Source organism: Huintestinicola sp. (assembly GCF_050874005.1).
Taxonomy (GTDB): Bacteria; Bacillota; Clostridia; order Oscillospirales; family Ruminococcaceae; genus Huintestinicola.
In genome coordinates, this window is record NZ_JBNMJV010000001.1 from 114,670 (window position 1) to 169,127 (window position 54,458).

The following is a 54,458-nucleotide window of genomic DNA, read 5'->3' on the forward strand; positions in this document are numbered from 1 at the left end:
CCATACCCAACACCGACGGCATAAGAAACGATATCATCGAAGCATTCAGAAACATAAAGCTGCCCGTCCTCCGCTGGCCGGGGGGCTGCTTTGCGGACGAATACCATTGGAAAGACGGAATAGGCGAAAAATCAAAGCGCAAGAAGATGATAAACACCAACTGGGGCGGCGTGTCCGAGGACAATTCCTTCGGCACCCACGAATTTATGCGGCTCTGCGAGCTTGTGGGCTGTGAGCCGTACATAGCGGGAAATCTGGGCAGCGGCACCATAACCGAGCTTTCGGAGTGGGTGGAATATATGACTCTCGAAGGCGGCTCTCCAATGTCCGAGCTCAGAAAGCAAAACGGCAGAGAAAAGCCCTGGAAACTGAAATACTTAGGCATAGGCAATGAAAACTGGGGCTGCGGCGGAAATATGCGCCCCGAATACTACGCCGACGAATACCGCCGCTATCAGAGCTTCTGCAAAAACTACTCGGGAAACGAACTTTTCAAAATAGCCTGCGGACCCAATTCCGATGACTACAACTGGACAGAGACCATAATGAAAAGCCTGAATAAATATCAGACAAGGGGCATATCTCTCCACTACTACACCATACCCACAGGTGATTGGAACAAAAAAGGCAGCGCCCGTGAATTTGACAATGACCTCTATTACAGCACTATCTCAAAGACCCTCTATATGGACGAGCTTATCACCCGCCACACCGAAATAATGAACCGCTATGACCCCAATAACGATATCGGACTTATCGTAGACGAGTGGGGCTGCTGGTATGACGTGGAGGAGGGCACAAACCCGGGCTTCCTCTATCAGCAGAACACAATGCGTGACGCAATTGTAGCAGCCTGCAATTTAAACATCTTCAACAGACACAGCAAGCGTGTCATAATGGCAAACCTTGCCCAGGCGGTAAACGTGCTCCAGTCCCTTATCCTCACCGAGGGCGAAAAAATGGTCAAAACTCCCACCTATCACGTGTTCGGCCTTTTCAAGGAGCATCAGAACGGTGAGCTTGTCTACTGCTTCAGCGAAGCCGCAGAAACAGGGGATAAGGACAAGATACCACTCCTCTCAAGCTCCGCATCGGTCAAGGACGGAGTAATGACCCTTACCCTTGCAAACTGCTCCCTCGAGGACAGCGCCCATATCTCCTGCGATATCAGAGGCTTTGAATGTACCGAAGCCTCAGCCCGTATCCTCACCGCCGAGGTGCATACCTGCAACGATTTTGACGCCCCCGAGCGTGTCACCCCTGCTGCATATCCAGTAAAGCTTGAAAACAGCGTCCTCACCGCCGAGCTTCCCCCCTGCTCCGTAGTAAGCGTGACCATAAAATGAGCCGCCCTTTCTGTAAAAAGTGTTTTTTTGCGGAACTTGACCCCAATGGGATATATAAGGAAATAACCGAGCTTATAGCCGCCCTCCCCGATGAAAAGCGCACCGATGAAGCTGAATACCGCCGCCGTCTTAAAATCTGCGGCGGGTGTGACTATTTAGGCGAAGGCACCTGCGGCAAATGCGGCTGCTTTGCGGAACTGAGAGCCGCCAAAAAGGATATGCACTGCCCCTGCGAAGAACACTATTGGTAAAAAAACAGCGTCCGCCTAAAAAGCGAATGCTGCAGTTTGTCGATAAAGTGATTAGATGAAAAAATTTGCATAAATAAGGTCATAGTAAAAGTTTCGTCCACCTTTTCAAAGGTGGCAGGTTTCCAAAGGGCGGCGCCCTTTGGTCGCCCTTCCGCAATGATAAACAAAGTTTATCTGCGAAATCCCCTTTTATCCTTCAAGAACGGAGCAAGGGGTGAGAAATGCGACAGCATTTCGAGGGGAAGGCATATTGTGAAGCAAGCTTCACACGACCGCCTCCCCTTCTTACAAGTTTTAGGTAACTTACCCTCAAAAACGTTCCGGTGGAACGTTTTTGACAAAGAAAATCCCTTATAAGTTTGTGCAGATTATACAATTGTCATTTCTTTTTCGACAGACTGCAGCGTCCGCATAAAACTAAAAAGCGAACGCTGTTTTTATGCACTCAGTCCACAACAAGCGTAGCCGAAGCATAAGCTTTGTAAGGTCTGCCGTTCTCGTCGAATTCGGCAGTATATCTGACGTGAAAAGGTATCCTGTCCTTAGTAAGGGGAATTATCGCCTCAAGGTGGTCCGCACCCTCCGCAAGCTGACGGTGCCAGTCACGGTACATATCCGCATAGTCCGCAGGGAACAGTCCCGACTCTATAACAGGCTCGGGATAATTTTTCACCACATCGGGCATACCCAGATCTCTTTTGCATCTTGAGCAGGGAAACATTTCCTTAGTGTCGATAACATATTCCCAGCAGTAAATGTTGGCGTGTTCGCCGGCTGTGCGGAATTTCTTCTCGTTTTCGTACAGCGCCATATACATTTTCTTTTCGGCGGTAATATTCTGTATCATAACATAGAAAAGGAACCGTGATTTAGTCCTGCCTAGCACACGCATAGTGCTTTTAATGTAAAGAGTGTCCTCACCGCAGCAGGGGGAGTGAACAATGCGCCGTGTCTTGCATACCTCCTCGTCGTCCGACTCTATGGCACGCTTTGCGGTATCAATGTAAATATCCCTGTTTTCATTGTCAAGCTGAACGTTTTCCATACCGAGGATAATATCTTTCTGAGACATATTCATACCAAGCTCTTTGAGATATTTCTCATTGACCCTCAGCATTTCGATATCGCCGTTTTCATATGAAAAAACAGCGGCGCCGCCAACGAAGTTGTTGAATATCAGGGTCTCCAGAGTCTCGGGGTCCCAGAATTTTTCTGTGTCGAGCCTGTCGATGAACCGCATAGCAGGGAGTGCCGTATCCGTTTTGCCCGAAGTGAGCATAGCGGTAAAATTTTCTTCGGGAACGGGCTTTGAATAAAGGTAGCCTTGAATGTATTCACAGCCGATGCTTTTCAGATAATCCGCCTGTTCCAAAGTCTCAACGCCCTCGGCAATAACGGGAGTTTTCAGCCAGTTTGCCATTCTTATAACGGAGCTTATGATAATTCCGCCTCTGCCGCCGATACCGCCTCTTAAAAATATCATATCGAGTTTTATAACGTCCACCTCAATGTCTTTAAGAACATTGAGAGAGGAATATCCGCTGCCGAAATCGTCCATTTCGACCACATAGCCCAGGGAGTGAAATTTGTTAACTATCCTTGCCGGCAGATCATTTTCACCCACAGCGGCGCTTTCGGTAATTTCCACACGGAGATATTTTACGGGAACGCCGTATTTCTTTCTGATATCCTCCATTCTGTCAATAAAATCACCGAAGAACAGATCGTGACGGGAAACGTTGAAGGATATGGGTACCAAAGTAATGTTATTTTCAATGCATCTGCTTATATATCTGCACAGCTCCTCAAAAACGTACAGGTCGAGCCTTGTAATAAGTCCGTTTGACTCAAACAAAGGGATAAAATCGGCAGGGGACTGCATACCGTACTCGGGGTGTATCCACCTGACAAGAGCCTCTGCGCCAACTATCCTTTTGCTGGAATGGTTCACCTGTGGCTGAAAGAAAATGCAGAAATGCTTTTCCTCAAACGCCCTTTCCGCACAGTTCAAAAGCTCGGATTTGCTCATAATATATCTGTTATTGCTGTCTGACATATTAAAACAGTCCTTTACTTAAAAGTTATCTCAGCTTCTGCCTTTAAGCTTTTTCTTTGCCTTGTCCATATACATAAGCTTGTCGGACTTTTTGAGTATCTCCTTGAAATCGCCTGTTTCTTCGGGTCTTGCCTTGTAAATTCCCACGCTGGCGGAAACCTTGTAGGGCTTGCCCGATGAAGCGGTGTAGCTTTCAAGATACCTGTCGATATCCCCCTTGATATCCCCCGAATATTCGCCGTTTATCACAGCGATCATCTCGTCGCCGCCAAATCTTGCGCAGACAGCCTCATCGGGACAGCAGGCTTTGAGAGCCAGAGCCACCGCACGTATAGCCACATCACCTTCGCCGTGACCGTAGGTGTCGTTGATGTACTTGAGGTCGTCGAGATCGGCAAGTATCACCGTCAGACCGTCCGTACACTCTTCAATGATCTTATCATATTCCTTTATAAATCCGTTTCGGTTGTAAAGTCCTGTCAATGCGTCCGATTTGTACATTTCTTCAATACGTGTGTTAAGGTAATGCTGATATCGCATATTGCGGTAGCTGCCGATGGCAGAGTTCAGAGCGTTTATGGTCTGAGGCATTTTGCAGTAGTTTGAAAGATCGAAATCATTAAAGTGGAAGCATACATATCCCAGAGGATTTTCCAGGAAGTTGATAGCGAAAAATATCAGAGGGACCTTTTTTTCTATGACCCATTTGATCTTCGGGAAGATCTCGGAAGAGCTGAAATACTGAGGCTTATAATAAGGCTCATAGTCGGTGTCGAAGAGCAGGAACAGCTTTTCCTCTGAGAAATTCTTTACGCATACCGAACGGGGGTCTGCGGATTCGTCGATGCATTCGGGCTTTAAAACGCAGACCGTATTGTAAAAATACTGACCACGGTTGAATTTCTGAGCCAGCTCCTCAACGGTTTCGCATATCTGCGCTCTTGTGGCAATGGTATTGAAGGCATAGCTCTCCTCCTGAAAGAGGAAGAATCGGTTGTTCACGTCGTTCAGATACAGAGACGTGTTTATAGTCTCGGCGCAGCGGCAGCCGCAGGACTCGGAAATAATTACTCTTGGTGTTATCAGTTCCCGGACAGGACCCTTATATCCTTCAAAGATCCTGTCGAGAACCTTAGCGGTCTCTCTTGCCATATCCTCGTAGCTGCACAGGCAGGAGGTTATCTTGGGAACGGAAAATTTAATGGACTCAATACCGTCAAAGCCCGTAACTATAATATCGTCCGGAACTCGTATGTTATGTTCGGCAAGAACTCCGCATACGCTTATCGCCATAGTGTCGTTGGCACAGATAAATGCCTTGGGGAGCCTGTTTTCGGCAATTAGCTTTTTGACTGCGTTTTCGGTGGGCACCGACCAGAAATCGCCGTAGCTCAGCATATCCTCGGAAAATGTTATGCCCTTCTTTTCAAGCTCACGCTTAAAGACTTCTATGCGCTTTTCCGAGAAATCGTTTCCTTTCTGCCCTGCTATCATATGCAGATCGGTCACGCCGTGGTATTCCATAACGTGGCGTATAACAAGAGCAAAGCCTTCTTCAAAATCAAATTCCAGACTGCGGTAATTTGGTTCGATTCCCCCTGCGAAGATAACGGATATATCACGTTCTCCGCAGTTTTTGCGTATAGCGTCGATAGTATCTCTGCTCTTTATCTTTTCGTCCATAATAATAACAGCGTCGGTCACATCGTAGTTTATAAGACTGAAAACCGAAGCCTCGCCTCTGTCCTCGGGAGTGTTCCAGTAAAGGTCGGTGCAGGTGGCATATACGAAAAGCCGCCAGTCTCTTTCTTCAAAGAATTTGCTGAGATTCATAATATAGTCGTGGCTCACATCGTCGTTTATCTGTGACAAGCACAGAGCGATAACCTTTTTGCCGAACATCATTGCCAAAAACGCCTCCTTTCCCCTTAAAATATATTGCCCGAAGCATTAAACAAAAGCTCAGCGCCGATTATGAAAACGTTTATATATAATTACACATATTATACCATAAGGGTATGGAAAATTCAACAGAAAATATAAAAATTCACCGTATTTTATAAAAAAATGCTCAGGATTTGTGAAATATGCAGATTTGCAAAAAAGATATGTTTTACGAAATTCCCCTTTGTAATGTAAATGATTTCATCGGTTTGGGGAAGCGGCACAAAAATTTTCGTTATTTTGCCTATTTATTGCCGTGCAAAGCCTTCAATATGTATAAAAATGCTTGTCAGGCAATATATTTTAAAAAAATCTATTGCAATTATTATTAAAAATTGTTATAATTATATCAGAAAATTTTGCGCCCGAGCGCATTCGTTAGGAGTGTATATCTGATGACAGAGCTTATTAGTGTCAATGAGGAAAGGTGTATAGGCTGCAATGCTTGTATCAGAGCCTGTCCCTCTCCCGAGGCAAACACGGTAAAGACGCTGGAAAACGGTAAGACCGTTACCGTGATAAACAATGAAAAGTGCATTGCCTGCGGCGAATGCGTAAAGGTCTGCAAGGCTAAGGCAAGAGATTACGACGATGATACCGACAAATTCTTCAAGGACCTCAAGGAGAGGAAGATCATCGTTATCGCTCACCCCTCTATCAAAACGGCCTTCCCCGGTACCTGGCAGGCTGTGCTCAAGTGGTTCAAGCAGAACGGCGCAGACGGTGTTTACGACGGCTCCTACGGTGCGGATATATGTACCTGGGGCTATGTGAGAGCCATCGAGCAGGGCAACGCAAAGAACGTTATTTCCCAGCACTGTCCCGCTGTTGTAAGGTATATGGAGCTTTATCACCCCGATGAGACGAGAGATCTTTCTCCCGTTCACAGCCCCGTTTCCTGCGAGGCTATCTACATAAGGGACTTTATCAAGAAAAACTACGCTGTTGCCGTGCTGACTCCCTGTCCTGCTATGAAGCTGGAGTTCGAGTCCACGGGTCACGCTGAGTACAACATCACCTTCAAGCGCCTCAAGGAGTATTTCCGCCGCAAGAAGATAGACTTCAACAAGGCTCTCGAGGGCGATCAGCACTATGATTTCGACGACCAGGTACAGGGCTGTATGGGCGGTATTTTCCCCACTCCCGGAGGACTCAGATATAACCTGTCCATCAATATCCCCGATATCATTGCCGTAAACTCGGACGGCCCCGGGGTATACAAGGAGCTTGACGAATACTGCGAGCTGCCTGCTCACCGTCACCCTCAGGTGTTCGAGGCGCTGTCCTGCAGCGGAGGCTGCGGCTGTGGCTGCGGTATAGGCAACGAGGGCGATCAGACAGCCCTTGAGATAAAGGCTATTATGCGTGAGGTGGAGATCGACGCACGTAACCGCCGTAAGACTGCTCTCAACGGCGTTGACAAGGCGTTCAAGATATTCGATGACCGTATCAACCCCAGAAGCCTTATGAGAAACTACGAGTCAAGCGGAAAAGCGGTTCCCGAGCCTTCGGAAAAGGACCTTGAGGAGGCTTACGCTAAGCTTGGCAAAACAAGCGAGTACGACCGTAAGATAGACTGCGGTGCCTGCGGCTACAGCAGCTGTGCGGAGATGGCTAAGGCTGTTTACTCGGGCAGAAATATCCCCGCAAACTGTATCAGATGCGCTAAGGCTTCCTCGGGAGGCGCTGTTCCTGTGAGCCGCCCTGCGGACAACGGCAAGGCTGCCGAGATAGCCGAAAAGGTGAGCGGTTTCGCCAACAACCTGCTCGCCGATATCGAGAACATCTATGCCAGCCTTTACAGCATTGACTCGTCTAATCAGAAGTCCGCTTCTATGTCGGGTATTGTTGTTAATATACTGGAAAAGGTGGTAGGCTTCTGCTCTTCGGTGGAGAGCATTGATTCGGACAATCTGCCTATGCTCGTTTCTACTCTCGAAAAGCTCCAGTCGGCTGTTTCCTCGCTTAACGACAATATTACCGAGTCGGCTAACGGCTCTTCTACTATAAGAGAGGCTATGCAGGCGGTGGCTGATGCTACGACTCAGCTTAATGTTATGGCTCAGGATATGGTATCCTCTGTTTCCGATAAGTATTGATTTTTGCGCTTTAGTCTGACGGAAAATATGGCGGATTTACAGCAATTGTAAATTTCTCTTTGAAATCGGGCTATTGTAAACCCCGAATGTGAACTTTATGGGCTTTTTCGGCTCTTATATTCCCCGAAATGCAGGATCTGAAATTATGAACTGCATTTCGGGGAATTTTTGTTAAGATAATTATATTACGAAATTGTTAAAACGGGGACTTTTTTGCATTTTTCTGTTTGAGAGTATTTGGCTCGTCATTTTGGCGGGTGACGACCCGCGGCGAGACGTTCTGTAATTTATTTTGGCGGCAGAATGTCGGCTCGGTAACGTTACAAATATGTGTAATGGTTTCACAAAAATTTGTAGGGGACGGGTCTCCCGTCCCGTTTTCACAAATGCGGGTAATGCGGGACGGGGAACCCGTCCCCTACAATAGATTGTGTGTGCGTGGGAAATGGGCGAAAATCGGGGGTTTTAAGGATATGGAAATTTGTGGAAGAAAATATTGCACAAACGTTTACTGCGTTAATTTGCGGTTCATATAAGCCCGTGGCGGCGTGACAGGAGCATATTCTTTCCTGTATGGGGGTGTATCATAAGAGTGAGAATGCCCTTTATCCTGCCCCATTCCTTGCCGCTCACATAAGCGACATCGCTCTTTCCGTCAGCAATTTCAAGCCACTTAAAAGCCTGCTTTTTTATGTATCTGCCGACTTTATCATTTTTTTCATCGGTGCAGGCTAAAGCGTATTTATACGCCGCAGTATCTGCAATTCTCACCCTCTCACCTCCGTTCGGGCATAAAAATACCGCCTTGATTACTCAAAGCGGTTAAATTTTTTTATCAATATCCGAAATATAAGAAATCTTCGTATTCTGATATTTCATCAGCAGTTGCATCAGGATTTGCTTTCAAAAATGATATCATTTTATTCTGCCCTGATTTGTCATTTGCAAAAGTAAGCATAACTCCAAGGATAAAATCGGGATAGGTATCAGAAACATTTTCAAGCAGCGTTCTCAGTTCCGGATTTGAAGAAAGAGCACGTTCTGTTTTCAAACTCATATTTATCACCCTTTTCGGTATATGCAATAATCGTCAAAACCGTGATTTTCAAAATAGAACATCACATCAAGCTCGCCCGAATAATATTTGCACCATTTCCTTTTTGAATATCTTTCTTTATAAAAAGTGTTTACATTTCGGATAAAATAAATATATTCGGTATCAGTAACTTTGCATTGTGGATACTTGAATGGCTGTCCCTTTTTATCAAGTTTAACACCTTTATTCACTTTTGTCAATGACTTTTTGCGTTTTTTGTTTTTTCTGATACTATCATCGAAATCAAATTGACCGTTTTTCTTTCGGTTTTGCCCTTTAAACCTCACTTCCATCGCTCTCAACTCACCGATACACCGCTCAGAAGGGAGAATATAAGCAGAAGTAGTATATTTGTTCATAACATTCCCCCTATTCTGTCAATCAAACAAATTCGACTTCCTGTGCATAAAATCATAGCACTCGTTAAGAAACTCCTTGCCCTTGCCGTCCGCCCTGTTCAGCACCTTGAATTTAACAGCGTCCGCAAGGAGCATACGGTAATCAAGAACATCAAGCTATGATATTTCCGGAAAGATCACTTATATCCTCTCAGCTTTTTTGCTGATAAGCCGGACTGAGAGGCGTTATAACGGTGGGTTTTATTTCCCCGGGATATATTTTTTACAAAAAAGTAGTGACAAAATCAAAATAATGGTATATAATAGTAAGTGTTATGATTTTATACGACGAAAGGCAGGAATTATCGTGTCAAAGAAACCCTTCTACATTACTACCCCTATATATTATCCGTCGGGCAATCCCCATATCGGTCACTGCTATACTACAGTTGCCTGCGACTCTATCGCCCGTTACAGACGAATGCAGGGCTATGACGTGATGTTTCTCACCGGAACGGACGAGCACGGTCAGAAGATCGAGCAGAAAGCCGCCGAGAAAGGCGTTACTCCCAAGGAATATGTTGACGAGATAGTGGCTGTTTTCAAAAATCTCTGGTCGTATATGAATATAAGCTACGACCGCTATATCCGTACCACCGACGATTATCACGTTAAGACCGTTCAGACCATTTTCAAGGCTCTGTACGACAAGGGATATATCTACAAGGGCGAATACAAGGGAAAATACTGCACTCCCTGCGAGAGCTTCTGGACCGAGTCTCAGCTTGACGAGAACGGCAAGTGTCCCGAATGTCACAGAGATGTGGTTGAGGCTAAGGAAGAGGCGTATTTCTTCAAGATGTCTCCTTTTGCGGACAGGATTGAAAAGCTGCTAACAGAGACGGATTATTTACAGCCTAAGACAAGAGCGGTGGAGCTTGTTAACAACTTCATCAAGCCCGGTCTTGAGGACCTTTGTGTTTCGAGGACAAGCTTTAAGTGGGGCATTCCCGTTACATTTGATGAGGGTCACGTGGTTTATGTTTGGATAGATGCGCTTTCCAACTATATCTCCGCTCTTGGCTATGAGAATGAGGCTTATGATGACTTCGAAAAATTCTGGCCTGCGGACGTTCATATGGTGGCTAAGGATATTATGCGTTTCCACGCTATTATCTGGCCTGCTATGCTTATGGCGCTGGAGCTTCCTCTGCCTAAGCATTTGGCTGTTCACGGCTGGATAACCTTCAACGGTCAGAAAATGAGTAAATCTCTCGGAAATGTGGTTGACCCGCTGGTTCTGGGCGAGAGATATGGTGCAGACGCTATCAGATATCACATTCTCCGTGAAATGGCTCTCGGTGCGGACAGTTCATTCTCCAATGAGATTATGATAAACCGCATAAACTCCGACCTTGCAAACGACCTCGGAAACCTTGTTTCGAGAACTGTTGCTATGGTGGTGAAATATTTTGACGGCACTCTTCCTACCCAAAAGCAGTCCGACCCTATGGACGACGAGCTTATTAGTATGGCAACGGCTCTGAGGGGTATTGTTGACGAGTGCATTGACAATACTACGCTGAACATTGCTCTTGCGGAGATATTCAAGGTCATTTCCAGGGCGAACAAGTACATTGACGAGACTGCTCCCTGGGTGCTTGCTAAGGACGAGGCTAACAAGCCGAGACTTGCGGCTGTGCTTTATAATCTGCTTGAGGCTATCAGAATTTCCACATCTCTGCTCAGCGCATTTATGCCCTCCACTATGCCTAAGATCTGGGAGCAGATAGGTGCGACTGCAGATGATGTAAGCTATGAGAATGCTGACAAGTTCGGCGTTCTTCCTCAGAATATCACGGTTCACAAGGGCGATATCATATTCCCTCGTATTGATGTTGACAAGGAAATTGAGGAGCTTAATGCGCTCATTACCGCTCAGGCTGAAAAGGCAAAGGCTGAGCAGGACAAGGACGGGGCTAATCTTGAGCCTCTTGCGGACATTATCGGAATTGATGATTTCTTCAAGGCTGATCTGCGTATTGCCGAGGTAAAGAGCTGCGAGAAAATTCCCAAAGCTAAGAAGCTTTTAAAGCTTATGCTTGATGACGGCTTCGGCGAGAGACAGGTGGTTTCGGGCATTGCTAAATGGTATGCTCCCGAGGACCTTATCGGAAAGAAGGTCATTCTTGTGGCTAATCTTTCTCCAGCTAAGCTTTGCGGTGTTGAGTCCAACGGTATGATAGTTGCGGCAAGCGTGGGCGAGGACGCAAGAGTTATTTTTGTGGACAAGGATATCCCTAACGGTTCGAGACTTTCGTAAGTTTGACCTTTATTTCTCTCCCTTCCGTCGGTCGGGAGAGAAATTTGCATATTCGGATTTTTGACAGGAGGAAAAGTTTGAAAATCAAAGATTTTCAAACCGAGTTTTGTTTCTTCGGCTGTCGCCTCGATTTGCTTCGCAAAACACAAAACTCTCAGAAAGGAATGGTTATAAAAATGACCAAAGAAATTGAGGAATTACAGGCAGATATTGGGAGCAATTTAGACGAAATGATCCCTGCAGAATACAAAACAGCTTGGTTTTTTTACGAGCGGGGCAAGGATATTTGTACGACATACTGGTACTGCTACATTGACGCTTCTACGGGAAAGATAATTCCTGCCGATGGCATTGATAAAAGAAAGGATATTATTATCAAAGATATTGATCTGTTTAAAAGATGTGAGAATCATATTATTGATGATATGGATAAACTGCAGGATATGTATGCTTCGGAGTTCGGTAAGCAGTGGTATGGTATCACATATCAGTTAAATTCGGACGGTTCTTTTGATGTTTCATTTGATTATGAGAAACCTGTAGGAAGCTTACAGAAAAGAAGAGAAAAATGGTGTATGGAGCATTTGGGAACAATGCCGCCGGTCGTTACTATTGATATGATAAGAGAATGGTAAATTCTTCGGCTGATTTTCTACTGCTATGCTCTGCGATGGTTGTATCTCTTTTTTTCAAAGTGCAATTCCAAAGTGCAAAATTTGCACTTTGAAATTATGTTTTTGCACTTTGGAATTGCACTTTGGATTTTTTTATTGTGATGCGGCGAGTCTCTTAAAAAATTTTCACTCTTATAGTGTAAATTTTCCTCAAAGCCTATTGCAAAAGTGAAAAAAATGGAGTATAATAGAATTATAAAATTAAAAGTGTGCGTGTATGCACACCGTATGGAGGTACATTCAAATGTCAAGATTAGTTTCCGCTAAGGATATGCTTATCAAGGCTCGTGACGGCAAGTACGCTGTCGGTCAGTTCAACATCAACAACCTCGAGTGGACAAAGGCTATCCTGCTCACCGCTGAAGAGCAGAAGTCTCCCGTTATTCTCGGTGTTTCCGAGGGCGCAGGCAAGTATATGTGCGGCTACAAGACTGTTGTTGGTATGGTAAACGGTATGCTCGATTCCCTTAACATCACCGTTCCCGTTGCCCTTCACCTTGACCACGGCTCTTTCGAGGGCGCTAAGGCTTGCATCAATGCAGGCTTCTCTTCCATTATGTTTGACGGTTCTCACTACCCCATTGACGAGAACATTGCTAAGACCACCGCTCTTGTTAACACCTGCGATATTCTCGGCCTTTCCCTTGAGGCTGAGGTTGGTTCCATCGGCGGCGAAGAGGACGGCGTTGTTGGTATGGGCGAGTGCGCTGATCCTAACGAGTGCAAGGCTGTTGCAGACCTTGGCGTTACTATGCTCGCTGCAGGTATCGGCAATATTCACGGCAAGTATCCCGCAAATTGGCCCGGTCTCCGCTTTGATGTTCTCGAGGCTATCAAGGCTAAGACAGGCGATATGCCTCTCGTTCTCCACGGCGGCACAGGTATCCCCGACGAGATGATAAAGAAGGCTATTTCTCTCGGCGTTGCTAAGATCAACGTTAACACCGAGTGCCAGCTCGTTTTCCAGGAAGCTACAAGAAAGTACATCGAAGAGGGCAAGGACCTTCAGGGCAAGGGCTTCGACCCCAGAAAGCTTCTCGCTCCCGGCTTCGAGGCTATCAAGCTCAAGGTCAAGGAGAAGATGGAGATCTTCGGTTCTGTTGGCAAGGCTTGAGTTTAAATTCTGCTTAAATAATGCGACCGCCGCTCATTACTTGATGAGCGGCGGTTTATTATTTGTTCTGCAACTAATTATTCTTGAAATTACCCAATATAAGAATCCACCAAACAAATAAGCAAACAAATCAAAAAAATCAGATGTAGTGTTTTTTCGGAACAATGGGGTCACATACTCCCAAAATAAGCCTGCGGCTAACATAATCGTCTCGATGTAAAACAGCTTGCATATTTCGTGGTATTTGCCTATAATGCAAAGCATATTCATAATTGAAACAAAAGTAATACTTCCAATGATATCGTTAAAATAACAACACATAAAAAATCTTAACATATCATTTTCTATATCATTTTTTACACTTTGATTCAACAAATAAAAAAACAAAGTAATAATAATAAGTACCGTGTTTTTTCTCATTGAATATCATCCAATAATAGCAAAAATTACAAGTGCAATCAATACTCCCAAGATTATTGTTCCTAATGATGTACCCTCACCTTTAAATGTAATTGGCTTTTTCATATTACCCATCCTCATAAATAACGAAATATAATGAATCTTACTCGTTATAATCATTTCATAAGATGATTATACACTTATTATAATCTAATCAGATGATTTTGTCAAGTATAAAAACATCTTTTATGGTAAAATAAATAAAAGAGGTGTATATAATGGCATATTATCAGAGAATACGTGACCTGAGGGAAGATAGTGACAAAAAGCAAAGCGAATTAGCCAATTATCTTAAAACAACAACACAGTATTACAGCCGATACGAACACGGCGAAAGCGAGATACCCTTCGAACGAGCCATAATGCTTGCTAAATACTACAACGTGAGCCTGGACTACATTGCGGGGCTTACAAACAACAAACGGGGGCTTGCTTCAAGCGACCTTTCCGACAGCGAACAGGAGCTTTTACGCTTTGTCGCTTCACTTTCCGAAGATGAGCGGAAACGCCTTTCGGAGCTGGCGGAGATAATTGAGAAAATTTGATTTTGGGGATAAAAAACGGCTGTGGAAAGTTTCCATAGCCGTTTTGCAGTTCAGACATTCTGAGTTTTCGGGACAAATTCTATCTTTAAATTCATATTCATTGCAGAAGCAAGGCGCATAAGTGTTTTTACGGACGGGTTGGCGTTCCCACGTTCAAGCTTGCTTATGTCCGCCTGGTCTATGCCCGTAAGCTCTGCAAGCTGCTTCTGAGTGAGATGTTCCGAGTTTCGGCAGGCTATCAGCATTTTTGCGATCTCATATTCGGGGGCAAGGGCTTCGTATTCACGGCGCACTTCTTCATTGGTTTCAAGCTGATGGGCGAGGGTGTTTCTGAAATTTTTGCTCATTGATATCACTCCATTTTGTGATATGGTATATATCCCATATTTATATTGTATTCCATAATACTAAATTTGTCAAGAATAAATAGTATGTAGTGATCGTCTTTTGTTATCTCTTGCAAAATCCCCTCAGATATGCTATAATTACCCGTAGAAAAATATCCGCTGAGCGGTGAAAATAAGGTGAGATTTTGAAAATCAAAGATTTTCAAACCGAGTTTTGTTTCTTTGTCTGACGACAAAGATCTCCTTACGGAATACACAAAACTCTCAAATAAGGAATGGTTAATCAGATGGTTCAGAATGATATCTTAAAAAAATATTTCGGATATGAAAGCTTTCGTCCCGGGCAGGATCAGCTTGTGGAGAGCATTGTTTCGGGGAGAGACACTCTCGGTGTTATGCCTACGGGTGCGGGAAAATCCCTTTGCTATCAGATACCTGCTCTTATGATGGAGGGTATCACTATCGTAATATCTCCGCTTATTTCTCTTATGCAGGATCAGGTGGGGGCGCTGGTGCAGTCGGGGATAAGAGCCGCTTACATAAACAGCTCTCTTACGATGAACCAGCTTTACGCCGTTATCAGAAACGCCGAGGAGGGAGTATATAAGCTTATTTATGTGGCTCCCGAGCGGCTTGATTCCGAGCTGTTTATGAATTTCGCTCAGAAAGCAAAGATATCTATGATAACCGTGGACGAGGCACACTGCATTTCTCAGTGGGGGCAGGATTTCAGACCCAGCTATCTGAATATCCCGAAATTTGCGGCTTCTCTGCCACGAAGACCTGTTATGACCGCTTTTACCGCTACTGCTACGCAGCGTGTGCGTGATGATATTGTGAGACTTCTGGAGCTTCGTGACCCGTTTACTCTTGTCACGGGCTTTGACCGGAAAAATCTCTATTTTGAGGTGCGCCGTCCCTCGGACAAGTTTGCAGACCTTAAAAGGCTTGTGACCGCTTATGACAAGGAGGGACGCAGCGGCATTGTTTACTGCTCCACAAGGAAAAATGTGGAAGATGTTTGCGCTAAGCTGTGCGATGCGGGATTTTCGGCTTCGAGATATCACGCAGGTCTTTCCGAGGAGGAGAGACGGGTAAATCAGGAGGACTTTATTTTTGACCGGAAAAAGATAATGGTTGCCACAAACGCTTTCGGTATGGGTATTGACAAGTCTAATGTGACCTTTGTTATCCACTACAATATGCCAAAGGACGTGGAAAGCTATTATCAGGAAGCGGGTCGTGCGGGACGTGACGGGTCGCCCTCCGACTGCATTTTGCTTTACAGCGGTCAGGACGTTATAACCGCTGAGTTTCTTATCAAAAAAAGCTTTGAGCAGTCTGAGCAGGAGCCTGCTGCTGCTGAGGAGACAAGGCGCAGAGATCTTAAAAGGCTTCGGGATATGACCTATTACTGCACCTGCGGAGATTGTCTGAGGGGGTATATCCTGCGGTATTTCGGGGAAAAAGCTCCTTTGGAGTGCGGCTGCTGTTCGGTTTGCTGCTCGGATTCTGCGGAGACGGATATAACGGTGGAGGCGCAGAAGATAATTTCCTGCATTTACAGAGCGGGTCAGAGGTTCGGCGCTAAGATGATATGCGACATTTTAAGGGGCAGCGAGTCGGAAAAGCTCTCCGGCTGGGGGCTTGACAAGCTTTCTACATACGGCATTATGAAAGACACCTCGGAGCGGCGTATCAGGCGCATTATGGAACGGCTTGAGGTCATGGGGTATATTAAGCGCACGGAGGGCGACCGTCCTGTTCTGACGGTGGATAATTCGGCGCTTGAGGTGCTGAGGGGAACGGTGGTCGTCAAGGCTCGTATCCCCGAGGACGAGGTGAAGGAGAAAAAGACGAAGGAAACTCTCGTTTATGCGGCTGACCCCAAGCTTATGGAAATTCTCAAGAAGCTGAGGCAGAGGATAGCTTCTGTTCAGGGTGTGCCTGCTTATTTTATTTTTACGGACGCTACCCTTGCGGATATGTGTGAAAAGAGACCCTGTTCGGCTGCGGAATTTTTGAATGTTTCGGGTGTGGGAAGTGCTAAGCTTGAGCGGTACGGTGATGAGTTTATCGGGGCGATAAAGAGCTACTGTGATGAAAATCCGGCGGGGGAGCCTACGGTCAAAAAGGCTCCCGTTAACCGTATGAAAACCCCCGAGGACAGGAAAAGAGCTTTTGCGGAGCTTGAGAGGGGCATTTCTAAATTTGCACCGTCTGAGGAGAATATGAACATTACTGCGCTGATAAGCGGCATTATTACGGCGGCGGGGGCGAATGTTTCTGCCGCAAATCTGAGAACGGCAGTTCTTGAGTGGCTTATTGACCAGGGGTATTTGCAAGTTTGCCCCGACAATGAGGGCGGCGAGCGGAAGGGCATTACGGGGCGCTCTGACGAGATAGGCATTTTTGAGGAGCAGGTCACCGCAACTTCGGGAAAAAGCTACACCCGTGTACTGTACAGCACACGGGCGCAGAGGTTTATTGCGGATAATATGGGTAATATCGGTAAATTTCAAGCGGCTCACTTATGATATTTCCCGTTTCCGAGTATGGACATTGCACGATAGAGCTGTTCAAGGAGCATTACCCTTGCAAGCTGGTGGGGGAATGTCATAGGGGACATTGAGAGCCTGAGTGCGGCGGCTTTTTTTACCTTGTCCGATAGTCCGTAGGAGCTGCCTATGACGATACTTATAGAGCTTTTTCCCTCAACGGCGAATTTTTGCAGCCTTTCGGAAAAGTCCTCGCTGCTCATCATTTTGCCCTCTATGCACATTGCGATCACTGCGTCGCTCCCTGCGGCGGAGAGTATAGCGTCGGCTTCGGTGTCGAGTGCCGACTTTATTACCTTTTCCGAGGGGTTATCGGGGAGGCGGCACTCGGGGAGCTCGGTTATTTTTATATGACAGTAGGCTCCGAGACGTTTTGTATATTCGGCGCAGGCTTCTCTCAGGTAGCTTTCCTTGAGCTTTCCTACGGTTATGAGGTTTATATTGAACATTTACTTTGCTCCTTTTTTATAGGGGATTTCACATTAAGCGGGTGACGAACCGCAGCGAGACGTTCTATAGTTTGTTTGGGCGGCTGGCTGGCGGCTCGGTAACGATAGAAGCAAGCTGCCCGATAAACGGGAGAACGTTATTGCATCTTTTTTGACAAAATCAAGAAGACAACCCCAACAACCAGCAAAATAATTCCCAGGAGAAATGCTTTCATCATTATTCCTCGCTGATCTGCATAAAGACCGGCGGAGCCATCCAATGTATGATTGCTGGCATACCAAAACATTCCGCCAATTAAAAATGCGATAACACTAATTATGATGAAAATAATTCCCAGAACGAAAAAAGTTTTTTTCATATTATCCTCCAAATAAATCATAAATTTCCGCTTTTTCGGTCAGTATATTTGTATGTTGCCGAGCCGATAGTCTGACGGCCGAATAAATTACAGAACGTCTCGCTGCGGGTCGTTACCCGCCGATTTGCGGGGCTGATATTTCTCAGCCCATAATATAATTTTGTATTATAATATTCAGATAAAAATCAACCGGAATTTTCTTTTATCTCAGAGTATCAGCTCAAGTATCAGCAGCATTATAGGCTGATGTACGGCGTATATGAGCAGGGAATGTCTGCCTATAAATTCAAGGGGCGGGCATTTCATTCGGTAAAAGGCTTCGGGCAGCTTATGCTCCTTTACGGGGACGTGGAGGGCATAACCGAAAAGAAACATAAATATGTAGGGGATAAGGGGGAAATAGTCGGCGCTGTAAAATTCTCCGCTTTTTATGCCAATGGGATAGAGGTAGAGGTCTACGGCGGGGAGGGGAACGGTGATGTCGGTGACGAATAGATGTATGGTGCCGCTTCGGTGAAAATCCATAAGCATTATCCACAGCAGGGCGGAGGCTATGAGAAGCGCCTGCCACGGTATTTTATCAAGCAGGGGACGGAGCAGTCCGCATATTGTCATACAGGCTCCGAAACAGCTCAGAACTCCGAACACGATAAGCTCCGAGGGGATAAAATATGAGGTCACAAAGGTTATGAGCCAGCCTGCGATATAGAGAAAGGCTCCTCTTTTTATGGGGTCTTTGGAATAGCGTGTGCATATGCCCGAGACGGCGAAAAGCACCCATAGAAAGCAGGTGTGTACCGTTTCCGTTTCGGGCTGTCCCGGAGTTATGGGGCGGGGTATGGGGATTTTATAGATGAAGCGCAGGTCGAAAAGGAGATGGTAGAGCATTACAAGCACCATTGCTCCTCCTCGGAGTATATCCAGGGCGGCTATGCGCTCTTTTTTGGCTGCTTCGGTCATAGCGGGGGCGGCTTGCACGGGCGTGGCTCCTTTCGGCGGTTTTTTGTTTCAGTTATTATTATAATGCGGGTGTGGGGAGATGTCAAGCATAGAATGGATTTTTTCAATTGTTTAGTCAGCTTCTATGATATGGCGGTTCGTCACCTGCAAATTGCGATTTATCAGGCAGCTTATTTGTACCGTTACCGAACCGACGGTCTGCTGTCCAAATAAATTATAGAACGTCTCGCTGCGGGTCGTCACCCGCAAAAATTTTCCAAAGTGCTTGCAATAAACAGGGGAATGTGGTATAATAACTTTATACATTTGCCCGAAAGGAGGCGGCGGTGATGTCTGCCCGAATTTTTTGCTTTTATGCCCGTCGGTTTCCCGAAAGGGTGCAGGGTGATTTTTGAGTCGGACTGATTTATGAACTTACGGTCTCTTCGTTCCGAACGAAGAGCGCTTACTAATATTTATAAAAGGAGAATTATCTGTTATGGCTAAGGATAATAAGAAAATGGTTGACGCCATTACCTCTATGGACGAGGATTTTGCTAAATGGTACACAGACATATGCAAAAAGGCTGAGCTTGTTGAATACACAAGCGTTAAGGGCTGTATGGTGATAAGACCCTACGGCTATGCTATATGGGAGAATATTCAGCGTATTCTGGACGGTATGTTCAAGGCTACCGGCCATGAGAATGTTTGTATGCCTATGTTTATTCCCGAGAGCCTTTTGCAGAAGGAAAAAGATCACGTTGAGGGCTTTGCTCCCGAGGTTGCCTGGGTTACTCACGGCGGCAACGAGAAGCTTGAGGACAGACTTTGCGTTCGTCCTACCTCCGAGACCCTTTTCTGCGAGCATTACTCAAATATCGTTCACTCCTACAGAGACCTGCCCAAGCTTTACAATCAGTGGGTAAGCGTTGTAAGATGGGAGAAAACTACCCGTCCTTTTCTCCGCTCGAGAGAGTTCTTATGGCAGGAGGGTCACACCATTCACGCTACTGCCGAGGAGGCTATTGAAGAGACTGAGCGTATGCTGAACATTTATGCACAGTTCTGCGAGGAGAGCCTTGCTATGCCCGTTGTTAAGGGCAGAAAGACCGAGAGCGACAAATTTGCGGGTGCGGTGTCCACATATGCCATTGAGGCGCTTATGCACGACGGAAAGGCACTTCAGGCAGGTACCTCCCACTATTTCGGCGATGGCTTTGCTAAGGCATTTGACATTATGTACACCGACAAGGACAACAAGAAGGTTTATCCTCATCAGACTTCATGGGGCGTTACAACTCGTCTTATCGGTGCTGTTATTATGACTCACGGCGATGACAACGGTCTTGTGCTCCCTCCTGCGGTGGCTCCCATTCAGGCGGTCATTGTTCCCATTCAGCAGTTCAAGGAGGGCGTTCTCGAAAAGGCAAGAGAGGTTGAAGAAGCTCTCAAGGCTGCGGGCATCAGAGTTAAGGTTGACGACAGCGACAACAGCCCCGGCTGGAAGTTTGCGGAGTATGAGATGAAGGGCGTTCCTGTCCGCATTGAGATAGGTCCTAAGGACATTGAGCAGAATCAGTGCGTTATCGTTACCCGTCACAACAGAGAGAAGAGCTTTGTTTCCCTTGAGGGTCTTGCAGATACCGTTAATGCAAAGCTCGCTGAAGTTCACGACGGTCTGTACAAGGCGGCTCTTGAGAATCGTGAGAGAAGAACTTATTCCTGCGTGACTATGGACGAGATAACCGAGGCTCTTGAGAAAAACGGCGACGGCTTTGTCAAGGCTATGTGGTGCGGCGAGGAAGCCTGCGAGGACGAGGTAAAGGAAAAGACGGGCGTTGGCTCAAGATGTATCCCCTTCGAGCAGGAGCAGCTTTCGGACAAGTGCGTCTGCTGCGGCAAGCCTGCCAAGTATATGGTTTACTGGGGCAAGGCATATTGATTTTTTGATAAGGAAGGCTGTCGGGTATTCGGCAGCCTTTTTGCAGGGAGGCTGATCTTATGAGACCCGAGGAGATAATTAAAAGATTTAACTGCGAGCCTGAGGACGAGTATGACAAGGCGCTCATATTCTCTCTTAAAAAGTGGATAGCGGACGAGATAAACGAGATGTGCGACAACGGGATCTGCGCTCTTATATTTTCCCTTGAGGGGCTGCGGGGCTGTATTGGATATAACACCGAAAAGCAGATTGCGGAGTATGGCAGAGGGCTTGAAAATTGGAAGAATTTTAAGTTTGCTTCGGTAAACGACGATCCTGCTGTTGACGGTTCGGTGGAGATGTGGTACGATTTCAAGGGCTTTGAGAATATGGAGTATGGAAAAGAGAGATTTGCGACCGGGTATTATAAATGCGCTTTAAATGCCTATCTTCAGCTTGTTTCCGACGGTATTATAAAGGAGAGGTTCGGAAGAAATATCGAGGCAGAATTTATGGGGTATAATCTCGAGGGATATATCAGACTGACGGCAGATGAGAACGGCGAAATGACTTATTAAATGCCTTTTGTTATAAATGCATAAAAATATCTGAAAATATACAGGATAATTCTACATCTGCAATTTGACAAAATGCTTGCAAATCAGGGAAAAGTATGTTATAATACTACTTGCGTGACTGCGAATGATATGCGATGAAGCGGAAGGTTGCTTACGGTTTGTAAGGGAATTTCCGCAGAGTATGTCCGATTTGAAACCGGGCGGCTGTAATACCGAACACAGTTTGTGTCTCAAACCACAGGCAGATATGTCTGCAGGTGAGCGCTTTGTGTGCTTGCGGCAACCCGAAACATTATGCGATGTTTTGGGATTTTTTATGTCGTTTATCACGAAACGCACGGCGGCGTGTGAATAACACTCGGGTGCGTGGATACAGATAAATATTGGGTGTTGCAAACTCGTCCCCATTTAAAAATTTTTCAGGAGGCGATTTTAATGGCAGTCAATGAAAAAATCAGAATCAAGATCAAGGGTTATGATCACGCTGTAGTTGACGCAGCAGCAGCTAAGATCGTTGATGCGGCTAAGCGCAGCGGTGCAAGAGTTTCCGGTCCTATCCCCCTTCCTACAGACAAGGAGATTGTTACTATTCTCCGTGCTGTACACAAGTACAAGGATAGCCGTGAGCAGTTCGAGATGAGAACTCATAAGAGACTTATCGACGTTCTCAGACCTACTGCTAAGACTACCGAGGCTCTTCAGGGTCTTGAGCTTCCCGCAGGCGTTGACATCGTAATGGAAATTAAGTAATCCGATTTCCTTCGTTTATTCGAAAAGATGTCAGGAAATGTGGGGTCAATGTTGGCGTATGCCAACCAATAACCTATAGGGAGGAAAAAATATGACAAAGGCAATCATCGGTAAGAAAATCGGTATGACACAGATTTTCGATGAGGCAGGAAAGGTTATTCCTGTTACCGTTGTTGAAGCCGGTCCCTGCGTAGTAGTTCAGAAGAAAACCGTTGAAAATGACGGCTACAGCGCAGTTCAGTGCGGCTTCGGCGACATCAGAGAGAAGCTCGTCAACAAGCCTGTAAAGGGTCACTTTGCTAAGGCTGACGTTGCTCTCAAGAGAACCCTCAAGGAGTTCAGACTCGACAATGCTGAGTCTCTTAATGTGGGCGACGTACTCAAGGCTGATACTTTTGAAGTAGGCGACATCGTTGATGTTTGCGGTACTTCCAAGGGTAAGGGCTTCCAGGGTACTATCAAGAGAAACAATAATCACAGACTGAAGGAAACTCACGGTACAGGTCCTGTTGCAAGACAGGCAGGTTCTATGGGCGCTTGTTCTTCCCCTTCGAGAATCTTCAAGGGCAAGGCTCTCCCCGGACATATGGGTGCTGAGAGAGTTACCGTTCAGAATCTTGAGATCGTTAAGATCGACGCTGAAAACAATCTTATCGCAGTAAAGGGCGCTATCCCCGGCCCCAAGAACGGTATCGTTACTATCGTTGACTGCGTTAAGAAGGCTTAATGGAAGGAGGAAGCGATAATGCCTAATATTAAGGTTATGGATATGACAGGTAATGAGGTTTCCACCATTGAGCTGTCAGATGCAATTTTTGGTATTACTCCCAATGTTCCTGCTATGCACACAATGGTTGTAAATTACCTTGCTAATCAGAGACAGGGCACACAGTCCACTCTTACCCGCACAGAGGTAAGCGGCGGCGGAAGAAAGCCCTGGAGACAGAAGGGTACAGGTCACGCAAGACAGGGCTCCACTCGTGCTCCCCAGTGGACACACGGCGGCGTTGCTCTCGGTCCCAAGCCCAGAACCTACCGTTTCACTGTAAACAAGAAGCTCAAGAGACTCGCTATGAAGTCTGCTCTCTCTTCTAAGGTTCTTTCAGGCGATATGATCGTACTCGACAATATCACTATGAACGATTACAAGACCAAGGATATGGTCAAGATGCTCGGCGCTGTCGGTGCTCAGGGCAAGGCTCTCATTGTTATGCCCGAAGTTGACGCTAAGGTCATCAAGAGTGCTGCCAATATCCCCGGCGTTAAGACTGCTCTCGTAAACACAATCAACGTTTACGATATCCTCAACTACGACAAGTTCGTTGTTGTTAAGGACGCAGTTGCAAAGATTGAGGAGGTGTATGCATAATGACTGCACAGGACATTGTTATCAAGCCCATCATCACCGAGAAGAGTATGGGCGGTCTGCAGGAAAACAAGTACACTTTCAAGGTTGCAAAGGACGCTAACAAGATCGAGATCGCTAAGGCTGTTGAAGAGCTTTTCGGCGTTCAGGTCGCAAGCGTTAACACCATGAACGTGAGAGGAAGAGCTAAGAGAGTTGGTCTTAACAGAGGTACTACTCCCTCCTGGAAAAAGGCTATCGTTACTCTCAAGGAAGGCTCCAAGACCATCGAATTCTTCGATGGTATGATGTAATCCGAAAGTTCGGATGACCGTTTTCCCGAAACGGAATGTATGGAAGGCATCTTTAATGTAAAAGCAATGCCTTTCGCAAAACCACTTTAAGGAGTTGAAATCACAATGGCTATCAAGTCATATAAGCCTACGTCCCCCTCAAGACGTCAGATGACTGTTACCGACTACAGCGAGCTTTCCAAGGTAGCTCCCGAAAAGAGCCTCCTCGCTCCCCTCGATAAGAAGGCTGGAAGAAACAGCTACGGTCGTATCACTGTTCGTCACAGAGGCGGCGGAAACAGAAGAAAATACAGAATCATTGATTTCAAGAGAGATAAGCAGGGTATGAACGCTACTGTTATGACTCTTGAGTACGATCCCAACAGAAGCGCATTCATCGCTCTCGTTCAGTACGAGGACGGCGAGAAGAGATATATCATCGCTCCCTACGGTCTCAAGGTAGGCGACGTTATCAGAGCAGGTTCCGACGCTGATATCAAGCCCGGCAACGCACTGAGACTCGGCGATATCCCTGTTGGTACTTTCATTCACAACCTTGAGCTTTATCCCGGCAAGGGCGCTCAGCTTGTTAGATCTGCCGGCAATATGGCTCAGCTTATGGGTAAGGAAGATGATTACGCTCTCGTAAGACTTCCTTCCGGCGAGATGAGAAAGATCGCTGTCGGCTGCATGGCTACTATCGGTCAGGTAGGCAACATCGATCACGAGAACGTTAACCTCGGTAAGGCAGGACGTACTCGTCACAAGGGCATCAGACCTACTGTAAGAGGTTCTGTAATGAACCCCTGCGATCACCCCCACGGCGGTGGTGAAGGTAAGTCTCCTGTCGGCCGTCCCGGACCTGTTACCCCCTGGGGCAAGCCCGCTCTCGGCTACAAGACCAGAGCTACTCATAACCGTTCCGACAAGTTCATCGTTAAGAGAAGAAACGGTAAGTAATTCACACCCGTTCCACAGAACTTCAAAATATTTTATTATACTCATAGGATTCGTAAAGAGGAGATTGCTGATCTTGTCCCGAGGGACAAAGCTCTTACGGGTAAGATCGGCATAATCTTGCCTCTAAACATCTGAGAGGGGAGGAAAACCAATGAGCAGAAGTATCAAGAAGGGACCTTACGTTCAGGAAGTCCTTTTAAAGAGAGTTATTGCTATGAACGAGGCAGGCGAAAAGAAGGTCCTCAAGACCTGGAGCAGATCCTCTACTATTTTCCCTGATTTCGTAGGACACACATTTGCTGTTCACGACGGCAGAAAGCACGTTCCCGTTTATGTTACGGAGGATATGGTAGGTCACAAGCTCGGTGAGTTCGCACCTACAAGAACATTTAAGGGCCACGCAGGCTCCAAGACATCCAACAACGGCAAGTAAGGCAGAGAGGAGAAGATTTTAATGGAAGCAAGAGCACATCTTACTAATGCTCGCATAGCGCCCAGAAAGGTTCAGATCGTTCTCGACCTTATCAGAGGCAAGGACGTTGAGACCGCTATGGCGATTTTAAAGTATACACCCAAGTCTGCCTGTGAATACCTGGAGAAGCTTCTGAAGTCTGCGGTTGCAAACGCTGAGAACAATTTCGGTATGAGTAAGGAGAACCTTATCGTTTCCGAGTGCTTCGTTTGCCCCGGACCCATTATGAAGCGTATTATGCCTCGTGCACAGGGCAGAGCTTTCCGCATCAACAAGAGAACTTCCAACGTTACTCTCGTTGTAGCTGAAAAAGAATAAGTCGAAAGAGGAGGTAAATTATGGGACAGAAAGTTAATCCCCACGGTCTGCGTGTAGGCGTTATCAAGGACTGGGATTCCCGTTGGTTTGCAAACAAGGCTGCTTTCGGCGATACACTTGTTGAGGACTACAACGTTCGTAATTTCATTAAGAAGAGCCTTAAGGACGCAGGCGTTCCCAAGGTTGAGATCGAAAGATTTGCCGGCAAGGTAAGAATCCACGTTTACTGCGCTAAGCCCGGTATTGTTATCGGACGTGGCGGCGAAAATATCGAGAAGCTCCGTCTCTCCGTTGAGAAGATGATGGGCAAGTCTGTTTACATCAACATCGTTGAGGTCAAGCAGCCCGATCTCGATGCTACTCTCGTTGCTGAGAACATCGCTGCTCAGCTCGAAAACCGTGTTTCCTACAGACGTGCTATGAAGCAGGCTATCGGCCGTGCTATGAAGCTCGGTGCTAAGGGTATCAAGGTAAGAGTCGGCGGCCGTCTGGCAGGTGCCGAGATCGCAAGAAGCGAAACTTATCACGAGGGTACTATTCCCCTTCAGACCATCCGTGCTGACATCGACTACGGCTTCGCAGAGGCTCACACAACCTACGGCCGTCTCGGTATAAAGGTTTGGATCTACAAGGGCGAGATCCTCAAGGGCGAGGCTTCCGCTGCAAGAGTTAACAAGGCTCCCGCAGAAAAGCCCGAAAGAAAGCGCCGCAATAATGACGGCAGAAAGCGTGAGGGCGGTTACAGACCCCGTGCTAACAAGAACGAAGGAGGTAATGCATAATGCTGCTTCCCAAGAGAGTTAAATACAGAAGAGTTCAGAGAGGCAGAATGACCGGTAAGGCTCTCAGAGGCAACACCGTTTCCAACGGTGAGTACGGTCTTCAGGCTCTTGAGCCCGCTTGGATCACATCTAATCAGATCGAGGCTGCCCGTATCGCTATGACACGTTATATCAAGCGTGGCGGTCAGGTTTGGATCAAGATTTTCCCCGACAAGCCCATCACTGAGAAGCCCGCTGAAACACGAATGGGTTCCGGTAAAGGTTCTCCCGAGTACTGGGTGGCTGTTGTAAAGCCCGGCAGAGTTCTCTTTGAGATCGCCGGCGTTCCCGAGGAGACTGCAAGAGAGGCTATGCGTCTCGCTATGCACAAGCTCCCCATTAAGTGCAAGTTTATAACTAAGGCAGAGGAGGCGAGCGAATAATGAAGGCTTCGGAAATCAGAGATATGACTGCTCAGGAGCTGGAGAACAAGCTCGTTGATCTCAAGAAAGAGCTTTTCGCTCTCCGCTTCCAGCACACTGTTAATCAGCTTGATAATCCTGCACGTTTAAAGGCTGTCAAGAAGGACATTGCACGCATCAAGACTATTCAGCGTGAACAGTCCAATGCTAAGTAAGGGAGGACATTATAATGGCTGAAAGAAATCTTAGAAAAACAAGAGTCGGCAAGGTAGTTTCCAACAAGATGGACAAGACTATCGTTGTTGCTATTCAGGATAATGTAAAGCACCCCCTTTACAAGAAGATCATCAAGAGAACCATCAAGCTCAAGGCTCACGATGAGCAGAATGTCTGCAACATCGGCGACAGAGTTGAGATCATGGAAACTCGTCCTCTTTCCAAGGACAAGAGATGGAGACTTGTTCAGGTTATCGAAAAGGCTAAGTAATTGACCCGACGATAGGTCGCTTTCACCGAGATTTTTTTTGGAAATTTCTAAAAAGGTATTGACAAACGGATTTCGGTGTGGTATAATATTCAATGTTGCTGATGTTTGGGCAAAGATGTGAATTTTGCGATACACACGGCAGCGTTGAGACAATAATATCAATTCAATTGTGATTTCCGGTATCAGGCAGGTGTATTCCTGCCTAATGCCGTATTTCGCTGTTAAGGAAGGAGTTAATGCGCTGTGATACAGATGCAGACTTATTTAAAGGTCGCTGATAACACAGGTGCCAAGGAGCTTATGTGCATCAGAGTTCTCGGCGGTACACGCAGAAGATATGCTAATATCGGCGATGTTGTTGTTGCTTCCGTTAAAAAAGCAACACCAGGCGGCGTTGTTAAGAAGGGCGACGTTGTTAAGGCAGTTATCGTTCGTTCCGCTAAGGGTCTCCGCAGAGAGGATGGCACTTACATCCGCTTCGATGAGAACGCAGCAGTTATCATCAAGGAGGACAAGAACCCCAGAGGAACACGTATTTTTGGACCTGTTGCAAGAGAGCTTCGTGACAAGGATTATATGAAGATCCTTTCCCTCGCTCCTGAGGTTCTTTAATGGAGGTGCCGCAAGATGAATAAGAAGTTACACGTTAAAACAGGCGACACTGTTGTTGTTCTTTCCGGTAAGGACAAGGGCAAGAAGGGCAAGGTACTCGAGGTTTCCCCCAAGGAGCAGAAGGTCATCGTTGAGGGTCTCAACATCGTTACCAAGCACGTTAAGCCCCGTCAGATGGGTCAGCAGGGCGGCATCGTTAAGTGCGAAGCTCCCCTTTATGCCTGCAAGGTAATGGCTGTTTGCCCCCACTGCGGCAAGCCCACAAGACTCGGTCACAAGATCGAGGCTGACGGCACTAAGACCAGAGTCTGCAAGCACGCAGACTGCGGCAAAGCATACTAATGAAAGGAGTTACCTACAATGGCAGCAAATCTTAAGGAATTATATGTCAGCACAGTAGCTCCCTCACTTATGAAGAAGTTCAGCTACAAGAGCGTTATGCAGATACCCAAGATCGACAAGGTCGTTATCAACGTAGGCGCAGGCGAGGCTAAGGACAACTCCAAGGTCATCGATGCTATTATGAACGACCTCGCACTTATCACCGGTCAGAAGCCTGTTGTATGCCGTGCTAAGAAGTCGGTCGCAAACTTCAAGATCCGTGAGGGCATGCCTATCGGCGTTAAGGTCACTCTCAGAGGCGAGAAGATGTACGAGTTCCTCGACAGACTCTTCAATGTTGCATTCCCCCGTGTTCGTGACTTCAGAGGAATCAACGGAAACTCCTTCGACGGCAGAGGCAACTACTCCACCGGTATCAAGGAGCAGCTCATCTTCCCCGAGATCGAGTACGATAAAATTGATAAGGTTCGTGGTATGGATATCAATATCATCACTACCGCTAACACCGACGAAGAAGCAAAAGAGCTGCTCGAGCTTATGGGCGCTCCCTTTGCTAAGTAATTGGGAGGTTTAATTAAATGGCTAAAACTTCAATGAAGATCAAGCAGCAGAGAACTCCTAAGTACTCTACCAGAGCTTACAACAGATGCAAGATCTGCGGACGTCCCCACGCTTATCTCAGAAAGTTCGGCATTTGCCGTATCTGCTTCAGAGAGCTTGCTCACAAGGGTCAGATCCCCGGAGTCAAGAAGGCAAGCTGGTAATCTCCGCTTCGCTTATTACGCTAAATTTATCAAGGAGGTTATGGTATGCAAATTACCGATTCAATTGCTGATATCCTTACAAGAATCCGTAACGCCAACACCGCTAAGCACGCTACTGTTGACGTGCCCGCTTCCAATATGAAGAAGTCTATCGCTCAGATTCTTGTTGATGAAGGTTATATCAAGAGCTATCAGATAATCGACGACGGCAAGCAGGGTATTATCAGAATTACCCTCAAGTACGGCGAAAATAAATCTCAGGTCATCACCGGTCTGCGCAGAGTTTCCAAGCCCGGCCTTCGCATTTACTCCAGCTGTGAGGATATGCCCAAGGTCATGAAGGGCCTCGGTATTGCCATTGTGTCTACTTCCAAGGGAGTTATGACTGACAAGAAGGCAAGAGAGCTCAATGTCGGCGGCGAAGTCCTTGCATTTGTATGGTAAGGAGGAACTAAAGCTATGTCAAGAATAGGCAGAAAGCCCATTGCTGTTCCCGCAGGCGTTGACGTTAAGATCGACGGCACTACCGTTACTGTTAAGGGTCCCAAGGGCACACTCACCAAGTCCTTCCACAAGGATATGATAATCAAGCTGGAAGGCAATGAAATCATCGTTGAGCGTCCTTCCGAGGATAAGCTCCACAAGTCCCTTCACGGACTTACAAGAACCCTCGTTTCCAATATGGTTGAGGGCGTTACTACAGGCTTCTCCAAGTCTCTCGACATCGAGGGTATCGGTTACAGAGCTCAGAAGCAGGGCAAGAACCTGGTCATGAACCTCGGTTTCTCCCATCAGGTCATCGTTCCCGAGATCGACGGCATCACTATTGACGTTCCCTCTGCTACTAAGATCGTTGTTAACGGCATCGACAAGCAGGTGGTTGGTCAGTTCGCAGCTGAGATCCGTGAGAAGAGACCCCCCGAGCCTTATAAGGGCAAGGGTATCCGCTACACCGGCGAGCATATCATCCGCAAGGAAGGTAAGGCCGGTAAGGGCAAGAAGTAATTCTTTCCTACGGTTTTTTCATTCAATACGAAAGAGAATGGGACAGTATCGCACTACTATTCTCCAGTTTGAAAAGGAGTTGAATTTAAATGGTTAAGCAGATGAACAGAAAGGCTGCAAGAGCTAAGAGACAGGCAAGAGTTCGTTACAAGATCAGCGGTACCGCTGCTTGCCCCAGACTTAATGTTTTCCGCAGCGCTAAGCATATCTACGCTCAGCTTATCGACGATGTTGCAGGTGTAACTCTCGCAAGCGCTTCCTCTATGGACAAGGGCTTCGAGGGCAACGGCGGCAACCAGGACGGCGCTTTCAAGGTTGGCGAGGCTATCGCTGCTGCTGCTAAGGAAAAGGGTATCACCGATGTTGTTTTCGACAGAGCAGGTTACCTTTACCACGGCAGAGTTGCTCAGCTCGCTGACGGCGCAAGACAGGGCGGTCTTAACTTCTGATCCTATATGATCGGATACACTTTTAAAGGAGGTTATACTTTTGGCTAAGATAGACGCTACAAACCTTGAACTTACCGAAAAGGTCGTTGCTATCAACAGAGTTTCCAAGACTGTTAAGGGCGGCCGTATCTTCAAGTTTGCCGCTCTCGTTGTTGTCGGCGACGGCAACGGTACTGTAGGCTTCGGTATCGGCAAGTCAGGCGAAGTTCCCGACGCTATCCGCAAGGGTATCGAGGACGCTAAGAAGAATTTAACTAAAATCGCACTCAGAGGCTCAACTATTCCTCACGAGGTCATCGGCGAATTCGGCGCAGGCCGTGTTCTTATGAAGCCCGCTGCTCCCGGTACCGGTGTTATCGCAGGCGGCCCCGTTCGTGCTGTTATCGAGGTTGCAGGAATCAAGGACATCAGAACTAAGTCCCTTCGTTCAAACAATGCCTGCAACGTTGTAAGAGCTACCCTTCAGGGTCTCACAAGCCTTCGCAGCGCTAAGGAAGTTGCTGCTGTAAGAGGCAAGTCCGTTAAGGAAATTTTAGGCTAAGGAGGATGACTGAAATGGTTACTATTAAGCTTGTAAAAAGTCTTAACAGCTGCAAAAAAGACCAGATCGCTACTGCTCATTCTCTCGGTCTTAGAAAAATCGGCGACACTACTACTCAGCAGGATAACGCTGCTGTTCAGGGTAAGATCAGAAAGATTGCCCACCTCATAAATGTAACTAACGCTTAAATTGCAGGGAGGTGCGATTAGTATGAAGTTATTTGAACTTTCTCCTGCCGCAGGCTCCGTTAAGGACGTCAAGAGAATCGGCAGAGGCCACGGCTCAGGCAACGGCAAGACTGCCGGCAAGGGTCACAAGGGACAGAATGCACGTTCCGGCGGCGGCGTAAGACCCGGCTTTGAAGGCGGTCAGATGCCTATGACAAGAAGAATCCCCAAGAGAGGATTCAACAACATTTTCGCTGTAAAGTATTCCACTGTTAATGTTTCCGACCTCGACAAGTTTGTTGACGGTACTGTTGTTGACGCTGAGCTCCTCGCGGCAAGCGGTCTCATCAAGAAAACAGCTAACGGAGTTAAGATCCTCGGCAACGGTGAGCTTTCCAAGAACCTTACTGTTAAGGCTCAGGCATTCTCCGCTTCCGCTAAGGAAAAAATCGAGAAAGCAGGCGGGAAGGCTGAGGTGATGTAATGTGGTTGAGACCTTGCGCAATGCTTGGAAAACACCTGAGCTGAGAAAAAAGCTCTTATACACATTACTCATTATCGTTATTTTTCGTCTCGGATGCGCTGTTCCCGTTCCCTTCCTTATCCCTACCGCTCTTGCAGGTATGGTTCAGGACGGTAACATCTTCGGCTACCTCGATATGCTGTCGGGTGGTGCCCTTTCTAAGGGAACTGTTTTTGCGCTTTCCATTCAGCCTTATATCAATGCTTCGATCATTGTTCAGCTGCTGACATATGCACTTCCTCCTCTGGAGTCACTTCAGAAAGAGGGCGAGGAGGGCAGGAAAAAGCTTCAGAAGATCACAAGCTTTGTTGCTCTTGCCATTTCGCTGGTAATGTCCTATGCGTATTACCTCACTATGAGAAGTCAGGGCGCTGTTCAGTACACTTCGGGCTTTGAGGGCGTTTTCGCTGCTATAGTTATTATAGCGGTTTTCACGGCAGGTTCAAACCTTATCGTTTTCCTCGGAAACCTGGTAAACGAGAACGGTATCGGAAACGGTATCTCCATTATCCTCTTTGCAGGTATCGTGGCACGATTCCCCACCGATATTATTGATATGTTCAAGGTCGCTATGTCCGACAAGCAGAAGTATCTCGGCCTTGCGTTCCTTGTACTCGTTATTTACGTCGCTATGATTGCATTCATCGTTGTTATGAACAATGCGGAAAGACGTATCCCCATTCAGTATGCCAAGCGTGTTGTGGGCAGAAAACAGTACGGCGGTCAGAATACTCACATTCCCGTCAAGATCGCTATGAGCGGCGTTATGCCTATCATTTTTGCGATGGCGTTTATGTCCATTCCTCAGACATTGGAAATGTTCATTAAGAGACCCACTAATCCTGAGGGCTTCTGGCAGAACTTCTATGTAGGATTCCTGAATTTCTTCAATTTCAACGGAATCTGGTATGCTATTATTTACTTTGTTCTTATTATTGCATTCAACTATTTCTATGTTTCAATGCAGTATAATCCTATAGAGATCGCTAACAACCTCCGTCAGAACAACGGCGGTATCCCAGGCATCAGACCCGGTAAGCCTACAAGCGATTTCATTCAGAGGGTGCTTTCAAAGATCACTCTCATCGGCGCTGTTTGTCTCGGTATCATCGCTATCTTCCCCATTCTGTTCCATATGGCAGTTCCTGCTATGAATATTTCTATGGGCGGTACCTCGATACTGATCATCGTAAGCGTCGCTCTCGAGACCGTCAGAACTCTCGAATCCCAGATGATGATGCGTCACCACAAGGGCTTCCTTGAGTAATACAAACCGATACAACAGAAAGGCGGAAATGTAATGAATCTTATTCTTCTCGGCGCTCCCGGCGCAGGCAAGGGTACTCAGGCTGAGGTCATCAGCAATACCCTGAACATTCCCCAGATCTCTACCGGCAACATTCTCAGAGCTGCTGTTAAAAACGGCACAGAGTGCGGTCTTAAAGCCAAGAGCTTTATGGACGCAGGCGCTCTCGTTCCCGATGAGGTCGTTATCGGCATTCTCAAGGACAGGATCGCTGAGGACGACTGCAAAAACGGTTTCATTCTTGACGGTTTCCCCAGAACTGTTCCCCAGGCTGAGGCTCTCGAGGCTATGGGCGTTCAGATCGACAAGGTAATTGAAATTTCCGTTCCTGATGAAGCTATCAAGGCACGTCTCGGCGGAAGAAGAGTTTGTGAATCCTGCGGCGCTACCTACCACATCGAATTTAACCCTCCCAAGGTAGAGGGCAAGTGCGACAAGTGCGGCGGCAACGCTGTTCAGCGTAAGGACGACGCTCCCGAAACTGTTGTTGACAGACTCAAGACTTATCACGAAGCAACCGCTCCTCTCGTTGATTTCTACAAGGGAAAGGGCAAGCTCACTACCGTTTACGGTCAGAGCGAAGTCTCCGAGACTTCCAAGCTTGTTCTTGAAGCGGTCAATGCCTGAATTTTTTAAAGAAGGCGCAAAATGATCAGTGTAAAATCTAAATCCGAATTGGAAAAGATGCGTTTAGCCGGACAAATTTCGGCTAACGCTCTCCACTACGGTGGACAGTCCATCCGTGTGGGTATGTCGACCTATGAGCTTGACAAGATCATTCACGATTATATCGTTAAACACGGCGCAAAGCCCAATTTCCTCGGCTACGGGGGATTTCCCGGCTCAGCCTGCATTTCGATAAACAATAAGGTGATCCACGGTATCCCCTCCAAGCACGAATTCATCAAGGACGGCGATATCGTAAGCATCGACACTGGTGCTTGCATTGACGGCTTCAACGGCGATAATGCTTATACGTTTGCTGTCGGTAATGTTTCTGAGGAAGCAAGACAGCTTCTCCGTGTTACTGAAGAATCCCTTTACAAGGCGATAGAACAGGCTGTTGTGGGCAATCGCATAGGCGATATATCCCACGCTGTGGAGGAGCACGTCACTTCTTATGGATACGGCGTTGTCAAACAGTATGTCGGTCACGGCGTGGGGGCTACTCTCCACGAATCTCCCGAGATCCCGAACTTCGGTAAGCCCGGAAGAGGTCCGAGACTGGTTGCAGGTATGACTCTCGCCATCGAGCCTATGATCAATGCGGTAGGAGAGGAGGTAAAAGTCCTTCCCGACGGCTGGACCGTGTTGACTAAATCAGGTTCACTCTCTGCTCACTTTGAGCATACAGTCGCAATCACGTCCGATGGTCCCGTAATTCTTACTAAACCAACTATTATTTAAGGGGGACGCTGATGTGGAAAGCTTAAGCGGCAGAATAGTCCGCAGCTGTGCCGGAAGGGACAAAGGTAACTTCCTCGTTGTCATCAGAGCGGATGAATGCTTCGTTTATGTGGCAGACGGCAAGGAACGTAAACTCGCTTCTCCAAAAAAGAAAAGCTTAAAGCACGTTAAACTTACCAATACTGTTATTGATACGGAGTCTCTGACCGACAAAAAGCTCAGAAGCGTTATTTTGGAGTATTCAACTGCTTCTAAATTTTAACCGAAACTACATCCAAGGAGGCTGTCAGCTTGTCTAAGGAAGATGTTATTGAGATTGAGGGCACGGTTATCGAAGCTCTCCCCAACGCCAACTTTCAGGTTGAGCTTGCTAACGGACATAAGATTCTTGCTCACGTATCGGGCAAACTGAGAATGAACTATATCAGAATCGTTCCCGGCGACAAGGTTACTGTTGAAATGTCCCCATATGACCTTACTAAGGGCAGGATCACATGGAGAGCCAAGTGATACGGATCACCGCTAACTGCTGATTTCTTCAGCACAACACTCAAGAAGGAGGAATTATAATGAAAGTAAGACCTTCAGTTAAGCCTATCTGCGAAAAGTGCAAGGTTATCAAAAGAAAAGGCAAAATTATGATCATATGCGAAAATCCTAAGCATAAGCAGCGTCAGGGCTGATTGCTGTAGCTGCTCTAAGCAGCTTGAAATAAGGATTAAAATAGCCATAACACACTGGGCGAAAGTCCAAATTTTATTCGGAGGTGTATTTTTAATGGCACGTATTGCCGGTGTTGACCTTCCCAAGAATAAGAGAGTTGAAATTGGACTCACTTATATCTACGGTATCGGTCGTAAATCTGCGGAAACTATTCTCGCAAACACAGGTGTAAACCCTGATACAAGAGTTAAGGATCTCAGCGAAGACGATGTTGCAAAGCTTCGTGACTACATCGACCACAACTTTATCGTTGAGGGCGATCTGAGAAGAAATGTTGCTCTTAACATCAAGCGTCTCGTTGAAATAGGTTGTTACAGAGGCGTTCGTCACCGCAAGGGTCTCCCCGTAAGAGGTCAGAGAACCAAGACTAACGCAAGAACCCGCAAGGGCCCCGTTAAGACAATCGCTAACAAGAAGAAGTAAGGAGGGATTGAACAATGGCTCAGGTTAAGGGTAAAAAGACTACCATCAGAAGACGTCGTGAACGTAAAAATATTGAAAATGGCGCTGTTCATATCCAGTCCACTTTCAACAATACTATTGTAACTATCACCGATACTCAGGGCAATGCTCTTTCGTGGGCATCTGCAGGCGGTCTCGGTTTCAGAGGCTCCAAGAAGTCCACTCCTTTCGCTGCTCAGACTGCTGCTGAAACTGCTGCAAGAGCTGCTATGGAGCACGGCCTCAAGACTGTTGAGGTTTACGTTAAGGGTCCCGGTGCAGGAAGAGAAGCTGCTATCAGAGCTCTCCAGACCGTTGGTCTCGAGGTAAGACTTATCAAGGATGTTACTCCTATTCCTCACAATGGCTGCCGTCCTCCCAAGAGAAGACGTGTCTAATTTTCAGGAGGTGTTATTGAAATGGCTTTAAATAAAGAACCTATCCTCAAGAGATGCAGATACCTGGGTATCAGCCCTATGGTTATGGGCGTTTCTAAGGAGTCCAAGAGAAATCCCGGCGCTAACAGCAGAAAAAAGGTTTCCGAGTATGGTATGCAGCTCAAGGAAAAGCAGAAGCTGAAGTTCATCTACGGCGTACTCGAAAAGCCCTTCTATCATTATTTTGAGATCGCTTCCAAGATGGAGGGTAAGGCCGGTGATAACCTTATCACTATCCTCGAATCCAGACTTGACAATGTTGTTTACAGAATGGGTCTCGCTCTCACAAGACGTGAGGCAAGACAGCTTGTTACTCACAGACATTTTACTGTTAACGGCAAGCGTGTTAACATTCCCTCTTACCGCATCAAGGAAGGCGACGTTATCGCTCTCTACGAGGGAAGCCGCAGCAGCACTAAGTTTAAGGATGTTGTTGAGCAGACTGCTACAAGAGTTGTTCCCCTCTGGCTTGAGGCTGACAAGGATAACTTCTCCGCTAAGGTAGTTCGTATGCCTAACGTTGAGGATCTCGATTACGAGACTCAGACACACCTTATCGTCGAGCTGTACTCCAAGTAATAGCTTCAGATATACTATGCACCGCTTTCCTGCGGCGCATAGGATATGTACGTTTACTAACAATGCGACTATAGGAGGGTTATACTAATGCTTGAAAAAATCGAAAAGCCGGAAATTGATACCGTTAAGCTGGACGTAAACGGCACATACGGTATGTTCGTTCTCGCTCCTCTGGAGCGCGGCTATGGTACTACTCTGGGCAACAGCCTCAGACGTGTACTGCTCTCCTCGCTTCCGGGTGTTGCCGTTACTTCCGTGAAGATCGACGGCGTTCACCACGAATTATCCACTATTCCCGGGGTTAAGGAAGACGTTACTGAGATCATTCTTAACCTTAAAGGTCTGACTGCAAAGCTTTACGGCGAGGGCCCCAAGACCATCTATATCGAGGCTGAGGACGAGTGCGAGGTTACTGCAGGCGATATCAAGACCGATTCTGAGGTCGATATCCTTGTTCCCGATATGCACATCGCTACTCTCGGCAAGGACGCAAAGCTTTATATGGAGATCACTATTGACCGTGGCAGGGGCTACGTTCCCGCTGAAAAGAACAAGCAGCTTTTCAATCTCGGCATCGACGTGATCGCAGTTGACTCTATTTACACGCCTGTACTGAAGGTAAACTTCCGTGTCGAGGATACTCGTCTCGGTCAGGTTACAGATTATGACAAGCTTATTCTTGAGGTATGGACAGACGGTACCGTATCTGCAAAGGAAGCTGTGTCTCAGGCAGCCAATCTCCTCATTGAGCATCTGAAATCATTCAGCAATCTTTCCGATGAGTCCGCTATCACCGAAATTATGGTTGAAAAGGACGATAAGGGCAAGGAGAAGATCCTTGAGATGACCATTGAGGAACTTGACTTATCAGTACGTTCCTTTAACTGCTTGAAGCGTGCGGGAATCAATACCGTTGAAGATCTGATAAGCAAATCAGAAGAAGAAATGATGAAGGTTAGAAACCTCGGTAAGAAGTCCTTCGACGAGGTTAAGGAGAAGCTCCAGTCCCTGGGCTTTGACCTTAGCAGCGAGGAAGAATAACCGTTCAATATTTGGTAAGGAGTGAAAATCAATGCCGGGAACCAGAAAACTGGGCAGAACAAGCGACCATAGAAAGGCTATGCTGAGAGCTATGGTTACATTCCTGCTTGAGAATGGCAGAATTGAAACTACAGTTACCAGAGCGAAGGAAGTTCGCTCTATGGCTGAGAAAATGATTACAACAGCTAAGACCAATGACCTTCACGCTAAGCGTCAGGTTCTTGCTTATGTTACTAAGGAAGATGTTGTCAAGAAGCTTTTTGACGAGATCGCTCCCAAGTACGCTGATGTAAACGGCGGCTACACAAGGATCGTTAAGATCGGCCCCCGTCGTGGCGATGCTGCTGAGATGGCAGTTATCGAGCTTGTTTGATCGTAAATAAGTAAGTTTTCCCCCTGTTCCGGTTGGAGCAGGGGGATTTTTCTGCATATATTTGCAAAAATGAATCTTGCTCAGTACTTTCTTCTGCATAGAAATAAATTTCTTGATGTTTACAGTCAGAACATATGCAGGACATCACCTTATAGATAAAGAATTATCCCCCGAATGCAGTTGCTATACAAATTACTGCATTTCGGGGGATATATGATCTGTCAGCTCAAGATAGAAGCTTTATCAGGCATTGCTTTTGCCAAACTCGATGCTTATTACCGTACCCTTTCCAACTTCGCTCTGCAGGTTTATCACGCCGCCGTGAAGCGCTGCGCCGTGCTTTACGATGGACAGTCCCAGACCTGTTCCGCCTGTTTCCTTGGAGTGGCTCTTGTCCACACGATAGAAGCGCTCGAATATCCTTGCCTGATGTTCGGGGGGGATACCGATACCGTTATCGGAGACTTTAAGGATACAGCCCGAGGGTGTTTTTTCAAGGCTTAGCTCAACCTTGCCGCCCTTGTTGTTGTAGGCGATACCGTTGTCGCAGAGGTTATAGACCATTTCGTGAAGGACGGGTCTTACGCCCCGAACAGACACCCTTTCAAGGCTGCTTTCAAGGAAAATTCCTCTGTGCTGCGCCTTTTCGCTAAGTTCGGAAATCACGCTCTTACAGATATCGTCAAGATAGACCTCTTCAAACTCCTGAATAAGTCCGCCTTCGTCAAGACGGGATATCTTAATTATATCCTCAATAAGTGCCAGAAGTCTCATTGCCTCGGAATGGATATTTCCTGCAAAATGGGGGATATCCTCTTTTTTTACAATGCCCTTTTCGATGATCTCCGCTGCGCCCATAATGGAGGTGAGGGGAGTTTTCAGCTCGTGGGACACGTTTGCGGAGAATTCCCTTCGCATTTTTTCGGCGTTCTCTCTGTCTGTCACGTCAACGATGAACAGTACGGCGCTGTATTTCTTCGCTTCGGTAACGGGGCTTGCTGTAAGGCTGTAGGTCCTGCCGTTCTTTTCAAGAAGGGCATTTCCGTAGCCGCCTTCGAGAGCTGTTTCAACAGCATCAAGGTATTCCCTGTCACGGCAGAGACGGGTATAGCTGCCTGTGGCATTGCTCCCTAAAATGCGCTGTGCTGCGGCATTTGCAGACAGTATATTTCCGCCGCTGCCGAATATTACCAGTCCCTCGCTCATATTTCCCGTTATACAGGAAAGCTCGCTTTTCTGCTCGGAAAGCTTCTCAATCTGAGCGTTTATTTTTTCATTCTGCTTATCCATTCTCAGAAGCAGGGGAGCAAGCTCGTCGTAGGTGAGATTTTCACCGGGAGCGTCAAGGTCAAGATCGTTTATGGGACGGATTATTGAGCGTGTGAGCAGTCCTGCCATCACAAGGGAGAAAACAAAAATAAGCACTCCGATGAGGATAAGCCATAAAGTAAGGTGGCTCAGAAGTCCCAGAACGCTCTTGGTGGTGTTCGCTATTCTGATAACGCTGCCGTTTTTTAGTTTTACGGCGCAGTAATAGGTATGTTCGCCCATCGTGTCGGAGGCTCTCAGAGCGGTTCCGATACCTTTTTCCAGCGCTTCGGATATCTCGGGGCGGTCAAGGTGATTGCCCATTTCCGATATTTTTGAAAAGTTGTCGTAAAGCACCGTTCCGTCAGGGGAGATAAGGGTGATACGGTTGCCGCTTTTATGGCCTGCTTCTGATATGTATTCCTGTGCAGACTCGTCCTCAAGGCTGTCTATGGTTGTAGAAACAATAGCCGCCTCGTTTCGTATTTCCTCACGAAGCTCAGCGGTCATTGCGTTGTACATTACTCCCGTTACGCAGGCAAGGCATAGGATAAGTGCGATAAGAGAGCTTGAAAATATGCTGAAAAATATACGGTTTTTCATTTTCATCGGATCAAATTACACCTTCTTTGTTATCCGCAGACCTTGTAGCCAACGCCACGGACAGTCTTTATTATCTCTGCGCCGCTTCCAAGCTTCTGGCGGAGAGTTTTTATATGCACGTCCACCGTACGGGTCTCGCCTGCACAGTCGTAGCCCCATATGCTTTCAAGAAGATTATCTCTTGTGAGGACGGCGTTTTTGTTTTTCATAAGTATGCGGAGCAGTTCAAATTCCTTTAATGTCAGCTCCGCAGGAACTCCGTCAACGGTTACGATATGGCTTCGGATATCAAGCTCCACCGCTCCGCAGCTGAGCACGTCTCCGCAGGCAATGCTTTCCGTACGTTCTGCACGTCTCAGCACAGCTTTTATCCGGGCGATAAGCTCCATCATTCCGAAGGGCTTTGATATGTAGTCGTCTGCGCCGCAGTCAAGTCCTGTGACCTTGTCGTATTCGGAGTTTTTCGCTGTTACCATTATTACGGGGAAATCATAGCCGCCTCGTCTCAGCCGCTTCATTATCTCAATGCCGTCCTCTCCGGGCAGCATTATGTCAAGCAGCAGGAGCTTGGGGACATTTCCTGCCGAAAGCTCCGCAAAAAGCTCTTCGCCGTTTTCAAATCCCTTGGCTTCAAAGCCTGTGGTTTTCAAAGTGTACAGCACAAGCTCCCGTATGCTGCTGTCGTCTTCCGCATAGTATATCATTTTTCTGACCTTCCTTTCCGAGAGCGGGTGCTGCGTAAGTTATGCGTTTCCGTGCTCTCCTGTTATGGAAAATACCACCCACTCGGCAATGTTTGTGGCGTGGTCGCCTATGCGCTCAAGGTATTTGGCTATCATAACGATGTCAAACACCGTTTCGCCAAGCCCCGGATTTTCCGCTATTATATTTATTATATCACCTTTTATCTTAATAAACAAGCCGTCAACTTCATCATCGTCAGAAATGACTTTTTTTGCGCCATCCATATCAAGCTTTACAAAGGCATCTACGCTGGCTGTGACCATCTTTATAGCGGCTTCAGCCATTCGGGTGATGTCCTCCCTGCACCTGCTGCCTGCCTCGTCCATACGGCAGAATTTTATGAGATTTGCGATATCCGCTGCCTGATCTCCGATACGCTCCATATCGGTTATCATTTTTAGTGCAGAGGAAATTGTACGCAGATCTCTTGCAACGGGCTGCTGCTGGAGTATGAGCTTCATACAAAGCCCTTCAATGCTTCTTTCCATATGGTCAAGCTCACGCTCGGTCTCCTTGACCCCGTCCACAAGGGCGGTATCGTCGTTGAGAAGCGCCTTTACTGCCATTGAAATAGCAGTTTCGCACAGCGCTCCCATTTTTATCAGGCTTACGTTCAGCTCTTCAAGCTGCATTTCAAATCTATTTCTCATAAGTAAGATTATCCTTTCGTGCGGGTGACGACCCGCGGCGACCTCGTTGGTGGGTTTTGAGATATTCTTTTCGTTTGTGGCTCGGTAACGTTAGTTTTGCTCAAATTATCCTTTCGTGCGGGTCGACACCCGCCTCTCGCCTTAGCCGAAACGTCCTGTTATGTAGTCCTCGGTGCGCTTGTCCTTGGGAGCGGAGAAAAGCTTTTCGGTCCCGTCAAACTCCACTATCTCACCCAGCAGGAAAAAGGCTGTGCGGTCGGAAATTCGGGTAGCCTGCTGCATATTGTGGGTGACGATGACAATGGTGTACTTTTCTTTGAGGCTTATGGCAAGATCTTCTATCTTGTTGGTGGAGATGGGGTCGAGAGCCGATGTGGGTTCGTCCATAAGCAGGACATCAGGCTCTACTGCCAGAGCACGGGCAATACACAGTCTCTGCTGCTGACCGCCGGAAAGTCCCAGGGCGCTTTTCTTGAGTCTGTCTTTAAGCTCGTTCCATATAGCGGCGTCGGTAAGGGATTTTTCCACGATCTCGTCAAGCTTTGCCTTTGAGTGTATGCCGTGAGTACGGGGACCGTAGGCAATGTTGTCGTAAACGCTCATAGGGAAAGGATTGGGCTTCTGGAAAACCATTCCTACCTTTTTTCTGAGGAAATTCACGTCCATTCCGTTATAGATATCCTCTCCGTCAAGGAGTACCTTTCCGTCGATAACGCAGCCCTCAACCAGGTCGTTCATTCGGTTGAGACTCTTGAGAAGCGTGGATTTTCCGCAGCCCGACGGACCTATAAAGGCGGTTATCTCACCGGTGGGAATGTTGATAGAGACGTCTTTTAATGCGTGGAATTTTCCGTAATGGAGATTTAAATGCTCGATTTCAAATTTATTCATCTGAGTTTTCCTTTCGGATATGTTTTTTACTTCGATATCTTCTTAGCGATAAAGGAGGAGAGCATATTTATGAGCACCACGATGATAAGCAGCACTACAGCGGTTGCGTATGACTGCTCTGCGGCAAGTCCCTCGTTCCACAGGGCATAGAGGTGAATTGCAAGTGTTCTTCCCGAACCCATAAGAGTGTCGGGTATCTGTGCAACTGTGCCTGCGGTGAAGATAAGTGCGGCGGTCTCTCCTGCGATACGTCCTATGGCGAGAATAACGCCTGCGAGTATTCCGGGTACGGCAGAGGGAAGGACTACTGTAAACACAGTCCTGAGCTTTCCTGCGCCAAGACCGAAGCTTCCTTCTCTGTAGCTGTCGGGAACGCTTCTGAGGGCTTCCTCGGTGGTTCGCATAATAAGGGGGAGTATCATTATGGAGAGGGTAAGTGCACCTGCCATCATACAGTAGCCCCATTTAAGCTGCGACACGAAAAGCAGATATCCGAAAAGTCCGTAAACTATGGAGGGGATACCCGAAAGTGTCTCTGTGGTTATTCCCACAAGGGTCACAAGCTTATTGCCTCTTTTAGCGTATTCCACAAGATAAATAGCCGAGAACACTCCGAGAGGTACGGCGATAAGCAGGGACACAAGGGTCATTGTGACGGTGTTTACCAGCGCAGGGAAAAGGGACATATTCTCGGTGGTGTATTCGGGGGCGAAAAGTTCAAGGGAAAGGTTTGGTATGCCCTTGTACAGGATATAGATTATTATGCTCAGAAGGGACAGAAGGGTTATTCCTGCGGAAAGCCACACTGCGCCGCCAAGCAGCGCTGACTGCACCTTTGCGCCTAAGCCTGCTCTTGACTTGCTGCTGTCCTTTTCTGCAGGAATTGCGGCGGCGGAAATATTATTCATAGAACTTTTCCTTTCAGACATTTGAGGTTTTTCTCTTTATTACCGAGAATGTGAGGTTTATGAGAAGAATGAACACGAAAAGCACCACCGCTGTTGCGATAAGGGCTTCTCTGTGGAGGTCTGCGGCATAGCCCATTTCAAGGACTATGTTTGCGGTCATTGTACGCACGCCCTGAGTGAGTTTTTCGGGGAGAACTGCCTGATTTCCCGCAACCATTACCACCGCCATTGTTTCGCCAACGGCACGTCCTATTCCGAGGATAACTCCTGCAAGTATACCCGACTTTGCCGCAGGGAGAACAGCGAAGAACACGCTTCTTTCGTGGCTTGCGCCAAGTCCCAGAGAGCCTTCGTAATAGCTTTCGGGAACGGCTCTTATGGCGCTTTCAGAAACGCCGATGATAGTGGGGAGTATCATTATGCCAAGCACTATGGAGGCTGCAAGCATACTTGTTCCGCTGCCGCCGAAAAGCTTTCTGATGAGGGGGACTATGACCATAAGTCCGAAAAAGCCGTAAACTACCGAGGGTATGCCTGCAAGCAGTTCTATGGCAGGCTTTACCACCTTATAAATTCCCTTGGGGCAGAACTTTGCCATAAATACGGCGGTGAGTATCCCTATGGGAACGCCTATGATTATTGCTCCTGCGGTAACGTAAAGGCTGCCGATTATCATCGGGAATATGCCGAAGGTATCATTCGATGGCTTCCAGACCTTTCCGCCAAGGAAATTTCCTGCACCTATCTCAGCTATGGCAGGTATGCCGTTTGCAAAGAGAAATACGCATATCAGCACCACCGCAAGTATTGATATGCAGGCGGAGATGGCGAACACGATATGCATAGCTTTTTCTTTGAAGTTATTCATATTGGATTTGGTTACGCTCCTTTCCCGGTATTCACGTGTGTCTCTCACCGTCTGTGACAGTGAGAGACACGCTCATAAATGGTACTTAACTTAGTCAACAAGGATTTAGTCAACGAGTGACTCCCAAGTTGTGATATTTCCCGTATAGATATCCTTTACCTCGTTTGCGGTAAGCTCTGCAACGGGGTTATCGTTGCTTACTATAACGGTGATACCGTCCATTGCGATAACTGTGGAAACTGCGCCCTTTTCGGTCTCGCTGTCTTTAAGCTCTCTTGAAGCCATTCCGATATCGCAGATGCCGTCTATTGCACTGTTTACGCCTGTGGTGGAGTCACTCTGGTTAACTTCAACGGTAACGTCGGGGTTAACTGCAACATATGCTTCCTTGAGCTTTTCCATAACGGGAGTTACGGAGGAGGAGCCTGCTACTGTTATTGTGCCGCTCTGCTTGGTTCCGGAATATGCGGGTGCGTCGGAAACGGGGATATAATTATCACCTTCGATAACAGCCTGTCCGTCGGCGGACATAATGAAGTCGATGAAATCCTGTGCGAGAGGAGATACGTCCCCTGTGGTAACGATATTGAAGGGACGGGAGATCTTATATGTTCCGTTCTTGATATTGTCGGCTGTTGCTTCAACACCGTCTATTTTAAGAGCCTTAACGGTATCGTCAAGTGCGCCGAGGGAGATATAGCCGATAGCGTACTCGTTCTGGGACACGCTGGTTTTCATAACGCCTGTGCTCTGGGTGATGGATGCGGTGTCGATGGTATAGTCGATCTTCTCGCCCTGATCGTTTTTCTGTTCAACGCCGAAAAGCTCTACAAATGCGCCTCTTGTTCCCGAACCGTCCTCTCTGGAGATAACGGTGATGTCGGAGCTTGCCTTAAAATTGCTTCCGCCTGCTGCGGCTGTTGTTTCGGCTGCTCCTGCTGCGGTCGTTGTTTCATTTGTGCCCGAGCTGCTTCCGCAGGCTGCGAGTGCTCCGCATAATGCCATTGCGGCAGCTGCTGCCATAATTCTGCTTGTTGTTTTTTTCATTACAAATCTTCCTTTCGGTAAATCTCCTGATTTACTTTTTTCACAATTCTTTTTTATCGCTTCTTTGCGGTACGATTAAATAATACACCGCCAATGTAAAATCCGAAACCCGACTTTTGTAAAATCGAGGTAAAATCGGCAGGAGGCGTTTATATTATTATATTTCGCTGCGGGTTAATTTTATGTAAAATTATAATTTTACAGGGCGGCAGGGAACTTAAATTTGGAAAAAAGCTCCCTTGACTTCATATATTCTTTTATGGTAAAATGATATTACAATTTTATAAGGACAACGACACACGTTTTACCCGGCGGCTTTGCCGTCAAGGTATGTAAATCTGATCACGGTACTGCAAGTTTCTTTACGATGATCGGGTATGCATTGGGCAGGACGTGTGATTTTTTTGTCCCAAAATTTTATGTCAGGAGAGATATTTATGCCGAAAAACAATTTTGAAAGAGGGATATTTGCCCTTATGACGGTGCTTGTTACCGTTCACGCTTATGTATTTTACAGCCTTTACACCGTAAACGGCAATATGCTTATGAGCATAACGGGTGAAACAAGCGTGCTTGAAGCCATCAATGCAAACGGCGGAGTTTATATGCTGGGGAGATATGTTCCCATATGGGCGGTGGTGCTTACTGAGTTCTGCTTTGCATATTGCCTGGAAATGCTTGTGGGAAGTCCCTGTTCGTTTAAGCTGGCGTGTAAGGTGTTCGACCCACGGAGCACTCACCCCGTGCTGTTTGAGACGGCTGTCATATGCGCTACTGTGGGAATAATGTGCCCTGCTATGAGCTTTATTGCCGCCTGGCTTTATTATCCTTATTACAAGGGCTTTGACATTTTCACCCTTCTTGCTGACTGGCTGAAGCTTGTCTGCTACAATTTTCCTTTTGCGTTCTTTACTCAGCTTTTCTTTATCCAGCCCCTTATCCGCACACTTTTTAAGGCGATTTTCAGAAATAACAAGGAGACTGCGGCTGAAACTGCATAAAATTTGTACCCGTCCGAGAAGCTTCTATCGGGCGGGTACAAATATATCTCTATCTTTATAATTTAATATTTATATTCTTTAAATTAAAAAATCGCCGCCTTTGACAAATATCAAAAGCGGCGGAATCTATATGTGTAATATTTTTATTCCTCAGCAGAGTTCATTGCCGTATTCACGCAGTCCTCGCAGGACTTTATCTGATTTAACAGAGCCGAAGCGTATTCGGGGTGATCCTCGGAAATGGAGTTTGTGGTTATCTGAACATTCTGCATAGCGCCGTTTTTTGCGGCATTTTCCGCCTGAGCCTTTTTAAGCTCCATTGCGGCTGAGGTAAATCCGTCCGCTCCGGGGGAGTCAACGGTAAAGAAGCGGCGGTCGTTCTTGGGATTTGCGGAGTATATCACCCTGAAAATGCGGTATACCGCAAGGCTCAGATATCCTCTGACGCTCTTTTCAAGAGCGGCGTCCTCAAGAGCGTTCAGAAACGAAAATATCAGCTTTTCCGAATTTATAAGCATTTTCTGAGGAGCTGTAAGCTTGTCCGTTCCGCTCTCGGCGGCATCATTATGGGGAGCATTGTCTGCCTTGCCCATAGGCTCGGCGCATCGTCCTAAAAGATAATCGCAGGAAACGTTATAGTAATCCGCAGTGTTTACAAGAAATTCCAGTCCGCATTCTCTTATGCCCTTTTCGTAATGGGATAAGAGCGCCTGGGAAACTCCGAGGTCGGCGGCTGCCTGCTTCTGACTTATATTCCGCTCCTTGCGAAGCAGGGTAATTATACGGGGGAAATCCGTATTCACAAAAGCACCTCCGACCAAAAAAGTAAACCGTAACGTAAAAAATAACTCTACATAATGTAAATTATATAACATAACGTACAATTTGTAAAGAGTTATTTCGGCAAAAGGTCATAGAAAAATGTAACTTTTTTGTGAACGGAACATATTTCGGCATTTTTGTACCTAAACTTTGCATAATTTTCCATAATTTCGGAGAGAGAAAGCATAATATATCTATCGGCGGAGAATGGTTTACAATGTTCAAACCAAGTTTAGGTGCGACCTCGCTGCAGGTCGTCACCCGCCGTCATAGAATACCTTATACTTTTTCTCCGAATGGGAATATGCGCTCATTACAAGTCCCAAACCGATGTACATTGACAAAGTGGAGGTGCCGCCCTGGCTTAAAAAGGGCAGGGGCACGCCGATAACGGGCATTGCTCCGAATACCATTCCGAGATTTAGTATACAATGTATGCATATCATTGCGTAAACGCCGACGCATAGGTATTTTCCCGTATCATCTTTGGCGATACGGGAGTCCGCCATTATTTTGAGGCAGATGTAGGTAAGTACCGCAACCACCGCCATACAGCCCACAAATCCCAGGGTCTGACCAACGTATGTGAATATGAAGTCGTTTGCCGCCTCGGGTACTTTTACGTATTCGCCGCCGAAAAGTCCCTTGCCGAAAAGCTGACCCGAGCCGAGAGCGGTCTTGCTCACTCTCTGGTGATAGCCAATTCCCAGAGGGTCAAGCTCCTCGTCAAAAAGTACAAGAAAACGTGTTTTCTGGAAGGGCTTCATCACCTTTGTCCACACAAAGTACAGGGCAAAGGGGAGAGCGGCGGCGCAGGGCAGGATATATTTCCAGGATATCCCTGCGGAGAACATCATTATAACAAATATCATCAGAAAAACGCTGGCCGTTCCGTCGTCGCCCTGGAGAATTACGATGACTGTGGGAATGGCGGCGTGTGCGCAGAGCAGCAGCACGTTTGACAGCTTGTTTATCCTGTCGCCTACCTTTGACAGGTGGAGGGCGAAGGTGGTCACAAAGGTTATTTTCAGAAGCTCTGAGGGCTGTAAGGTCATAAAGCCTAAGTCTATCCACGCTCTGTCGCCGTAGACCTCAATTCCCAGCTTTGTGAACACCAGCAGGGAGAGAATTATGGACAGGGGAGCGTACAGCACCCACATTTTTATTATCCTGTTGTAGTCCATTGCCGACAGCATAAGGGCAATGACCCAGCCTGCAATGACAGCTATCGCCTGAGTTTTGTAAAGGCTTGAATTGACCTCAATGGTAGCTGCGCCGTTTACAACTATGGAATAAAGCAGTATCACGCTGAAAACCGACAGCGCTGCTGCCGCAAGAAAAAGCATTTTGTCAAGCCTGCGGAAATACTGCCCGATATATCGGAGAAGCGCTTTCATATTTTTTCCTATCACTCCCTTTTTCGACAGAATATTATGTTTATATTATAGCACATATCCCTGTTTTTTTTCAATAGTGAATTTTGTGTCAATTCACTTACAAAAGAGTAACAAAAAACGGGAGAAATTTCTCCCCCGTTTTTACAAGCATTATTCTTTAAATTTGTCTTTATTCTCTTTTACTAAAGCTGCTAAAGCGGCAAGCATAAGCCGAATCGTCTCCTTACATAGCCTGTTCAGGTAACAAGCCTGTTTCTTCCCGATTCCTTGCCTGCATACAGCAAATGATCTGCACGGTTTATGGTTTCGTCGGGAGTTTCGCCCTTTATCATTTCCGCCGCACCGATAGTTATGGTAACGGGTATCTTCTGCCCCTCCCATTTGTTTTCTGCGTTTCGTACCATTTCCAGAAGCTTTTCAAGAAAATCCTTTGACTCGTTCAGTCCGCAGCCGGGCAGGATAATAAGAAATTCCTCGCCGCCCCATCTTGAAGCAAAGCCTTTTCGGTTCTCAACTTCTTCCTTTAACATAGCGGAAAGCTCTTTTAGCACCATATCTCCGCAGGCGTGACCGAAGCCGTCGTTTATCTTCTTGAAATGGTCAATATCCGCCATTGCAACGGTATATCCCATATTTTTTTCGATCAGCCTGTCGATAGCCTTGCGGCAGCTGCGCCTGTTGAGCAATGTGGTGAGAGGATCTCTTTCGACCAGGTCTCTGAGGTTATATCTGAGGGTGTCGGCGCTGCGTGCGATATCGCCCACCTCGTCGGTGCGGCTCAGAGTATTAAGGGACAGAGACGAGCCGAAATCGCCGTTTGCCACCTTTTCCATAAAGCTGCTTACATCTAAAAGAGAATTTACCAGCTTTGATGAAAACCTGCTGAAAACAATTAAGGTTATAATAAGAACGCCTGCGCTGATGACAGTAAAGCAGCCGATGATCTTTCGCATATTGCTTCGTGCGGCGTCAAGGGGTCTGCCTGCAAAGATCATTCCCACCGTCTTTGCGGAGGAGTTCATAATGGGTATGTAATAGCCGGCGTAATTCTTGCCGTTTATTTTGACCCTGCTGTAATAGTATTCAACTCCCTTGCCGAGAACGCTGTCAATGACCTTCTGATCGGCAGGAGTGCCTGTAATAAAGCTGCCGTCGCTGCGCTTTACGGTGGTAAACATACGTGTATCGTCCCAGAAAACAGTAAAATCCACATCTCCGCTGCAGGATATCATTTCCGTTTTAGCCTGAAAATCCGAATTGGAGAGCATAACGCCGCCCTTGTAAAGGGAGCCGTTTTTCATATAGTATTCTCCGTGATATTCGGAGTCGAGCAGCGAGCATAATGAATGAGCGGCGTAATTTACTTCGTTTTTATCCCGTCCTCGGTGGTAATGTAAATCATTACTGCACCTGCGGCGGTTACGCACACGCAGATAAGCACAGCGGTCAGAGCTATCATTTTAAGTATTTTTGCAGTAAGACCACTCAGCTTTTTCATTCGCTTCACCTCTGTTTCTGCCCTTTATTACATTATACAACAAAATTCCACAATTGGCAATAGTTTTAATACTTTTTTAACACAATAATTTCGGGCAAAAATCGAGAATTTTTTTATTGTTGTCTCAAGGGGATTGTTCGGAATAAGCCGAAAAAATGATATTTGCCGGCCGGCATAGCCCTTCCTTCTTTGTATATTACTATATTATCACGATATGGCTCTATAATCAATTACACATCGGCTACAATTTGATTACATTTCATAAATACAAAAGAATTTATTATCACAAAGCGGCATATAATAACCAAGTAAATCAAAAAGGAGACGTGGGCAATGCGGCTTTGGGCGTTTATATTATCCGTAATACTTCTTATAGGAGCGTTTATTATCTCCTATGCACTTCAAAGGAAAGCCGAGCCTGCCTCGGCGGATATGAGAGCGGCAGATACCCTGCCTGCAGGTTCTCCGTCTGAAGTTTCCCTGCCTGCGCTGATGTATCACAGCGTTCTGAAAAACCCTGCCAGAACGGGAGAATATGTGATAACTCCTGCTTTGTTTGAAAACGACCTGAAATATCTGAGGGACAAGGGCTACACCGCCGTATCCCCGGAGGAAATACTTGCTTTTACGGACAAGGGAGCGCCGCTTCCGGAAAAGCCTGTTCTCATTACTTTTGACGACGGACATCTCAACAATATGACCTATGCCCTGCCGCTTCTTGAAGAATACAATATGAAAGCGGTGGTGAACATAACGGGAGCCTTTACGGTGCAGTCGGAAAAGGAAAACGACCCCAATCCCGCCTATGCCTATATGACAAGAGAGAATGCGGCAGAGCTGCAGTCGGGAGGTGTATTCTCTGTGGGCTGCCACACCTATAATATGCACAGCCTGAACGGCAGAAAGGGAGCGGCGAGAAACAGCGGCGAGAGCGAGGAGGACTATCTCCGTGCCTTTGCTGAGGACACAGACAAATGGCTGGATATCTTCGGAAGCGGTCATACCGTCTATGTCTATCCCTACGGCGCAATGTCACGTGAAGGCTTTGACGTTTTAAAAGAACGGGGTTTTCGGATAATACTTACCTGCCGTGAAACGGGAAATCTGGTTTATTCCGACGGAAGTATGAAAAATGAGCTTGTCATTATTGACAGATATAACCGCACAGGACTTGTGCAGACCGACGAATTTATGAGCGCCTGCGGAATTAAATAAATATTTAATAATTTTGATATTGACAAAAGAGCAAGCTTGTGGTATTCTTATATTATACTAAACGAGTATAATATATACTGTGCAAGTACAATTCAAAATCGGGTAAAATGCCCGGGCTTTGAAAATTTATAAAAACGGAGGAATTTTATTATGAAGAAGTTTGTATGTTCTATCTGCGGCTATGTTTACGAGGGCGAGACTGCTCCCGAGAAATGTCCCCAGTGCAACGCTCCTGCTTCCAAGTTCAACGAGGTAAAGGAAGACGGCGGTCTCCAGTTTGCCTGCGAGCATATCGTAGGTATCGCTAAGGACGTTGAGGACAAGGATATCATCGAGGGTCTCAACCAGAACTTTATGGGCGAGTGCACCGAGGTTGGTATGTACCTTGCAATGTCCAGAGTAGCCGACAGAGAGGGCTATCCCGAGGTTGCTGAGGCATATAAGAGAATTGCTTACGAAGAGGCAGAGCACGCTGCAAAGTTTGCTGAGCTTCTCGGCGATGTAGTTACCGACTCCACCAAGAAGAACCTCGAGATGAGAGTTATGGCTGAGCACGGTGCAACCCAGGGCAAGCTTGATCTTGCTACAAAAGCAAAGCAGCAGGGTCTCGACGCTATCCACGACACCGTTCACGAGATGGCTAAGGACGAGGCAAGACACGGCAAGGCATTCCAGGGTCTCCTTAACAGATACTTCAAGTAATAAATTTACTGAAATAAAGCACACAGCCGCCCCCGTCAGTATCTGACGGGAGCGGCTGTTTTTGCAGGTGACGACCCGCAGCGAGACGTTCTATTATTTATTCGGGCGGCAGACAGGCGGCTCGGTAACGATAGAAATGATCTGCACCGCAAATCGCAAGCAGGCTGAGCCTGCGAGTGACTCAGGCTCAGTCTGTCACCCCATCACAACTATCCTGTTATCACACTCATACAGATTATAAATAAACGTCTTTCTGTCATCGTCATAAACGCTTTTTACCCGATATCTCGCAAAAAGGGGATACCCCATATCACCCGAGGGAATAATAGGGCTTCTCGTAGTAGCGTGACAGCGGACATCATAGCCCTTTTCTTCAAGCAGCTCACCAAGCTTTATGGCAGGAAACATACACTCTTCCGTGCCGATAACGTCCACCCTTTTCCCCGAAAGATGTGAAACCATTTTCTCATAAAACTCATTTGCGGCACTAATGCAGTATTTTTCATACTCCGCCCCGCCTATTCCCAGACGAGGGTCTTTCTTTTTGTCCATTTTAAGAGTAAGCTCCTCGGGAACGGAAAAAATATCAAACTCCCCGTCCTCCCGGGGAGTAACGGTAATACCCTCTTTAAGCGTCTCTGCAGAGCTGTCAAGCTTCACAAGATAATGAACGCCCACACCCATAGCCCTGTATTTATCCAGATTTTCCTCACTCATTCCATTGATGATAGAAGCCGCCGAAAATTTGCAGTCTGTAACATTTTTCAGCGCCTCAATAAAATTCAGAATGGTCTTGCCTGTAGTAAGCTCGTCCTCCGCAAAGATTATCCGCTCAATGCCATTAAAAATATCAAGCCCCTTGTCCGAATAAAGGCATTGCTCCGTAGCGTGGCTGTGTTCCTCGCTAAAAAGTGCCAGGCGCATATCTTCGGGAAATTGTTCCCTTGTTGTGTGGATATATGTACACTCGCACCTGCCCGACAGCTTTGCCGCCAGCTCCGCACCGATAGCGGTTGCAGTCTCCGCAAAGCCGATCACCATCACCTTTTTTTCGCATATATGGTGTATTACCCTGTCTGCCAGTCTGTCAAAGAGAGCAAGAGTTTCCGAGGGCTTTGCGGGAACGTGCTTTGCCTGCAGGAAATTTACGATAAGACCGCCACGCTTTGCATTATTCTCCCTCGCCGCAAGTGCAAAAAGCGCTTCGGGACTTACTCCCGAGTAATTTTCGTTTATCTTCATAGCTTACCCCTCCTGGGTTCCGTAAACCTCAGCCAGAGCGAGAATTTTCTCAGCCCAGCCCGAATGTACCTTGTTCTCGTACATTCTTCCGCCGTCCGAACTCTTTACCACCTGCACCGCACCGCTGTTATCAAGAATAATTCGAGCGTCCTCATAATCATTGCGGGGCACAGCCATAGCCTTGTTTACGACTGCTATCTGACTTGGGTGAATGATCGTCTTGCCCACAAGCCCGATAGAGCGGTCAATGTCCATTTCTCTGAGCATACCCTTTTCCCAGTCGGGGTCGCCCCCCTCAAAATAATTCCATACGGGAGCGGAAACCGTAAATTCCCCTGCAAAAACCGCCGCAATATCCGAAATAAGCCGTCCCACAGGCAGTATATCATAAACTGTGCTGTGTATATCCGCCCTCAGATCAAGTGCCCTGCAAAAATCGTTTCCGCCGATACGGACATTTAAAACTCTGTCTCTCATCTCTGTAAGCTCGTCGAAAAGCCGCTCAAGCTTTGCATATCTTGTGGAAAGCCGCATGAATGAGGGGTTTTCGATAATGGGCATAATGTAAAGGCTGCTTTTTCTCTCAAATGCCTTATTCAGATATGGGATATATCCCATAAATATTTCATCATCTATCTTAGGCAGGATAAATCCCGTTATCATATCAAAGGAGCTTTCGGGCATATTGGAAAGTCTTTGAAGCTGCTCACCGCTCCTCACCCTGATAAATATCATCGGCAGCTTTTCGGGACGTATATCTGCAAGAATATGAAGCTGCGCCAGAAGATTTTCCTCCGCCGCACCTACCATATCATCTCTTATGGTGTCCTCAAGGCATATAGCCGCCGAACGAAGCCCGGGCAGCCCTGCGGACAGCTTTTTTGCGATGTCCGTTCTCAAAGCAGGCATATATAAAAGGGGACCTACGGAATATTCAAGCTTTCTTCTGTCTCTTTGTGATGTCAAACTGTCTTTATCGGTGATAAGTTCCATTTTGTCTGATTTTATCCTTTCATAAACAGGAGCGCCGCTTTCAGGGTACTACCAATAAAGAAGTATTTATCGGTACCGAGCCACAAACTTCGTTTATTTCGCAGATTAACATACGAAATGGCAAAGGGGGCTCCCTTTTTACGGCGCTCCGCATACATAAATATACTGTAATATCTATCAGTTATATCTTCTGATAAGTGAACCGAGACCGTCGTCGGCAGTAGCCTGACCGATAGCGGAGAACTTCCATTCGCCGTTGTGACGATACATCTCGCCGAATATCATAGAGGTCATACCGTTGTAATTCTCGGAAAGATTATAGCGGCAAAGCTCCTGATTTGTGTCGGAGTTAACAAGCCTTATAAATGCGTTCTGTATCATACCGAAATCCTGTCTGCGAGCCTTTGCCTCGTAGATGTTTACCACGAAAATGACCTTGGAATATTCCGCAGGAAGCTTTGCAAGGTCCACGAATATCTGCTCGTCATCGCCGTCGCCTGCGCCTGTGAGGTTGTCGCCCATATGCTTGATAGCCCCCGACTTGTGTGTAAGGTTGCCGAAGTAAACAAGGTCGCTTTTGCCTGCAAGCTTGCCTGTGCTTTCGGTGATAAGGATAGCCGAAGCATCGCAGTCGATGTCCTGATGACCGCCG

Annotated in this window: 68 protein-coding genes (2 of these 68 only partly in view); 45 read left to right on the top strand and 23 right to left on the bottom strand. The window is 46.8% G+C overall.

Annotated features, from left to right (window positions below; all coding sequences use genetic code 11):
- A protein-coding gene (locus tag ACR0QN_RS00560; RefSeq protein WP_432649242.1) for an alpha-N-arabinofuranosidase crosses the window boundary here: on the top strand, positions 1-1,346 show its 3' portion. The gene continues 130 nt to the left of window position 1, outside the view; 1,346 of the gene's 1,476 nt are visible here — the last part of the coding sequence; the start codon falls outside the window, past its left edge; the stop codon is at positions 1,344-1,346.
- Positions 1,343-1,597 carry a DUF6171 family protein gene (locus ACR0QN_RS00565; protein WP_432649243.1) on the top strand — a complete coding sequence of 85 codons (255 nt, stop codon included), beginning with the start codon at positions 1,343-1,345 and terminating at the stop codon, positions 1,595-1,597. The genes ACR0QN_RS00560 and ACR0QN_RS00565 overlap by 4 nt, the downstream gene beginning before the upstream one ends.
- Positions 1,598-2,042: 445 nt before the next feature.
- Here ACR0QN_RS00565 and ACR0QN_RS00570 read toward each other — a convergent pair whose 3' ends face one another.
- Complete coding sequence (locus ACR0QN_RS00570) at positions 2,043-3,653, bottom strand: EAL domain-containing protein (RefSeq protein ID WP_432649244.1); 1,611 nt, start codon at positions 3,651-3,653, stop codon at positions 2,043-2,045.
- A gap of 30 nt (positions 3,654-3,683) precedes the next feature.
- Positions 3,684-5,558 (bottom strand): GGDEF domain-containing protein, encoded by a 1,875-nt coding sequence (locus ACR0QN_RS00575; RefSeq protein WP_432649314.1) that lies wholly within the window; start codon positions 5,556-5,558, stop codon positions 3,684-3,686.
- A 434-nt stretch (positions 5,559-5,992) separates the two neighbouring features.
- On the opposite strand from ACR0QN_RS00575, the gene ACR0QN_RS00580 reads away from it, so the two are divergent.
- Complete coding sequence (locus tag ACR0QN_RS00580) at positions 5,993-7,696, top strand: [Fe-Fe] hydrogenase large subunit C-terminal domain-containing protein (RefSeq protein ID WP_432649245.1); 1,704 nt, start codon at positions 5,993-5,995, stop codon at positions 7,694-7,696.
- 528 nt (positions 7,697-8,224) lie between these two features.
- Here the strand turns inward: ACR0QN_RS00580 and ACR0QN_RS00585 are convergent.
- The 3 genes from ACR0QN_RS00585 to ACR0QN_RS00595 all read right to left on the bottom strand — a co-directional run bounded on the left by ACR0QN_RS00585 (position 8,225) and on the right by ACR0QN_RS00595 (position 9,151).
- Positions 8,225-8,467, bottom strand: a complete 243-nt coding sequence (locus ACR0QN_RS00585) for a hypothetical protein (protein WP_432649246.1) — start codon at positions 8,465-8,467, stop codon at positions 8,225-8,227.
- Positions 8,468-8,531: 64 nt separating this feature from the next.
- Complete coding sequence (locus ACR0QN_RS00590; protein ID WP_432649247.1) at positions 8,532-8,753, bottom strand: hypothetical protein; 222 nt, start codon at positions 8,751-8,753, stop codon at positions 8,532-8,534.
- 5 nt (positions 8,754-8,758) lie between these two features.
- Positions 8,759-9,151 carry a hypothetical protein gene (locus ACR0QN_RS00595; protein ID WP_432649248.1) on the bottom strand — a complete coding sequence of 131 codons (393 nt, stop codon included), beginning with the start codon at positions 9,149-9,151 and terminating at the stop codon, positions 8,759-8,761.
- 346 nt (positions 9,152-9,497) lie between these two features.
- Between ACR0QN_RS00595 and metG the strand changes: the two genes are divergently transcribed.
- The 4 genes from metG to ACR0QN_RS00615 all read left to right on the top strand — a co-directional run bounded on the left by metG (position 9,498) and on the right by ACR0QN_RS00615 (position 14,245).
- Complete coding sequence (metG, locus tag ACR0QN_RS00600; protein ID WP_432649249.1) at positions 9,498-11,453, top strand: methionine--tRNA ligase; 1,956 nt, start codon at positions 9,498-9,500, stop codon at positions 11,451-11,453.
- A 77-nt stretch (positions 11,454-11,530) separates the two neighbouring features.
- Entirely contained in the window at positions 11,531-12,088 is a 558-nt protein-coding gene (locus ACR0QN_RS00605; RefSeq protein ID WP_432649250.1) for an immunity protein YezG family protein, read from the top strand.
- A gap of 283 nt (positions 12,089-12,371) precedes the next feature.
- Positions 12,372-13,241 carry a class II fructose-1,6-bisphosphate aldolase gene (fba, locus tag ACR0QN_RS00610; protein WP_432649251.1) on the top strand — a complete coding sequence of 290 codons (870 nt, stop codon included), beginning with the start codon at positions 12,372-12,374 and terminating at the stop codon, positions 13,239-13,241.
- Between the two features lie 677 nt (positions 13,242-13,918).
- Positions 13,919-14,245, top strand: a complete 327-nt coding sequence (locus tag ACR0QN_RS00615) for a helix-turn-helix domain-containing protein (protein ID WP_432649252.1) — start codon at positions 13,919-13,921, stop codon at positions 14,243-14,245.
- A 50-nt stretch (positions 14,246-14,295) separates the two neighbouring features.
- On the opposite strand, the gene ACR0QN_RS00620 is transcribed toward ACR0QN_RS00615, so the two are convergent.
- The gene (locus ACR0QN_RS00620) at positions 14,296-14,592 is read right to left on the bottom strand and encodes a helix-turn-helix domain-containing protein (protein ID WP_432649253.1); all 297 of its coding nucleotides are present in this window, start codon (positions 14,590-14,592) and stop codon (positions 14,296-14,298) included.
- Between the two features lie 275 nt (positions 14,593-14,867).
- Between ACR0QN_RS00620 and recQ the strand changes: the two genes are divergently transcribed.
- A complete protein-coding gene (gene recQ / locus ACR0QN_RS00625; RefSeq protein WP_432649254.1) occupies positions 14,868-17,129 on the top strand; it encodes a DNA helicase RecQ in 2,262 nt (753 codons plus the stop codon).
- On the opposite strand, the gene rlmH is transcribed toward recQ, so the two are convergent.
- From rlmH to ACR0QN_RS00640, 3 genes are all read right to left on the bottom strand, one after another.
- Positions 17,120-17,599, bottom strand: a complete 480-nt coding sequence (gene rlmH, locus ACR0QN_RS00630; protein WP_432649255.1) for a 23S rRNA (pseudouridine(1915)-N(3))-methyltransferase RlmH — start codon at positions 17,597-17,599, stop codon at positions 17,120-17,122. The genes recQ and rlmH overlap by 10 nt on opposite strands.
- A gap of 137 nt (positions 17,600-17,736) precedes the next feature.
- Entirely contained in the window at positions 17,737-17,970 is a 234-nt protein-coding gene (locus ACR0QN_RS00635; RefSeq protein WP_432649256.1) for a hypothetical protein, read from the bottom strand.
- 195 nt (positions 17,971-18,165) lie between these two features.
- Entirely contained in the window at positions 18,166-18,918 is a 753-nt protein-coding gene (locus ACR0QN_RS00640) for a heparan-alpha-glucosaminide N-acetyltransferase (protein ID WP_432649257.1), read from the bottom strand.
- A gap of 478 nt (positions 18,919-19,396) precedes the next feature.
- On the opposite strand from ACR0QN_RS00640, the gene proS reads away from it, so the two are divergent.
- The 34 genes from proS to rplQ all read left to right on the top strand — a co-directional run bounded on the left by proS (position 19,397) and on the right by rplQ (position 37,917).
- Entirely contained in the window at positions 19,397-20,842 is a 1,446-nt protein-coding gene (gene proS / locus ACR0QN_RS00645; RefSeq protein WP_432649258.1) for a proline--tRNA ligase, read from the top strand.
- Between the two features lie 59 nt (positions 20,843-20,901).
- Positions 20,902-21,399: a hypothetical protein gene (locus ACR0QN_RS00650; RefSeq protein ID WP_432649259.1), complete on the top strand. Its 498-nt coding sequence runs from the start codon at positions 20,902-20,904 to the stop codon at positions 21,397-21,399.
- Between the two features lie 435 nt (positions 21,400-21,834).
- Positions 21,835-22,149 carry a 30S ribosomal protein S10 gene (gene rpsJ, locus ACR0QN_RS00655; RefSeq protein WP_432649260.1) on the top strand — a complete coding sequence of 105 codons (315 nt, stop codon included), beginning with the start codon at positions 21,835-21,837 and terminating at the stop codon, positions 22,147-22,149.
- Between the two features lie 91 nt (positions 22,150-22,240).
- Positions 22,241-22,876, top strand: a complete 636-nt coding sequence (rplC, locus tag ACR0QN_RS00660; protein WP_432649261.1) for a 50S ribosomal protein L3 — start codon at positions 22,241-22,243, stop codon at positions 22,874-22,876.
- A gap of 18 nt (positions 22,877-22,894) precedes the next feature.
- Positions 22,895-23,518, top strand: coding sequence for a 50S ribosomal protein L4 (gene rplD, locus ACR0QN_RS00665; protein ID WP_432649262.1), 624 nt, complete (start codon positions 22,895-22,897; stop codon positions 23,516-23,518).
- Positions 23,518-23,808 (top strand): 50S ribosomal protein L23, encoded by a 291-nt coding sequence (rplW, locus tag ACR0QN_RS00670; RefSeq protein ID WP_432649263.1) that lies wholly within the window; start codon positions 23,518-23,520, stop codon positions 23,806-23,808. The genes rplD and rplW overlap by 1 nt, the downstream gene beginning before the upstream one ends.
- A gap of 105 nt (positions 23,809-23,913) precedes the next feature.
- Positions 23,914-24,747 (top strand): 50S ribosomal protein L2, encoded by an 834-nt coding sequence (rplB, locus tag ACR0QN_RS00675; protein ID WP_432649264.1) that lies wholly within the window; start codon positions 23,914-23,916, stop codon positions 24,745-24,747.
- A gap of 151 nt (positions 24,748-24,898) precedes the next feature.
- On the top strand, positions 24,899-25,180 hold the full coding sequence (rpsS, locus tag ACR0QN_RS00680) for a 30S ribosomal protein S19 (RefSeq protein ID WP_022475293.1): 282 nt from the start codon (positions 24,899-24,901) through the stop codon (positions 25,178-25,180).
- A 21-nt stretch (positions 25,181-25,201) separates the two neighbouring features.
- Positions 25,202-25,537 carry a 50S ribosomal protein L22 gene (rplV, locus tag ACR0QN_RS00685; protein ID WP_432649265.1) on the top strand — a complete coding sequence of 112 codons (336 nt, stop codon included), beginning with the start codon at positions 25,202-25,204 and terminating at the stop codon, positions 25,535-25,537.
- Between the two features lie 20 nt (positions 25,538-25,557).
- Entirely contained in the window at positions 25,558-26,319 is a 762-nt protein-coding gene (gene rpsC / locus ACR0QN_RS00690) for a 30S ribosomal protein S3 (RefSeq protein ID WP_432649266.1), read from the top strand.
- Entirely contained in the window at positions 26,319-26,741 is a 423-nt protein-coding gene (gene rplP / locus ACR0QN_RS00695; protein WP_432649267.1) for a 50S ribosomal protein L16, read from the top strand. Before rpsC ends, rplP begins: the two co-directional genes overlap by 1 nt.
- On the top strand, positions 26,741-26,935 hold the full coding sequence (rpmC, locus tag ACR0QN_RS00700; RefSeq protein ID WP_432649268.1) for a 50S ribosomal protein L29: 195 nt from the start codon (positions 26,741-26,743) through the stop codon (positions 26,933-26,935). Before rplP ends, rpmC begins: the two co-directional genes overlap by 1 nt.
- 14 nt (positions 26,936-26,949) lie before the next feature.
- Positions 26,950-27,207 (top strand): 30S ribosomal protein S17, encoded by a 258-nt coding sequence (rpsQ, locus tag ACR0QN_RS00705; RefSeq protein ID WP_432649269.1) that lies wholly within the window; start codon positions 26,950-26,952, stop codon positions 27,205-27,207.
- Between the two features lie 243 nt (positions 27,208-27,450).
- Entirely contained in the window at positions 27,451-27,819 is a 369-nt protein-coding gene (gene rplN, locus ACR0QN_RS00710; protein WP_178727397.1) for a 50S ribosomal protein L14, read from the top strand.
- A 15-nt stretch (positions 27,820-27,834) separates the two neighbouring features.
- Positions 27,835-28,161, top strand: coding sequence for a 50S ribosomal protein L24 (gene rplX / locus ACR0QN_RS00715; protein WP_432649270.1), 327 nt, complete (start codon positions 27,835-27,837; stop codon positions 28,159-28,161).
- 18 nt (positions 28,162-28,179) lie between these two features.
- Positions 28,180-28,722 carry a 50S ribosomal protein L5 gene (gene rplE, locus ACR0QN_RS00720; protein WP_022475285.1) on the top strand — a complete coding sequence of 181 codons (543 nt, stop codon included), beginning with the start codon at positions 28,180-28,182 and terminating at the stop codon, positions 28,720-28,722.
- A gap of 17 nt (positions 28,723-28,739) precedes the next feature.
- Positions 28,740-28,925, top strand: a complete 186-nt coding sequence (locus tag ACR0QN_RS00725) for a type Z 30S ribosomal protein S14 (RefSeq protein ID WP_178727395.1) — start codon at positions 28,740-28,742, stop codon at positions 28,923-28,925.
- Between the two features lie 45 nt (positions 28,926-28,970).
- Entirely contained in the window at positions 28,971-29,369 is a 399-nt protein-coding gene (gene rpsH / locus ACR0QN_RS00730; protein ID WP_432649271.1) for a 30S ribosomal protein S8, read from the top strand.
- Between the two features lie 15 nt (positions 29,370-29,384).
- The gene (gene rplF / locus ACR0QN_RS00735) at positions 29,385-29,930 is read left to right on the top strand and encodes a 50S ribosomal protein L6 (RefSeq protein WP_432649272.1); all 546 of its coding nucleotides are present in this window, start codon (positions 29,385-29,387) and stop codon (positions 29,928-29,930) included.
- A gap of 89 nt (positions 29,931-30,019) precedes the next feature.
- Positions 30,020-30,379 carry a 50S ribosomal protein L18 gene (rplR, locus tag ACR0QN_RS00740; RefSeq protein WP_432649273.1) on the top strand — a complete coding sequence of 120 codons (360 nt, stop codon included), beginning with the start codon at positions 30,020-30,022 and terminating at the stop codon, positions 30,377-30,379.
- 40 nt (positions 30,380-30,419) lie between these two features.
- Complete coding sequence (rpsE, locus tag ACR0QN_RS00745; RefSeq protein WP_178727391.1) at positions 30,420-30,920, top strand: 30S ribosomal protein S5; 501 nt, start codon at positions 30,420-30,422, stop codon at positions 30,918-30,920.
- A 14-nt stretch (positions 30,921-30,934) separates the two neighbouring features.
- Complete coding sequence (gene rpmD, locus ACR0QN_RS00750) at positions 30,935-31,108, top strand: 50S ribosomal protein L30 (protein ID WP_432649274.1); 174 nt, start codon at positions 30,935-30,937, stop codon at positions 31,106-31,108.
- A gap of 22 nt (positions 31,109-31,130) precedes the next feature.
- Positions 31,131-31,571 carry a 50S ribosomal protein L15 gene (gene rplO, locus ACR0QN_RS00755; protein ID WP_432649275.1) on the top strand — a complete coding sequence of 147 codons (441 nt, stop codon included), beginning with the start codon at positions 31,131-31,133 and terminating at the stop codon, positions 31,569-31,571.
- 1 nt (position 31,572) lies between these two features.
- A complete protein-coding gene (secY, locus tag ACR0QN_RS00760) occupies positions 31,573-32,877 on the top strand; it encodes a preprotein translocase subunit SecY (protein WP_432649276.1) in 1,305 nt (434 codons plus the stop codon).
- Between the two features lie 33 nt (positions 32,878-32,910).
- The gene (locus ACR0QN_RS00765; protein WP_432649277.1) at positions 32,911-33,543 is read left to right on the top strand and encodes an adenylate kinase; all 633 of its coding nucleotides are present in this window, start codon (positions 32,911-32,913) and stop codon (positions 33,541-33,543) included.
- Positions 33,544-33,564: 21 nt separating this feature from the next.
- On the top strand, positions 33,565-34,323 hold the full coding sequence (map, locus tag ACR0QN_RS00770) for a type I methionyl aminopeptidase (protein ID WP_432649278.1): 759 nt from the start codon (positions 33,565-33,567) through the stop codon (positions 34,321-34,323).
- Positions 34,324-34,336: 13 nt separating this feature from the next.
- The gene (locus ACR0QN_RS00775) at positions 34,337-34,585 is read left to right on the top strand and encodes a KOW domain-containing RNA-binding protein (RefSeq protein ID WP_432649279.1); all 249 of its coding nucleotides are present in this window, start codon (positions 34,337-34,339) and stop codon (positions 34,583-34,585) included.
- 29 nt (positions 34,586-34,614) lie between these two features.
- The gene (gene infA / locus ACR0QN_RS00780) at positions 34,615-34,833 is read left to right on the top strand and encodes a translation initiation factor IF-1 (RefSeq protein ID WP_178727384.1); all 219 of its coding nucleotides are present in this window, start codon (positions 34,615-34,617) and stop codon (positions 34,831-34,833) included.
- 59 nt (positions 34,834-34,892) lie between these two features.
- Complete coding sequence (gene rpmJ, locus ACR0QN_RS00785) at positions 34,893-35,006, top strand: 50S ribosomal protein L36 (protein ID WP_178727383.1); 114 nt, start codon at positions 34,893-34,895, stop codon at positions 35,004-35,006.
- 94 nt (positions 35,007-35,100) lie between these two features.
- A complete protein-coding gene (rpsM, locus tag ACR0QN_RS00790; RefSeq protein WP_432649280.1) occupies positions 35,101-35,469 on the top strand; it encodes a 30S ribosomal protein S13 in 369 nt (122 codons plus the stop codon).
- 14 nt (positions 35,470-35,483) lie between these two features.
- On the top strand, positions 35,484-35,885 hold the full coding sequence (gene rpsK / locus ACR0QN_RS00795; RefSeq protein ID WP_178727381.1) for a 30S ribosomal protein S11: 402 nt from the start codon (positions 35,484-35,486) through the stop codon (positions 35,883-35,885).
- Positions 35,886-35,906: 21 nt separating this feature from the next.
- Positions 35,907-36,503 carry a 30S ribosomal protein S4 gene (rpsD, locus tag ACR0QN_RS00800; protein ID WP_432649281.1) on the top strand — a complete coding sequence of 199 codons (597 nt, stop codon included), beginning with the start codon at positions 35,907-35,909 and terminating at the stop codon, positions 36,501-36,503.
- Between the two features lie 87 nt (positions 36,504-36,590).
- The gene (locus ACR0QN_RS00805; RefSeq protein WP_432649282.1) at positions 36,591-37,544 is read left to right on the top strand and encodes a DNA-directed RNA polymerase subunit alpha; all 954 of its coding nucleotides are present in this window, start codon (positions 36,591-36,593) and stop codon (positions 37,542-37,544) included.
- 31 nt (positions 37,545-37,575) lie between these two features.
- On the top strand, positions 37,576-37,917 hold the full coding sequence (rplQ, locus tag ACR0QN_RS00810) for a 50S ribosomal protein L17 (RefSeq protein ID WP_432649283.1): 342 nt from the start codon (positions 37,576-37,578) through the stop codon (positions 37,915-37,917).
- 243 nt (positions 37,918-38,160) lie between these two features.
- On the opposite strand, the gene ACR0QN_RS00815 is transcribed toward rplQ, so the two are convergent.
- The 7 genes from ACR0QN_RS00815 to ACR0QN_RS00845 form a co-directional block, all read right to left on the bottom strand.
- Entirely contained in the window at positions 38,161-39,834 is a 1,674-nt protein-coding gene (locus ACR0QN_RS00815; protein ID WP_432649284.1) for an ATP-binding protein, read from the bottom strand.
- 23 nt (positions 39,835-39,857) lie between these two features.
- Positions 39,858-40,532 carry a response regulator transcription factor gene (locus tag ACR0QN_RS00820; RefSeq protein ID WP_432649285.1) on the bottom strand — a complete coding sequence of 225 codons (675 nt, stop codon included), beginning with the start codon at positions 40,530-40,532 and terminating at the stop codon, positions 39,858-39,860.
- A gap of 39 nt (positions 40,533-40,571) precedes the next feature.
- Positions 40,572-41,222: a phosphate signaling complex protein PhoU gene (gene phoU / locus ACR0QN_RS00825; protein ID WP_432649286.1), complete on the bottom strand. Its 651-nt coding sequence runs from the start codon at positions 41,220-41,222 to the stop codon at positions 40,572-40,574.
- A 141-nt stretch (positions 41,223-41,363) separates the two neighbouring features.
- Complete coding sequence (pstB, locus tag ACR0QN_RS00830; protein ID WP_432649287.1) at positions 41,364-42,113, bottom strand: phosphate ABC transporter ATP-binding protein PstB; 750 nt, start codon at positions 42,111-42,113, stop codon at positions 41,364-41,366.
- Between the two features lie 26 nt (positions 42,114-42,139).
- Positions 42,140-43,021: a phosphate ABC transporter permease PstA gene (gene pstA, locus ACR0QN_RS00835; RefSeq protein ID WP_432649288.1), complete on the bottom strand. Its 882-nt coding sequence runs from the start codon at positions 43,019-43,021 to the stop codon at positions 42,140-42,142.
- A 13-nt stretch (positions 43,022-43,034) separates the two neighbouring features.
- The gene (gene pstC / locus ACR0QN_RS00840) at positions 43,035-43,889 is read right to left on the bottom strand and encodes a phosphate ABC transporter permease subunit PstC (protein ID WP_432649289.1); all 855 of its coding nucleotides are present in this window, start codon (positions 43,887-43,889) and stop codon (positions 43,035-43,037) included.
- Between the two features lie 105 nt (positions 43,890-43,994).
- Complete coding sequence (locus ACR0QN_RS00845; RefSeq protein WP_432649290.1) at positions 43,995-44,936, bottom strand: substrate-binding domain-containing protein; 942 nt, start codon at positions 44,934-44,936, stop codon at positions 43,995-43,997.
- Between the two features lie 437 nt (positions 44,937-45,373).
- On the opposite strand from ACR0QN_RS00845, the gene ACR0QN_RS00850 reads away from it, so the two are divergent.
- A complete protein-coding gene (locus ACR0QN_RS00850) occupies positions 45,374-45,937 on the top strand; it encodes a hypothetical protein (RefSeq protein ID WP_432649291.1) in 564 nt (187 codons plus the stop codon).
- A gap of 143 nt (positions 45,938-46,080) precedes the next feature.
- On the opposite strand, the gene ACR0QN_RS00855 is transcribed toward ACR0QN_RS00850, so the two are convergent.
- The 4 genes from ACR0QN_RS00855 to ACR0QN_RS00870 form a co-directional block, all read right to left on the bottom strand.
- Positions 46,081-46,740 (bottom strand): helix-turn-helix domain-containing protein, encoded by a 660-nt coding sequence (locus tag ACR0QN_RS00855; RefSeq protein WP_432649292.1) that lies wholly within the window; start codon positions 46,738-46,740, stop codon positions 46,081-46,083.
- 276 nt (positions 46,741-47,016) lie between these two features.
- Positions 47,017-48,156, bottom strand: coding sequence for an FtsW/RodA/SpoVE family cell cycle protein (locus ACR0QN_RS00860; protein WP_432649293.1), 1,140 nt, complete (start codon positions 48,154-48,156; stop codon positions 47,017-47,019).
- 236 nt (positions 48,157-48,392) lie between these two features.
- Complete coding sequence (locus tag ACR0QN_RS00865) at positions 48,393-49,457, bottom strand: diguanylate cyclase domain-containing protein (protein WP_432649294.1); 1,065 nt, start codon at positions 49,455-49,457, stop codon at positions 48,393-48,395.
- A 59-nt stretch (positions 49,458-49,516) separates the two neighbouring features.
- On the bottom strand, positions 49,517-49,654 hold the full coding sequence (locus tag ACR0QN_RS00870; protein WP_432649295.1) for a hypothetical protein: 138 nt from the start codon (positions 49,652-49,654) through the stop codon (positions 49,517-49,519).
- 333 nt (positions 49,655-49,987) lie between these two features.
- Here ACR0QN_RS00870 and ACR0QN_RS00875 point away from each other — a divergent pair, with 333 nt between their 5' ends.
- On the top strand, positions 49,988-50,869 hold the full coding sequence (locus ACR0QN_RS00875; protein WP_432649296.1) for a polysaccharide deacetylase family protein: 882 nt from the start codon (positions 49,988-49,990) through the stop codon (positions 50,867-50,869).
- 150 nt (positions 50,870-51,019) lie between these two features.
- Positions 51,020-51,571, top strand: a complete 552-nt coding sequence (locus tag ACR0QN_RS00880; RefSeq protein ID WP_432649297.1) for an NADH peroxidase — start codon at positions 51,020-51,022, stop codon at positions 51,569-51,571.
- 195 nt (positions 51,572-51,766) lie between these two features.
- On the opposite strand, the gene ACR0QN_RS00885 is transcribed toward ACR0QN_RS00880, so the two are convergent.
- From ACR0QN_RS00885 to ACR0QN_RS00895, 3 genes are all read right to left on the bottom strand, one after another.
- Entirely contained in the window at positions 51,767-52,813 is a 1,047-nt protein-coding gene (locus ACR0QN_RS00885) for a phosphoribosyltransferase domain-containing protein (RefSeq protein WP_432649298.1), read from the bottom strand.
- 3 nt (positions 52,814-52,816) lie between these two features.
- Positions 52,817-53,779, bottom strand: a complete 963-nt coding sequence (locus ACR0QN_RS00890; protein ID WP_432649299.1) for an HpcH/HpaI aldolase/citrate lyase family protein — start codon at positions 53,777-53,779, stop codon at positions 52,817-52,819.
- Positions 53,780-53,983: 204 nt separating this feature from the next.
- Positions 53,984-54,458: the 3' portion of a TerD family protein gene (locus ACR0QN_RS00895; protein WP_432649300.1), read on the bottom strand. Its footprint extends 125 nt past the window's final position; only the last 475 of its 600 coding nucleotides appear in the window; the start codon falls outside the window, past its right edge; it ends in the stop codon at positions 53,984-53,986.

Bases quoted from the DNA above. Each gene is read 5' to 3' on its own strand.
- ACR0QN_RS00565 (WP_432649243.1), top strand. From the start codon at position 1,343: ATGAGCCGCCCTTTCTGTAAAAAGTGTTTTTTTGCGGAACTTGACCCC.
- ACR0QN_RS00570 (WP_432649244.1), bottom strand. From the start codon at position 3,653: ATGTCAGACAGCAATAACAGATATATTATGAGCAAATCCGAGCTTTTG.
- ACR0QN_RS00575 (WP_432649314.1), bottom strand. From the start codon at position 5,558: ATGATGTTCGGCAAAAAGGTTATCGCTCTGTGCTTGTCACAGATAAAC.
- ACR0QN_RS00580 (WP_432649245.1), top strand. From the start codon at position 5,993: ATGACAGAGCTTATTAGTGTCAATGAGGAAAGGTGTATAGGCTGCAAT.
- ACR0QN_RS00590 (WP_432649247.1), bottom strand. From the start codon at position 8,753: ATGAGTTTGAAAACAGAACGTGCTCTTTCTTCAAATCCGGAACTGAGA.
- ACR0QN_RS00595 (WP_432649248.1), bottom strand. From the start codon at position 9,151: ATGAACAAATATACTACTTCTGCTTATATTCTCCCTTCTGAGCGGTGT.
- fba (WP_432649251.1), top strand. From the start codon at position 12,372: ATGTCAAGATTAGTTTCCGCTAAGGATATGCTTATCAAGGCTCGTGAC.
- ACR0QN_RS00615 (WP_432649252.1), top strand. From the start codon at position 13,919: ATGGCATATTATCAGAGAATACGTGACCTGAGGGAAGATAGTGACAAA.
- ACR0QN_RS00620 (WP_432649253.1), bottom strand. From the start codon at position 14,592: ATGAGCAAAAATTTCAGAAACACCCTCGCCCATCAGCTTGAAACCAAT.
- recQ (WP_432649254.1), top strand. From the start codon at position 14,868: ATGGTTAATCAGATGGTTCAGAATGATATCTTAAAAAAATATTTCGGA.
- rlmH (WP_432649255.1), bottom strand. From the start codon at position 17,599: ATGTTCAATATAAACCTCATAACCGTAGGAAAGCTCAAGGAAAGCTAC.
- ACR0QN_RS00640 (WP_432649257.1), bottom strand. From the start codon at position 18,918: ATGACCGAAGCAGCCAAAAAAGAGCGCATAGCCGCCCTGGATATACTC.
- proS (WP_432649258.1), top strand. From the start codon at position 19,397: ATGGCTAAGGATAATAAGAAAATGGTTGACGCCATTACCTCTATGGAC.
- ACR0QN_RS00650 (WP_432649259.1), top strand. From the start codon at position 20,902: ATGAGACCCGAGGAGATAATTAAAAGATTTAACTGCGAGCCTGAGGAC.
- rpsJ (WP_432649260.1), top strand. From the start codon at position 21,835: ATGGCAGTCAATGAAAAAATCAGAATCAAGATCAAGGGTTATGATCAC.
- rplC (WP_432649261.1), top strand. From the start codon at position 22,241: ATGACAAAGGCAATCATCGGTAAGAAAATCGGTATGACACAGATTTTC.
- rplD (WP_432649262.1), top strand. From the start codon at position 22,895: ATGCCTAATATTAAGGTTATGGATATGACAGGTAATGAGGTTTCCACC.
- rplW (WP_432649263.1), top strand. From the start codon at position 23,518: ATGACTGCACAGGACATTGTTATCAAGCCCATCATCACCGAGAAGAGT.
- rplB (WP_432649264.1), top strand. From the start codon at position 23,914: ATGGCTATCAAGTCATATAAGCCTACGTCCCCCTCAAGACGTCAGATG.
- rpsS (WP_022475293.1), top strand. From the start codon at position 24,899: ATGAGCAGAAGTATCAAGAAGGGACCTTACGTTCAGGAAGTCCTTTTA.
- rplV (WP_432649265.1), top strand. From the start codon at position 25,202: ATGGAAGCAAGAGCACATCTTACTAATGCTCGCATAGCGCCCAGAAAG.
- rpsC (WP_432649266.1), top strand. From the start codon at position 25,558: ATGGGACAGAAAGTTAATCCCCACGGTCTGCGTGTAGGCGTTATCAAG.
- rplP (WP_432649267.1), top strand. From the start codon at position 26,319: ATGCTGCTTCCCAAGAGAGTTAAATACAGAAGAGTTCAGAGAGGCAGA.
- rpmC (WP_432649268.1), top strand. From the start codon at position 26,741: ATGAAGGCTTCGGAAATCAGAGATATGACTGCTCAGGAGCTGGAGAAC.
- rpsQ (WP_432649269.1), top strand. From the start codon at position 26,950: ATGGCTGAAAGAAATCTTAGAAAAACAAGAGTCGGCAAGGTAGTTTCC.
- rplX (WP_432649270.1), top strand. From the start codon at position 27,835: ATGAATAAGAAGTTACACGTTAAAACAGGCGACACTGTTGTTGTTCTT.
- rplE (WP_022475285.1), top strand. From the start codon at position 28,180: ATGGCAGCAAATCTTAAGGAATTATATGTCAGCACAGTAGCTCCCTCA.
- ACR0QN_RS00725 (WP_178727395.1), top strand. From the start codon at position 28,740: ATGGCTAAAACTTCAATGAAGATCAAGCAGCAGAGAACTCCTAAGTAC.
- rpsH (WP_432649271.1), top strand. From the start codon at position 28,971: ATGCAAATTACCGATTCAATTGCTGATATCCTTACAAGAATCCGTAAC.
- rplF (WP_432649272.1), top strand. From the start codon at position 29,385: ATGTCAAGAATAGGCAGAAAGCCCATTGCTGTTCCCGCAGGCGTTGAC.
- rplR (WP_432649273.1), top strand. From the start codon at position 30,020: ATGGTTAAGCAGATGAACAGAAAGGCTGCAAGAGCTAAGAGACAGGCA.
- rpmD (WP_432649274.1), top strand. From the start codon at position 30,935: ATGGTTACTATTAAGCTTGTAAAAAGTCTTAACAGCTGCAAAAAAGAC.
- rplO (WP_432649275.1), top strand. From the start codon at position 31,131: ATGAAGTTATTTGAACTTTCTCCTGCCGCAGGCTCCGTTAAGGACGTC.
- ACR0QN_RS00765 (WP_432649277.1), top strand. From the start codon at position 32,911: ATGAATCTTATTCTTCTCGGCGCTCCCGGCGCAGGCAAGGGTACTCAG.
- map (WP_432649278.1), top strand. From the start codon at position 33,565: ATGATCAGTGTAAAATCTAAATCCGAATTGGAAAAGATGCGTTTAGCC.
- rpmJ (WP_178727383.1), top strand. From the start codon at position 34,893: ATGAAAGTAAGACCTTCAGTTAAGCCTATCTGCGAAAAGTGCAAGGTT.
- rpsM (WP_432649280.1), top strand. From the start codon at position 35,101: ATGGCACGTATTGCCGGTGTTGACCTTCCCAAGAATAAGAGAGTTGAA.
- rpsK (WP_178727381.1), top strand. From the start codon at position 35,484: ATGGCTCAGGTTAAGGGTAAAAAGACTACCATCAGAAGACGTCGTGAA.
- rpsD (WP_432649281.1), top strand. From the start codon at position 35,907: ATGGCTTTAAATAAAGAACCTATCCTCAAGAGATGCAGATACCTGGGT.
- ACR0QN_RS00805 (WP_432649282.1), top strand. From the start codon at position 36,591: ATGCTTGAAAAAATCGAAAAGCCGGAAATTGATACCGTTAAGCTGGAC.
- rplQ (WP_432649283.1), top strand. From the start codon at position 37,576: ATGCCGGGAACCAGAAAACTGGGCAGAACAAGCGACCATAGAAAGGCT.
- ACR0QN_RS00815 (WP_432649284.1), bottom strand. From the start codon at position 39,834: ATGAAAATGAAAAACCGTATATTTTTCAGCATATTTTCAAGCTCTCTT.
- ACR0QN_RS00820 (WP_432649285.1), bottom strand. From the start codon at position 40,532: ATGATATACTATGCGGAAGACGACAGCAGCATACGGGAGCTTGTGCTG.
- phoU (WP_432649286.1), bottom strand. From the start codon at position 41,222: ATGAGAAATAGATTTGAAATGCAGCTTGAAGAGCTGAACGTAAGCCTG.
- pstB (WP_432649287.1), bottom strand. From the start codon at position 42,113: ATGAATAAATTTGAAATCGAGCATTTAAATCTCCATTACGGAAAATTC.
- pstA (WP_432649288.1), bottom strand. From the start codon at position 43,021: ATGAATAATATTTCCGCCGCCGCAATTCCTGCAGAAAAGGACAGCAGC.
- pstC (WP_432649289.1), bottom strand. From the start codon at position 43,889: ATGAATAACTTCAAAGAAAAAGCTATGCATATCGTGTTCGCCATCTCC.
- ACR0QN_RS00845 (WP_432649290.1), bottom strand. From the start codon at position 44,936: ATGAAAAAAACAACAAGCAGAATTATGGCAGCAGCTGCCGCAATGGCA.
- ACR0QN_RS00850 (WP_432649291.1), top strand. From the start codon at position 45,374: ATGCCGAAAAACAATTTTGAAAGAGGGATATTTGCCCTTATGACGGTG.
- ACR0QN_RS00860 (WP_432649293.1), bottom strand. From the start codon at position 48,156: ATGAAAGCGCTTCTCCGATATATCGGGCAGTATTTCCGCAGGCTTGAC.
- ACR0QN_RS00865 (WP_432649294.1), bottom strand. From the start codon at position 49,457: ATGAAAAACGGCTCCCTTTACAAGGGCGGCGTTATGCTCTCCAATTCG.
- ACR0QN_RS00870 (WP_432649295.1), bottom strand. From the start codon at position 49,654: ATGAAAAAGCTGAGTGGTCTTACTGCAAAAATACTTAAAATGATAGCT.
- ACR0QN_RS00875 (WP_432649296.1), top strand. From the start codon at position 49,988: ATGCGGCTTTGGGCGTTTATATTATCCGTAATACTTCTTATAGGAGCG.
- ACR0QN_RS00880 (WP_432649297.1), top strand. From the start codon at position 51,020: ATGAAGAAGTTTGTATGTTCTATCTGCGGCTATGTTTACGAGGGCGAG.
- ACR0QN_RS00885 (WP_432649298.1), bottom strand. From the start codon at position 52,813: ATGAAGATAAACGAAAATTACTCGGGAGTAAGTCCCGAAGCGCTTTTT.